This is a genomic window from Paenarthrobacter sp. NPDC089675 (genome assembly GCF_044749185.1).
Taxonomy (GTDB): domain Bacteria; phylum Actinomycetota; class Actinomycetes; order Actinomycetales; family Micrococcaceae; genus Arthrobacter.
The window spans coordinates 1-56159 of the sequence record NZ_JBIVHM010000001.1; the positions used below are offsets into that span (position 1 = coordinate 1).

A 56159-nucleotide genomic window follows, 5' to 3' on the forward strand; every position below is an offset into this window, starting at 1 on the left:
TCTCAAACGCTGGTCCTCTTTTCCGGTCATAGCCCGGGATCTCAACTCCCCGGCCTCACGTTGCCTGCCCCAGAGCCGGATCGTTCCATCGGTGACACCAACAGCCCTGCAGAACGCGATCTTTGATCCACGCTCCAAACACTTCTCATACTCATCCAGAATCACGTGTTTCTGAGCCAAAGTGAACTGACTCCGCTTCGAAGCACGCAAGGGAATAACAAAATCCATGACGGACCTTTCCCCGCCCTGTGCGTCAGACCGCAAGCGACACACAACCTGTCACACGACAGCCTGACACACAGGGAAATTCCGGCGGCCTCGATGCGTTTCCAGCGAATTCGCGAGCTAGAGCCGTTCGAGCTGAACAGGCTCGGCCAGCAGGGCGCTGAGGGACTCGTTCAGGTCCTGGACAGCAATGCCCTTGGAGTGCTTCTCCAGCAGTTCCTCGGACTCCCAGCGTTCGGTCAGGACAAGCTTCTCTTCTGTGGCTTCCGTCAGTTCGTAGCGGATGCAGCCGGGTTCATTGACCACTTCATCGATCGCGATCTCGAGGGCGAGCTTCACTCGGAAGAATTCGCCCTCGTTGGGGATGAACGTGGCCTGCAGGTCGATGGGTTCACTCATGCCACCAACACTACCGGGAGGACACGTTCACTCCTGAGCTGTTTACGGTTCTGTTGCGGCGCACCAGTTGGTAGCGTTCCGTCATGTTGTCCTACACCGCCGGAGACACTGACGTCCCGTTGCTCGAAGAGACCATTGGCGCCAATTTCGAACGGGTCGCCGCGCAATTTCCGTTACGTGATGCCTTGATAGAGGCGGCTGGCTCACCGGGCGGCGAGGCCCGCCGGTGGAGTTACCAAAAGTTGAACGACGACGTCGACCGCCTGGCCCGGGCGCTGCTCGCCATGGGAGTGGGCAAGGGAGAACGGATCGGCATCTGGAGTCCCAACTGCGCCGAATGGACCATCCTCCAGTACGCCACGGCCAAGATCGGCGCCGTCCTGGTCAACGTCAACCCCGCGTACCGAAGCCACGAGCTCGAGTTCGTGGTGAATCAGAACGGCATGCGCATGCTGGTGGCTGCACCCGCCGACAAGAACAGCGATTACGTTGGCATGGCCCGGGCAGCCTTGGACACCTGCCCGGAGCTCAAGGAACTCGTCTTCCTTCCCGGCGACCCGGCACTGGGGTTGCGGTCCGGCGTCCCGGAAACCGCAGACGAACTCACGTACGCCGAACTGCTGACCCGAGCTGACGGCGTCGGGCTCTCCGCGCTGGGCGAGCGGATGGCGGAACTGGAGCCGCACGATCCCATCAACATCCAGTACACCTCCGGAACCACTGGTTTCCCTAAGGGCGCCACGCTTACCCACCACAACATCCTCAACAACGGCCATTCGATCGGGCGCCTGCTGGGCTACTCAGAGCAGGACCGTGTGGTGATTCCGGTGCCGTTCTACCACTGCTTCGGAATGGTGATAGGCAATCTCAACGCGTTGAGCTTTGGTGCGGCGACCATCATTCCGGGAAGGGGGTTCAACCCCTCTTCAGCGCTTGAGGCGGTGCAGGATTTCGGTGGAACCTCTCTTTACGGGGTGCCCACCATGTTCATCGCGGAACTCGCACTGCCCGACTTTGACTCTTATGACCTGTCCACGCTCAGGACCGGAGTCATGGCAGGCTCCCTGTGCCCGATCGAGGTGATGCGCCGCGTGATCGACGAGATGCACATGGTGGACGTCGCGATTTGCTACGGCATGACGGAAACCTCGCCCGTCTCCACCATGACCCGTAACGGTGACAGCCTGGAGCACCGGACGTCCACGGTGGGCCGGACCATGCCGCACCTGGAAAGCAGGATCATCGATCCGTTGTCCGGGGAAGTGGTGGAGCGCGGCGTGATCGGGGAGCTCTGCACGCGCGGTTATGCGGTCATGAAGGGCTACTGGGGGCAACCGGACAAGACAGCCGAAGCCATCGACGCGGATGGATGGATGCACACGGGAGACCTCGCCCGCATGGATGAGGACGGGTACGTCGTTATCGAGGGCCGGATCAAGGACATGGTGATCCGCGGGGGTGAAAACATCTACCCGCGCGAGATCGAAGAATTCCTCTACCTTCACCCCTCCATCCAGGACGTCCAGGTGATCGGTGTTCCGGATGCGAAGTACGGCGAGGAACTCATGGCCTGTATCATCCTCAAACCCGGCGCTGCCGCCCTGACAGCTGAGGATATTGCCGAGTACTGCAGGGGCAAGCTGGCCCACTTCAAGATCCCCAAGTACGTGGACGTTCGCGAAAGCTTTCCCATGACCGTCTCCGGCAAGGTCCGTAAGATCGACATGCGCCAAGAAGCCGTGGCGCGCCTCCACCTTTAGTGGGAGCGGTGGTCCTGGACGGTCATGCGCGGGCCAAAGGTGGGCTTGCGGAAGCCACTCAGGTACAGCATCCGCACCAGCCTTTGCCGGTGCCCGCGCCACGGTTCAAGCAGTTCGAGCATTCCCGCGTCGTCCGTTTTCCGTCCGGTGAGGGCGTAACCGACGTACGAGGCGAGGTGGTAATCGCCCACGGAAATGGAATCCGGGCAACCATGTGTCCGCTGAACAACCTCGGACGCGGTCCAGATGCCGATCCCGGGAATGGTCTGCAGCTTGGCGCTGGCCTCCGCGGCGCCCAAGGCGCCGAGGCGTTCAAGCGCGACGGCGGACTGCAGCGCGCGCATGACCGTGGCCGAGCGCTGCGGGCCGACTCCGGCTTTGTGCCACTCCCAGGAAGGTATGGCCAGCCACTCCCGTGCGGTGGGTGGCACCACGAGGCCCTGCGGGGCTATCCGTCCCGGCGGCTTGGTGCCATAGCGGTACATCAGGTACCTGTACCCGCGCCGGGCCTCCAAGGTGGTGACTTTTTGCTCCAGGATGGTGGGCACCAGCGAGTCAACCACCCGCCCGGTGGAGGGGAGCCGCACGGCCAGGTTCCGGCGTCGTGCTTCTGTCACAAGGCGCGGGAGGGTGGAATGGAAAGCCGGCTCGTCGAAGGCGGACCAATCGTCAGCGGCGCCCAACAACCGGGGGACTCCCGCCACGGCATCCGCCGATCCAGGCCCCCAGGCCTGTGCGTCCACGAAGGATTCAACCCCCAACCCGCCAGCTGAAAGCCGAAGGGTGACCGGGCCGCCCGGGGTGGTGAAGGCAAGCCAGAACCCGCCGGGATGGGCCGCGAAGGAGGGATCGCCGTTGCCGCGTTGCAGGGGAAAAAGTGTTTGGTCCAGCCTGTAGGCGGCTCCCGGATGCCACCTGATGGATGCGTCCGCCGCGGCCGCTACGGGCGCCGGGGCTTCTGCGATGGTCATGTCCTTAATGGTCCCATGGGCAGCTGACAATTTGCTCCGCGAAGCCCTTACCGCCGCCCTCAACCGGGTCTAGACTCCCTGTTGTGGCGCGGGTGGGCCGCGCCCGGATTCCCGGAAGAAGGAGCGCATGGCATGGCCGCAATAGTGCATTTCGAAATTCCCACCGATGACACCGAGAGGGCAAATACCTTCTACCAAAACACTTTCGGCTGGAAGCTCAGCCCCATGCAGGGCATGGACTACACGATCGCCCTCACCACGGATTCCGATGACCAAACCGGCATGCCCAAGAACCCGGGAGCAATCAACGGGGCTCTGTTCCCACGGACGGACAACCTGAAGACCCCCATCCTGACCATCGACGTGGACGACCTGGATGCCGCGCTGGGGCAAGTGGAACAAGCCGGCGGAACCGTCGTCCAAGGCAAGGACGCTGTTCCCACCATGGGATGGTATGCCTACTTCAAGGACACGGAGGGCAACATTCTGGGACTCTGGCAGACGGACCAGTCGGCAGGAAGCTAGTCCCCTGCCCGGAGCGGGGCCCCGCAGTTCCGGTACTCCGGCGCGCACGCGGTAACTTTGTACCCATGAAGTATGCCCAGTCCGTGTTGGACCTCATCGGCAATACGCCGCTCATCAAGCTCAACCACATCACGGACGGGATCAAAGCCACAGTCCTGGTGAAGCTCGAATACGTCAACCCCGGCGGGTCCATCAAAGACCGGATCGCCGTGAAGATGATCGAAGATGCCGAGAAGGACGGCCGGCTCAAGCCCGGTGGAACCATCGTCGAGCCGACCTCCGGCAATACGGGCGTCGGCTTGGCCCTCGTTGCACAGCAAAAGGGTTACAAATGCATCTTCGTAGTGCCGGACAAGGTGGGCGAGGACAAGCGGGCCGTGCTTCAGGCCTATGGTGCCGAAGTGGTGGTGACGCCCACCGCCGTCGCCCCTGACAGCCCGCAGAGCTACTACGGCGTGTCCGACCGCCTTGTGAGCGAGATTCCGGGTGCCTTCAAGCCGGACCAGTTCTCCAATCCCGCAGCACCCGGCAGCCACTTTGAATCAACAGGCCCGGAGATTTGGCGGGACACGGACGGCAAAGTGACGCACGTGGTCATCGGCGCCGGAACGGGCGGCACCATCACCGGCACCGGCAGGTTCCTGAAGCAGGTTTCGGCTGAGCGTCCGGAGTCCGACGGCGGCCGGGTCAAGGTCATCGGAGCCGATCCGGCAGGCTCTGTCTACTCGGGGGGAACCGGACGCCCCTACTTCGTCGAGGGCGTCGGCGAAGACATGTGGCCGGACAATTATGACCGTTCCGTCCCGGACGAGGTCATCGCAGTCTCCGACGCGGACTCCTTCGCCATGACCCGCCGGCTTGCCCGCGAAGAAGGACTGCTGGTGGGCGGCTCCTCCGGCATGGCCGTAGTGGCCGCCCTGGAAGCGGCCAAGGACCTGGACGAGTCCGCCGTCGTGGTGGTCATCCTTCCCGACTCGGGCCGCGGATACCTCGCCAAGATCTTCAACGACCAATGGATGCGTTCCTACGGCTTCCTTTCCGGCGGCGAAGAGGCCTCCGTGGGGGAGGTGCTCAAGTCCAAGACGGGCGAGATGCCGGACCTGGTGCACATCCATCCGAACGAGAGCGTCCGCGACGTCATCAACATCATGAACGAGTTTGGTGTCTCCCACATCCCGGTCCTCTCGCAAGAACCGCCCGTAGTGATGGGCGAGGTCCTTGGAGCGGTGGACGAGCGCAGCCTCACCAGCAAGTTGTTCCGCGGAGAAGCAAAGCTTACGGACAAGATCGCCGAACACATGGGGGAGCGCCTGCCTGTGATTGGCTCATTGGAAACCATTTCCGCCGCGCGTGAGCTGCTGTCCGACGTCGATACCGTTATGGTGACGTTCGCCGGCGCGCCTGTGGGAATCCTGACCCGCCACGATCTTCTCGCTTACCTGAGCAACTAAGCGCCCACCTTCCCGCACCGAAAGAGGAGCCCCATGTCTGCCAACAACAATGCAGGTTTCAACACTCGTGCCGTCCACGCCGGACAGGAATTCGAGCCGCGCACCGGCGCCGTGGTCCCGCCGCTGCACTTCAGCACCACTTATGCCCAGGACGGTATTGGCGGCCTGCGCTCAGGTTACGAGTACGGCCGCGGCGGCAACCCCACGCGCGACGCGCTGCAGGAACAGCTCGCCGCCCTGGAAGGCGGCACGGCCGCGTTCTCCTTCGGTTCGGGCCTGGCTGCCGAAGATTCTCTGATCCGCGCCATTGCCCGCCCGGGTGACCACATTGTGCTGGGCAACGACGCCTACGGCGGAACGTACCGGCTGATCAACCGGGTACTGGGTGACTGGGGCATCGGCAACACTCCGGTGGACATGGCGGACCTCGACTCCGTGGCCCGCGCGGTGGCCGCGAACAAGACGGCCATTGTGTGGGTGGAAACCCCGTCCAACCCGATGATGAAGATCACCGACATCGCGGCGCTAGCCGAGGTGGCGCACGACGCTGGTGCCCTCCTGGTTGTCGACAACACCTTTGCGTCCCCCTACTTGCAGACCCCGCTGGCCTTGGGTGCCGACGTCGTGGTCCACTCCACCACCAAGTACATCGGCGGCCACTCCGACGTCGTCGGTGGCGCGATCGTGGTGAAGGACCCGGAACTCGCGGAGAAGATTGGATTCATCCAGTTCGCCGTTGGCGCTGTCTCGGGTCCGATGGATGCCTTCCTGACCACCCGAGGCCTCAAGACCCTCGGCGTCCGGATGGACCGCCACTCCGAGAACGGACAGGCAGTTGCGGAATGGCTGCTGCAGCGTCCCGAAGTGGAGGCTGTGCTCTACCCGGGGCTGCCGGACCACCCCGGTCACGAACTCGCAGCGAAGCAGATGAAGAAGTTCGGTGGCATGGTTTCCGTGCAGTTCAAGGGCGGTGAAGCCGCGGCGCGGACGGTTGCGGAAAACACCTCTGTGTTTACACTCGCCGAGTCCTTGGGTGGTATCGAATCCCTCATGAACTACCCCTCCGAAATGACCCATGCGTCGGTCAAGGGAACCGAACTGGCCGTTCCGGTGAACCTCCTGCGCCTTTCCTGCGGCATCGAGGATTCAGAGGATCTGATCGCCGACCTTGAACAAGCGTTCGCCAAGATCAGCAACGGCTGAACCTGTGGCGTCTCCTACACCAGCTGTGTCTTCCCTGCCAGCGAGATCAGGAGCCAGGCGCGGCTGGGCCCTCACGTTTGCCGCCGCGCTGACCCTCGCCGTCGCTATCTGGTTCCTGTACAAGGATTACCAGCCGGAACTGCTCGACTTTGAGGTCTACTACTACGGTGGCGGCAAGGTCCTTCAGGGGGGTGACCTGTATGCGGTGCGGGAAGGTTTGCCCTTCACTTACCCTCCGTTCGCCGCGTTGCTCTTCACCGGCCTGGCAGCCCTCGGGTTTTTCGGCGGCGGGCTCGTGTTCATCCTCGCGGCGCTTTTTGGCGCGGCAGTGGTGGCCGCATGGCTGGCGCGGCACTACTTCTTTGGCCTGACCACGTGGCGTGCGGCGTTCGCGGATTACCGGTTCCGGACCACGGCTTTGCTGGGAACCGGTGCCATCCTGCTCCTGGGACCGTGGCGTGACACGTTTGTCTTTGGCCAAATCAACATTGTGCTGATGGGCGTGATCCTGGCCGACTTCGCCTTGCACGGGAAAGCCAGGGCAGGCTTGATCCGGTGGCCTGCCGGGTTGCTGATCGGTATGGCTGCGGGCGTGAAACTTACGCCCCTGGCCTTCGGCTTGTATTTCCTGGTCCGCAAGGACTTCAAGGCTTTGGCTTGGATGGCGGCCGGCTTCTTTGGCTCCATTGCCGTTGCCTGGGCCATCCTGCCTCAGGCATCCCTGGCCTTCTGGACCAAAATCCTGCCGGACACCGGACGTATCGGTGGCCCGGCGTATGTGGACAACCTGTCCCTCAAGGGGCTCCTGCTGCACTTCGGCATGCCGGATACGTCCGCTACCAGCCTGGTGTGGCTGGTCCTGTCCCTTGGCCTTGCCGTACTCGCGGCCCTCACCATCAAGTGGGCCGTGGACGTTGAGGAGACCTTCGTGGCGGTCTCGGCCACGGCAATCCTCATGCTGCTGGTCAGTCCTGTGTCATGGTCCCACCACTGGGTATGGGTGGCGGTTGCGCTGCCAAGCATGGCCTTTGCGATGCACCGTGTCCCATCCCGCAACGGGCGAATGCGGACCGCGGGCTGGATCATCGTGGCGTGCTCCACCATTGCTTTCTACATGACGCCCAAGAACCTGGCCGTGTGGGCAGGGGCTGCCGAGTGGGGCAAGGACCCGCAGACGCAATGGCAACTGATGATTTCCAGCCTTGGAGTGGTGTGCGGGATCGCCATGTTGGTTTACTGGGCTTTCGCCTACCGGCCGTCGAGGGCGGGCCTCAGGAACGAGTTCCCGGCTCCTGTCATCGAGAGTCGGTAACACAGCGCGAAACCTAGCTTTCTTTAGAAAAGTCAGGTACGTTTCAGCGTATGCCTTTGCGATCCGACTGGTCTGCCCGAACGTGCAGCCTTGCCCGTGGCCTCGATGTCCTCGGTGACCCCTGGGGGAGCCTCGTCCTCCGTGAGGTCTTCTTCGGCAACGGCCGTTACGACGCCATAAAAAAGCGTCTGGAAGTTGCGGACAACGTCCTTAGCAAGCGTCTTGCGTGGCTCACTGAATCCGGCCTCCTGGCCCAGCGGCCCTATAAAGACGCAGCCCGGACCCGGCAGGAGTACGTCCTCACGGCGAAGGGCGAAGACGCCCTCCCTGTCCTGAACGCCATCATCATCTGGGCAGAGAAACACCTCGATGCCCCCAACGACGTGTCCCATATGCGGGTCATCCACACGGACTGCGGCAAGCCAACGTCCTCGGCCGATACCTGCACCCACTGCGGCGTCCGGTTGACGGCGGCCAACACAAGTTGGCACAGCCTGAAACGCAGCCAGGGCCCGGTGCAGCTTGCTGTGGCTCCCGCAGCTGAAAGTGAAGTGTCCGCATGAGCGCCCCGGAAACAACCAACGCCTCCCAAACATCCAAGGTGCCCACCCGCAAACGGCGCGGGCTGCATCCGGCATGGATCGTTGCGGCGGTCGCCTTCCTCGCGCTGGTGGGAGCGGCAGGCTTCCGCGCAGCCCCCGGCGTGCTGATGGTCCCGTTGCAACAGGAATTCGGTTGGTCCACCACGGTGCTTTCCTTCGCCGTCAGCATCAACCTGGTCCTCTTTGGACTGACCGCGCCCTTCGCCGCAGCCCTGATGGAGCGCTTTGGCATCCGCAAAGTCACGGCCATCGCCCTTTGCCTTATTGGCATGGGTTCGGCACTGACGGTCTTTGTGAACGAGTCCTGGCAGATCCTCCTGACCTGGGGTCTACTGATCGGGCTGGGTACGGGGTCCATGGCTTTGGTCTTCGCCGCCACGATTGCCAACACCTGGTTCGCCAAGAGCCGCGGCCTGGTGATCGGTGTCCTTACCGCCGGCAGCGCCGCAGGGCAACTGGTTTTCCTGCCCTTCATCGCCGCACTCGCCCAGGATCCGGGCTGGCGCGGTGCTTCGCTCCTGATCGCCGCAGGTGCGCTGGCAGTGGTCCCGCTGGTACTGCTGTGGTTGCGTAATTCACCTGCCGACGTCGGCGTCCTGCCCTATGGGGCGGAAGAAAGCACGACGCCGGTCCCCACCGAAACGGACAAAGCTGCGGTCCCCGGCAACGCGCCGAACGCTGCCGTGCGGGCGCTGCAGGTCCTGAAGCGTGCCAGCAAAGTCCGGACCTTCTGGGCCCTGGTGGCAGGCTTTGCGATCTGTGGCGCAACCACCAACGGATTGATTGGAACGCATTTCATCCCGTCAGCCCATGATCACGGCATGCCCGAAACCACGGCGGCAGGTTTGCTGGCCGTCGTCGGAGTTTTCGACATCGTGGGAACCATCGCGTCAGGCTGGCTGACCGACCGCTTCAATCCCCGGATCCTGTTGGCCGTGTATTACCAGTTCCGGGGGATCGGGCTGCTGGTGCTGCCACTGCTGCTTGGGTCCATCGTGGAGCCGAGCATGATCATCTTCGTGGTGGTCTACGGGCTGGACTGGGTGGCCACAGTGCCCCCGACGGCCGCAATCTGCCGCCAGATGTTCGGTTCGGACGGATCGGTGGTCTTCGGCTGGGTGTTTGCCGCGCACCAGTTGGGTGCTGCAGTGGCTGCCGTGCTAGCCGGGTTCATCCGCGACGCCACCGGGCACTACAACTACGCCTGGCTCGGAGCGGCCGCGATGTGCACGGTGGCCGCCATCATCAGTGCAACGATCCGCAAGGACGCAGCGCGCAAGGAGCCCGTTGCTGTTTGACCTCGGCGCTGTTTGACCTAGGCGCTGTTTGACCTCGTTGCGTGGCCCGCTCTGCGTGCTTCGCAGCTGGGATACCGCGCTCAGCGGGCCACGCAACGCAGGAGTTCAGCCCCGGAAAGCGCCGATGCCCGTGATGTGCTGGCCAAGGATCAGGGTGTGGACCTCGTCAGTACCCTCATAGGTCCGGACGGATTCCAGGTTGTTCGCATGCCGCAACGGTGAGTAGTCCAGCGTGACCCCGTTGCCGCCAAGGATGCTCCGGGCTTCCCGGGCGATCGTGAGGGCCTCGCGGACGTTGTTGAGCTTTCCCATGGAAATCTGCTGTGGCTCAAGCTTGCCCGCGTCCTTCAGCCTGCCCAGGTGCAAGGCCAAGAGGGTACCTTTTTGGATCTCCAGGAGCATGTTAACGAGTTTCTCCTGCGTGAGCTGGTAGCCCGCCAACGGCCGTCCGAACTGGAGCCGGGTACCCGCATACTCCAGCGCCGCCTCGTAGGAATCCCGCGCGGCACCCATGGCACCCCAGGCGATTCCATACCGTGCCTCGTTGAGGCAGGAGAAGGGGCCGCGCAGTCCGGAGGCACCCGGGAGGATGGCATCGTGACCCAGCCGGACGCCGTCGAACTTTACATCGCACTGGATGGACGCGCGCATGGAGAGCTTCGGCCCGATCGGTGTGGCTGTGACACCACGTGTCCCCGCAGGGACCAGGAAGCCCCGGATTCCGTCGTCGGTCCGGGCCCAAACCACCATGACGTCCGCGATGGAGGCCAGGCCGATCCAACGCTTGGCACCGTCCAGTACCCAGCCTTCGGGGGTTTCCCGGGCGGAGGTGGTCATGGAGGAAGGATCCGAACCCGCCGTCGGCTCGGTCAGGGCAAAGCAGCCGATCAGTTCGCCTGCGGCCATTCGGGTAAGCCACTGTGCTTTCTGCTCCTCCGAGCCCCATCTGTGGATGGCCGTCATGGCCAGCGAGCCCTGCACCGAGACGAAGGTGCGGATGCCGGAGTCACCGGCCTCGAGCTCCATTGCTGCCAGTCCATATTCGACGGCTGTACGCCCGGGACAACCGTAGCCCTCAAGGTGCATCCCCAGGACGCCAAGCTCACCGAGTTCGGGAGCGATCTCACGGGGAAAGACCGCAGACTCGTACCAGCGCGCGATGTTCGGCTTGATCTGTTGAACCGTGTAGTCCCGGACTTTCTCGCGCACGGCGAGCTCGTCGTCGCTCAGGAGGGAATCGAGGTCAAGGACATCGGAGGTGGAAGGGCTCATGCAAGCATCCTAGGGTCCGTTTGAATTGCCCGGGGATGTCATTCGAACCTGACGGCGTCCCGCTCAAATTCCATGGCTCGATGCTAACCGCGCCGGACCGGGCCGCAGGCAGCCGCACCGGAACTATTCGCTGCGGACAATTCCCATGTCTGCATGCTTCCCGGTGAAGTAATCGCGCGTGGCCGGAGCGAAGCGGCACACAACGGCCAGCACCACCCCGAGGAGCAGCAGGAGCACGCCGCTGACGAAGGCGCCGCCAATGCCGAAGATCTGCGTGTCTCCGTAAGCCGGGTCCCACATCTGGATGGCCGAGACGAAGAAGGCCACCGTCAAGGCCACGGCCCCAAGGAACGGCAGGATGCCCCGGAACCACAGATTGCGGACCGAATCCCTCAGGGTGGAACGGAAGTACCAGACGCAGGCGAAACCCGTCAGGGCGTAGTAGAACGCGATGAAGAGGCTGATGGCGCTGATCGAATCGGCCAGCAGGTCTTCGCTGAGGAAACTCATCGCAACGTAATAGGCAACAGCGGCGATGCCCATCACCATCGTGGAGTAGCCCGGGGTCTGGAAACGCTCATGGACCTTGCCAAAACGGGCAGGGAGGGCTCCATGAACGCCCATGGAAAGGGTTCCGCGGGCTGTCGGGAGGATGGTGGTCTGGGTGGACGAGAGCACTGAGGCGAGGACCGCAACCACGATCAACCAACCCCACGGCCCCAGAACCACGTCCTTCATGGCCAGGAATACGTCGTCCTGGTTGGCCGAGTTGCCCAGGCCGATCCCGTCCGTGCCGATGGTCGCGTACATCATGACCAACAAGGCCATCGACACGTAAATGGCCACCAAAACGAAGGACGAGATCACTGCGCCGCGACCCGGCGTCTTGGAAGGATTTTCCGTTTCCTCGTTGAGGGCGAGGCAGGTATCCCAACCCCAGTAAATGAACAGGGCCAGCAGGACACCGTGGACCACGGCACCGGGATCGTTGAAAGCCCCAATGGGGTTGAACCACTCAAAGGTGAACGCTTGTCCCTCCGGCACCCCGCCGGCAATCCGGATGATGATGGCCAGGGCAAAGATGCCCAGGGAAATGTACTGGACATAAGTGAGGGTGCGCTGGACGTGCTCGCCCAAACGGATGCCGCGGTGGTTCACGAAGGTCATGAAGGCGATGAACAGCACTCCGGTTGCAGTGACGATCCAGGTGTTGTCCGCGAGGGAACCATCACCGATGAGCAGCCACAGGTACTTTCCGGCCACCTGCGCCAGGTTGGCCAGGACCACGATGCCGGCGAGCGCCACGCCCCACCCGCCCAGCCAACCAGCCCAGGGCCCGAAGGCTTTCCGGGCCCAGATGAACGTGGTGCCGCAATCCGGCAGGGCACTGTTCAGCTCGCGGAATGCGTAGGCAATAAAAAGGACGGGGATGAATCCGAGGACCAGGATCAGCGGAGTGTAGTTTCCGTTAACGGCAACGATGAGTCCCAGCGTCGCGGCCAGCGAATAGACCGGGGCGGTGGATGCCAGCCCCAGCATGACCGAATCGCCGAGGTCGAGGATTCCGGCCCGCAGTCCTTTGGAAGGTACGACGGCGGCACGGTCGCCGCCCGCTGGGCCGCCGCCCGGCGTCGAGGTTTCAGTGCTCATAGTGCAGCTCCATAAGGGGAAGTCGAGGGTGCGCTTTGGGGCGCTGGTGCGTCGATGGTGTTGGGAACGAACCGGCAGAAATAGTCCGTGATGGGGCCGTCCGATTCGCGGATGCCGCAACCTACGGACTCGCCGTCCACCACCCAAAGGCCCAGGACCGGGTGGTTACCGTCGAAGTCGGGAAGTGGGTGGTACTGCTGGTAGCACCAGCCTTCCCGGCCGTAGCCGCCGGGCTGGGAGATATCGATGCCGGGTGCATGGATGCGGATGTTGTCGCCTTCGCGTCCGTGCAGCGGCTTGGCTACCCACTCCTTGAGTGGCCCGGGATCGCCGAGGTAGGCGGGCAGCAGGTTTTCGTGCCCTGGATACAGGTGCCACAGAGCTGCCAGGAGGGCCTTGTTGGACAGCAGCATCTTCCAGGCCGGCTCTACCCAGCGAGGGTTGTGCGCCCTGGTCAGCAATCGTTGGCCGAACGGTTCCTTCATCATGAGTTCCCACGGGTACAGCTTGAACATGGTGCTGATCATGAAGTTGTCCAGGTCCACGAACCGGTTCAGGTTCGGGTCCCAGCCGATGTCCGACATGTTGATGCCGATGGTGGTCCATCCGCCCTGGCTGGCGACATCGCGCATGTAGGCCGCTGTCATCCAGTCCTCGCCGGACTCCTCAGCCTCCGAATGCGCAACATGCAGGGTGCTCATTCCCGTGCGGAACTGGAGTTTTTTCCATTGCCGGATCAAGGCCTCATGGATGCCGTTCCACTGGTCCTTTTCAGGGAACACGTCCTGGAGCCAGAACCACTGGGCAACAGCGGCTTCGATCAGGCCGGTTGGAGTGTCTGCGTTGTATTCGAGCATCTTGGCCGGTCCGCCCTGGCCGTCATAGATGAAGTCGAACCGCCCGTAGATGTCCATGTCCCCGGCTTGCAGGGACTCGGCCGCCAGGTCCAGGGCTTGCCTGCCTATACCGATATCTCCCATGGCGCCGGTGGCCAGGTACTTCGCTGCCTCCAAGCACATGAGATGCATGTCTTCGGCGGTCTTCTCGAGTGTCTCCACCTCGTCCATGGTGAACTCGTAGTAGGCAGACTCGTTCCAGTACTCGATTTTCCGTCCATCGGGCATGGTGGTGGTGGAAAAAACCAGGCCCTGCTCTTCGATTTTCTTCTTCCAGTCCGGCCGCGGCACGGAGGAGATTCTCCGCACCCCTAGCCTCCCGAACTTCCGCCGCTTTTGGAGCTGCTGCCGAAGCCGCCGCGGCTGACTGTGCCGCCTTTGCTGCTGTAACCGGTGGAGGTCTTGGCCCCCTGCGGCACAGTCTTGGTGTAGCTCGGGTAGGCACTGCGGTTCTGGCCGACAGCAGGCACACTGGCTCCGCGGGAGTAGAAGTACCAGGCGTACACACCCGAACTGCGGCCGTCCGAGCTGCTGTTGTTGCACTGATCGTCGTCAACGCGCTCGCCGGTCTCGTCGTTGAAGCACACCTGCGCGTAGTCCGCTTCGGCCTCATTGCTGGCGACGATGGCGGTGATGGTTCCAGCCAGCAGTGCGGTAACACCCAGGCCGACGACGACGGTGCGGCGCTGGGAGCGCTTCTTCCGCGCCGCTGCCTGCCGTTCCCGGTGTTCGCGTTCCTTCTCGAAAGGGTCCACGATAGGGAGCTGCCCACCGGACGCCGGCTGCTTGGCCGTCCCGGACTTGCCGTTTGTGGCGTCCGGATCTGTCCCAGGGACGTTGGTGCTCAGTTCCGGGTGGAGCTCCGGTTTTGGCACCTGCCATGGCGGGGGCTTGGGAAAGTTGTTTCCTGCCCCCGGATCGCCGTTGCTTCCCTCGGCGCCGGAATTGCTGCCGGACGCGTCGGGACCGTCTTTCGGGTCCATATGTATCCCCCTGGATAGACCATTGGTGTGTCCAGCTCGCGCCGGACCGGAATTCTGAAAGCAAGCCTAGTCCCAGACCCTGCCGGGGGCATCGATGACATTGCAGGGTGGATAGAACTACCCGTCACGTTAAGCGTGCAAGGATGTAGCCATGCCCGTTTCCGAAGCCCATAGTGAGGAACCGGAAGGGCTGTTGCTGCGTCTGCCTCCGGTGCGCGGCATAGGCCGCCGCCGGGTGCTCACCGGATTGGCCCTGGCCCTTCTGCTGCCACCCGCCGTCGAGCTTCTGGTCACGGTCCTGGACTTCCGCAACTTCTCCATGATCATGCTCCTGCAACTGGCTGTTGCCGTTGCGGTGGCTGCGATCGGCGGTTTGTGGCCAGCGGTGGTCGCTGCCGTCCTGGGAAGTTTCCTGCTGAACTATCTTTCTGCGGACCCGGTGGGATCCCTTTCCATTGCGGACCCCACCACGCTTTTCACTTTGGTGGTTTTCCTGGCTGTGGCCTGTGGCGTGGCCCTCGCCGTGGGGTTGGCCACCCGCCGTGCCCAGGAAGCGGCCAGGTCGGGTGCGGAAGCTACAGCCTTGAGTGCTTTGGCCCTGCGCATCCTCAGCTCTGACGGCAGCCTTGAATCCTTCTTGGAGAAGGTCCGCGCAAATCTGGGGATGGAGGCGGTTACCCTTCTGGGCGCCACGGCGGCGGCTGCTCCGGGTGTGCCCGCCGCGTGGCGCGTCTTGGCCAGTGCCGGGCCCAATCCGCCGGTGACCCATGCCGCTGCCGACCATGCCGCCGTCGTCGATCCCCACTACACCTTGTTGCTGCGCGGCGGCCCGCTGTCCCCGCAACACCAGAGGCTCCTCGCCGCCTTCGGCGCCTTCGTGGTGGCTGTCCGGGAAAGGCAGCAGCTCGTCAAGAGCCGGCGGGACAACCTCCGGCTCGCGGAAGGCAACAAGATGCGCACCTCCATCCTGCGCGCTGTCTCACATGATTTGAGGACGCCCTTGGCCGGGATCAAGCTCGCCGTCAGCAGCCTGCGGCAGGAGAACGTGCAGTTCCCGCCTGAGGTGGAGCGGGAACTGCTGGAAACCATCGAAAGCTACGCCGACCGGCTGGATCATCTGGTGGACAACCTGCTGGACATGTCCCGGATTACGGCCGACGCGGTGAACCCGTTGCTGACCGGCCTGTCCTGGGCGGACATCCTGCCCGACGCCCTCCGCGGCGTCCCGGCGGACAGGCTTCGCAATGAACTTCCACCCAACCTGCCCCCGGTGCAAGCCGACGCGGGGATGCTGGAACGGGTCGTAGCCAACATTGCCGAGAATGCGGTGAAGTATGCCGCGGGTTCGGACGTCGTACTGACCGCAAGTGCCGGTGCAGGCATCACCATCGGTGACACTCCCGCCAGCGAACTGCGCATCACGGACCACGGCAGGGGAGTGGGGCAGGCTGAGGTTTTGGAGATGTTCCAGCCCTTCCAGCGACTCGGCGACTCTGCCGTTGCGCCTGGCAACCCAGGCGGCGGAGTGGGGCTTGGGCTCGCTGTGGCCAAGGGGTTTACGGAGGCCATGGGCGGCACCCTCAAGGCGGAGCCGACGCCGGGCGGCGGCCTGACTATGGTGGTCACGCTGCCGCTGTGGACCGGTCACAGGGAAGGCATGGAATGACCCGGGTTCTGATAGTCGAGGACGAAGCACAGATTGCGCGGGCCATGCAGCTCACCCTGCAGGCTCACGGCTACCAGGCGTTCTCGGTGGGTACCGGGGCAGATGCGCTGGGTGCCGTGGCCAAGGAAGCGGTTGACATCGTGGTCCTGGACCTTGGCCTGCCGGACCTTGATGGCGTGGAAATCATTCGTCGCATCCGCGGCTGGAGCAGCATGCCCATCATCGTGCTCTCGGCCCGCCATGCGTCGGAGGACAAAGTGGAAGCGCTCGACGCCGGTGCGGACGACTATGTGACCAAGCCCTTCGGACTCGATGAGCTGCTGGCGCGGCTGCGGGTTGCGTCCCGGCGGTTGGTCACGGCACATGAAGAGCCCACCCTCGCCACCGCCGACTTCATGGTGGACCTGGCCGGCAAGAAGATCATCAAGGACGGCGCCGAGGTGCGGCTGACGCCCACTGAATGGAACATCCTGGAACTGCTGGTCCGGAACAAAGGCAAATTGGTCAGCCAACAGCAGCTGCTCACCCAGGTCTGGGGCCAGGCCTACGCCAAGGAGACCCAGTACTTGCGCGTCTACATTGCCCAGCTCCGACGGAAGTTGGAACGGGACCCGGCGGCTCCCCGGCACCTCCACACCGAGGCCGGCATGGGCTACAGGTTCGATCCCTAGTTCGGTGCTGCTTGTACTTTCACCACCTAGGTGATTTTTCGCAGCACCTAATTTTGGGTTTATACCACCTAATTTCCCTCGTTTCGGTCTAGGGAGAGCCTTTTTTACCACCTAGAGGCATTTTCGTGTGTTCACAATGTCCCCGGTTGCGTGGCCATTTTCGGTCGTGGGCACCCACTGGTTTGTGGGTTTGTTTCGAGGGCTATTGGGGGCCTTTTGTATGGCTGTTTTTGATGTGGGCGCGCAGACGCTCACCACTCTTGTTCGGCAGTCCGATGCCTCGCATAAGGACCTGGGTGCGTTGGTGCGCCGGTTCGTGGACGCCGTGTCTCCAGTCGGAGTGCTAGCGACGTCCGCGTGTGCCTGTGAACTAACGACGGACGGTGCCTCACACGTCAACGACGGGAGGAACAAATGAGATCCAGGTCGCTTCTTTCATTGGTAGTTGCCTCGACGACGGCAATATCAATCCTGGGGCCCTATAGCATCGCCGTTGCCGAGGACACCAGAGAGCACTCGTCCCACACCGCCCAGGCCAAGAAAATCGCTGACGATCCACTTCCCGCGCTTCAGGCACTATCGGCAGGATCATCCTCCGCAGCAACGGACGTGCTGTCCGATGTCGCAAGTGTTGTCACTGATGACAGCGGGAGCAACACGATTGAGGCTACGGTCAACGACGTCCGCGTCGTTGTTCCAACGAATCCCGCCGATCCGGTTTCACTCGAATCGACAAAGGGAACGACCATCAAGATTTCATTGCCGTTCGCAGGCGAAGCGGCCGACGCCAAGCCCGTCCAGGACGGTGTTGTTTCGTACGATAACGACAATGGTTCCGCCACGGTGCCGGTTGTGAAGAACGATGGCTCGGTTCAGATCATGACAGTCATCAATGACTCCGCCGCACCGACCCGTTACACCTACAACGTTGGTCTTGCACCCAATTCATCACTGACGCTTGAAAAGGATGGAAGCGTTTCAGTTCTCGGCCCTGATGGATCACGTATCGGCGGATTCGCACCAGCCTGGGCAAAGGACGCCAATGGCAAAGATGTTAGAACCCACTATGAGGTTGTTGGCACGACCATAGTTCAAGTTGTAGAGCACGCTGTGGCCGGAATCGCATATCCCGTTACTGCCGACCCTTACTTTGGCATCGATCTCCTTGCCTCCGCATATTGGTCGGGCGGCACCTTCGTTGTGACGCCCACATGGTGGGCACGAGCCAACGGAAACAGCCCGTTGGCGCACCAAGCTCTTCTTGAGGAATTTTGCAGTAAGTACCGTGGCGCATGCAACACTCAGATGTGGTGGCAGTTGGCCTGCCACGCTCAGTTCGCTCCGTTCAAGGAGACATGGAATTTGGACTCATGGCGGTGGAGGGACTCCTATTACGCCTACGTCTTCAACTGGTGCAATTAATGTGGACCGACAAGCTTGGATAGAGGGTAAACGATGACGTTCAATGCCTCTTCAAATCGCAAAATGACGGTTCTTCCAGTAGGACTGATCGTAGTAGGTGGGCTTCTCTTTATTGGCTGGATAATTGCCATGTATATCACTGGAATCGTGGTCGATGAGCAGAAAATCGATCCCGCAGACTCTCCGTTGCCCGTATTGTGGCTCGGTTTCTTTGGTGGACCTGTTGTTGCGGCCGTCGGCGCTGGATGGTTGCGGAAAAGGCGCAAAGGCTAGCGGCAGGAACAGTCTGCGCCGAGTTCCAGCGAAGCTTCGTCAAACGGCCCGACTTCAGTTCCATCTCTGCGCAGCCAGGTTCGCGACAAGCCTGCGCCTGCCGCAGCACGGCGCAGTGGCCGTGCTCAAGGAATGGACATCTGAGGCCAACTTGGACTACGAGAAGACGTTCGCCGCAGTGGCGCCGAGCCCGGAGCCACGGGGCAGGCCAACTATTCATCCAATTTCCGAAAACGGCTTTCGACCGGAGCGGCCGGGCCTTCACAACGAAAGTGAGTCTCTGTGGGCTTGTTCAAGAAGCGGGCACCGGCCCCCGAACCAATGGACGAGGAACTGACCTTTTTCACAGTTTCCAAAGCCAATAAGTTCCGTGGGCTCATGCGTGAGCTCCTTGCCGAGATGGGTTATGAAGTACAGATCCATGCCCTGCATGCGGTGGATGCCCAAGGTCGCGGCTACGGTTTCCGGAACGTGGCAGCCCGATGTAACGCCCGGGATGAAGTCGAGTGGCGCGACACCATCGCGGAGCACCTTCAGCGTGTCTTGGCCAGCTTCGAGAATCCGGATCCCTTCGAAAACGTTCAGCCTGGCAATATCGCGAAGCAAACGTTCGCCCGTCTCTACGGGGAGAACCACCTGCCCAAGATGGAGCGGTATCCGCACAGGGAGTTCGCTCCGGGCATCGTCGAGGTACTGGCCCTCGACCTTCCGGATTTGGTTCAAATGTTTGATCACGACCGTGCCAGGAAATTTGGTGGCTGGGAGGAGCTTCGGGCCCGAGGTATCACCAATCTGGGGAGCTGGAAGTAGAGCGGCTTGAAAGGTTCGAGGCTCCGGGCGGGGATTTTCCACGCGCTCATGGGCATATCTACACCGGAAGCCGCGCCTTGATGCTGCCTGGGCTTTCTGCGGAGATGACCGGCAGGCCAGGCGCCACACACCATGGGTGGTTGATGAGCGTTCCGAACCGCCACCAGCTTGCCTGGCATCACATCGAGGATGGCAGCGTGATCCATGTCCTCGACGCAATGGCGCGATTCACCTTAAGTGCCTACAGCGAGGCGCCCGGACCGGTTAGCCCACACGTCTATTGGTGGAATGGCGGTGGTTACGACCAACTGACAAACCTGGCCGATGATGGAGCATTTTCCGTTCGTGTCAGTCCAGGTTTCCAATCGGTGCTGATGGAAGTTCTGTCCCGCGACTGAAGTGGCGCCTCCGGCAGCTTTGCTACCCGGTCAGCCGGCCGCCGTCGTAAGTCACTGCGAGTGCTGGACCGCCGCCACCAACTTTCGCGCCGAAAACGGCCTGGAACCCTGTGAAACGGCGTGTTTTGGAGCATCCTCATCCAAAGTGGGTCGTGGCGGAACGACGACAGGTGCAACGCAGAGTTCAAAGCCAAAGGTGAGGGAGCGTTCGGCGGGGAGGGGCGGTTTGGTGAGAGAGCGCCCGGCTGGAGTTGCTGTTTTGTGCGGGAGCATCGGGGTGGGGTTCCGTAGACTAATCCCCATGAACACCGCGTCCCTCCTCGCCGTTTGCCGGGTCCACCAGCTGCTTCCTGATCCCGAGGGCAGCGTGGGTGTTACTGCCATCGACAAACGTGCAGTGGAAGGGCCTGTCAAGGTCCACAAGCTGGGCCTCCACGGCGACGTCCAAGCCAGCCGAAAGGACCACGGGGGAGAGGACCAGGCCCTCTACGCTTACTCCCAGGACGATGCGGACTTCTGGTCGGCAGAGCTGAAGCGCGAGTTGCCGCCCGGGATTTTTGGCGAGAACCTCCGCGTGGCTGGCATCGACGCTACCGGGGCAGTTATTGGTGAGCGCTGGAAGATTGGCATGGATGTGGAGGTCGAAGTGACCTCGCCCCGCGTGCCGTGTGCGACGTTCCAACGCGTGCTGGGAGAGCCGCAGTGGGTGAAGCGCTTCACGGCAGAAGGTCGGGTTGGAACATACCTAAGGGTGATCAAGACCGGGAGCATTTCGGCCGGAGACCATGTCCACCGGGTTTTCGTACCGAAGCACGGGGTCACGGTGGGGCAGTGGTTCAGCGAACCCACCGCTGACATGGTTCAGGTACTGTTGGACGCCGAAGCCGACGGGGAGATCCGTTTGCAGGATGAGTACCACTCCAGGTTCGAAAAACTCCTGCGCCGCAATGGCGCCTGACGGGCGAAAACCGGGGAGTGTGCGCAAGCTCTCACCGTCCGCAGCGCATTACGGGTCGCGTCCGGACTGCCGTGTGCCCTACACTGGATGTATCCCCCACTCCGGAATTCCCTTTATCCTGCCCAATTTTTGAGGCAGGACTGGTAAGTGTTGGGGCCCGCAAACTGTGTGCGGGCATTTTCATAGGGAGCGCCGGCTAAAGAAAACGCTGTACAGACTGCTGGGATAGCAGCCAAGAGATGCAGCGCGAAGTCCTGCCATGGGATTGCGATAGCGCCGGACTTCTGCGATAGCAGGGCACCCTTGCTTGGCTGTCGCGTGTACTGCGGCCAAGCCCAACCGGGCCGCGCCGACGCCCTATGGATGAGGAATTTCCCCACATGCCCGAAACTCTTAACGAGAACCTTGACGCCGAGTCAGCTGAGACCGTGACCGAAGCTCCGGAAGCTGCTGCAAACGTCGAAACCCCCGCCGAAGAGGCGCCTGCCGCCGTCGAAACCCCTGCCGCCGATGAGGCGCCTGCAGCCGAGGCAGACGACGAGGACGGCGTCCGCTTCACCGACCTCGGCCTTGATGGCCGCGTCCTTGCCGCCCTCCAGGATGTCGGCTACGAGAAGCCGTCGCCCATCCAGGCAGCCACCATCCCGCTGTTGCTTGAAGGCCGCGACGTCGTTGGCCTCGCCCAGACGGGTACCGGCAAGACCGCAGCTTTCGCTGTACCTGCCCTGTCCCGCCTGGCCGAACTGCACGACCTCAACGGCCCTTCCCGCAAGACCCAGGCACTGGTCCTGGCGCCGACGCGTGAACTGGCCCTCCAGGTTGCCGAAGCCTTCACCTCCTACGCCAAGCACATGGACGACTTCACGGTCCTGCCGGTTTACGGTGGCTCTGCTTACGGCCCGCAGCTTGCCGGTCTCCGCCGCGGTGCGCAGGTGGTTGTGGGTACCCCCGGCCGCGTCATCGACCACATCGCCAAGGGCTCGCTGGATCTTTCCGAACTCCAGTACCTGGTGCTGGATGAAGCCGACGAGATGCTGCGCATGGGCTTTGCCGATGACGTTGAGCAGATCTTCCAGGAAACGCCCGAAACGCGCCAGGTTGCCCTCTTCTCCGCAACCATGCCGGGCCAGATCCGCCGTATGTCCAAGCAGTACCTGAACAACCCGGCCGAGATTTCGGTGAAGTCCAAGACTTCCACCGGCTCCAACATCCGCCAGCGTTACGTCCAGGTCATGGGCCCGCACAAGCTGGACGCGATGACACGCATCCTCGAGGTGGAAGAGTTCGACGGCGTTATCGCCTTCGTGCGCACCAAGATGGCTACCGAGGACCTCGCCGACAAGTTGAAGGCCCGCGGTTTCCAGGCTGCCGCCATCAATGGCGACATCCCGCAGCAGCAGCGTGAGCGCACGGTTGACGCCCTCCGCGAAGGCCGCATCGACATCCTTGTTGCCACCGACGTTGCGGCTCGCGGACTCGACGTCGAGCGCATCAGCCACGTGGTCAACTACGACATCCCGCATGACACTGAGTCCTACGTGCACCGCATCGGCCGTACGGGCCGTGCAGGCCGCAGCGGCGACGCGATCCTCTTCATGACCCCGCGCGAAAAGTACTTGTTGCGCGCCATCGAGAAGGCAACCCGCCAGTCCGTGGAGCAGATGCACCTGCCCACCGCAGAGACCGTGAACTCGCTGCGCTTGGGCAAATTCGCCGAGCGCATCACCGAAACCCTCGAATCCGAGGATGTTTCGATGTTCCGCGACCTCATCGCCTCGTACGAGGAAGAGCACAAGGTTCCCGCCGCCGAGATCGCTGCTGCTTTGGCTGTCATGGCCCAGGGCGGGCAGCCGCTCCTGGTCAAGGATCTCCCGGCGGCTCCGGAGTTCCAGAAGCGCGAGCGTTCCAAGGACGGCTTCGGTTCCCGTGGTCCGTCACGCCCGCTCACCGAAGGCAATGCGACTTACCGTATCGCAGTGGGTCGCCGCCAGCGCGTCATGCCGGGATCCATCGTTGGTGCAATCGCCAATGAGGGCGGCATCTCCTCGTCCCAGATCGGTGGCATCGACATCCGTTCGGACCACTCCCTGGTGGAGCTCCCCGCGGACCTCAGCCCCGAGCAGTTGCGCGCACTGTCCCGTACTCGCATCGGCGGCGAATTGATCCAGCTTGAGCTGGACTCGGGCCGCAAGCCGAACCGCGACGGCGATCGTGGCGGCTACTCCGGTGGCCGCGGTGGCGGAAACTTCAAGGGCAACGGCGGCTTCAAGAAGGAGTTCCGCCGCAACGACGGCGAGCGTTCTTCGGCAGACCGCGGCGGCCGCTCCTACAGTGAGCGCACGTCCGGCAGCTACGGCGACCGTGACCGTGGCCAGTCCGGTGGATCGCGCTTCGGCGGTCACGGCGACGGCGCACGCAAGCCCCGTGGGGGCGACAGCGGCCACCGCGACTTCAACCGCAAGGGCAAGTGGTAAACACTGCAGTACCCCCAGGGGCCGGCTTTCGAGCCGGCCCCTGGGCCGTTAAACGGTTCCCTGCCAACGGCTGCCGCCGTAGGATCGGGCCATGGGATTCCTGGACAACGTGAAGAAGAACCTGGGCCTCGGCGAGAAGGACCACCACCCTGACCACTCGGCGGCCCGGCAAGCGGCGGAGGACACTGCCGCCGTCGAGGTTTCCTCCTCGGACACGGAGGCCGCTGCAGCCGCCGCAGCGCAGGCGGCCGAGCAGCAGGAGGCAGCGAACGCTGCCGCCGCGCAGGAGGCCGGCCAGGTGGGTCTGGAACCCGAGGACCCCGAGGTGGAGCGGGCAAGCCGTGACGCGGCTGCTGAGGCCGCTGCGGAAGCCGGTCAGCGGGGTCCCGTGGCACCCCGGGTCACCGAGGTTGTTGTGGAGCCAGGGGACACCATGGCCGGTATCGCGGCACAGTTCAATGTGGACCTCGGGGCGTTGATCGCGACGAACGCTGACACGGTCCCTAACCCGGATGCGATCTACCCCGGACAGGTGCTCCGGTTGCCCTGATCCGAGTGGCTCAGAGATCAGGAAAATGGACCGATTGCAAATTGTGTCAGGCCCGATTTTCCCTGTGTTTGCGCCGATTTGGAGCTTCGGAAAACCTCCGGTAGAGTATTTACTCGTTGCCCCCCTAGCTCAGTGGTAGAGCGCGTTCTTGGTAAGAACGAGGTCACCGGATCGATTCCGGTGGGGGGCTCTGGATGAGGGCCTGCGTCAAGGCGGTTTTGACCGGCTGACGCAGGCTTTTCTCATCCGTGGCGGTGTAGCTCAGTTGGTTAGAGCGCACGACTCATAATCGTGAGGTCGGGAGATCGAGCCTCCCCACCGCTACCAAAGCAAGGCCCCGCAGATTCGTCTGTGGGGCTTTTTTGTTGCTCCACTATGTTGGGCACATGTAGGACAGAATGGGTCCATGAGCCGAATCGCAATTATTGGCGGCCACGGCAAGGTGGCCCGGCATTTGTCCCGCATTCTGAGTGAGGAAGGTCACGATGTCACCTCCATCGTGCGGAATCCCGACCATGTGGCCGAAGTCATGGAAACCGGCGCTGCCGCCGAGGTGCTGGATGTGGAACATTCGACGACGGCGGAAATCGCCCAGGCGCTCGGCGGACATGACGCCGTGGTCTGGTCCGCAGGGGCCGGCGGAGGCAATCCGGCGCGGACCTATGCGGTGGACCGGGACGCCGCCATCCGATCCATGGATGCTTCCGGTGACGCCGGAGTCAAGCGCTACGTCATGGTGTCCTACCTTGGTGCTTCGAAAGATCACGGCATCCCCGAGGACCATGGCTTCTTTCCCTATGCGGAAGCCAAGGCCGCTGCCGACGAGTACCTGCGCAGCACCGGCTTGGATTGGACCATCCTTGGCCCCGGGTCCTTGACCGACGAGGCGCCTACCGGGTTGATCGAGGTGGATCCCACCGATCCCGGTAAAGGCACGCAGACCTCGCGCGGCAACGTTGCCCTGGTGGCCGCTGCGGCCCTGGAGCTGCCGCGGACGATCGGCCGGACCATCAGTTTCAAGGACGGCGGCGTGGACGTGGTGGATGCCCTGACGGCGGAGTAGCGCTGGCCCCGGGATATGTTGGTAGGGAACTTTGGCGGCCTGCGCCGTGAAAAAGCGATGCAACATCTGGGGAAGCGGGACTATGGATCAGTTGGCACTCATTGTGGGTTTGCTGCTTGCAACGGTTGTTGCAGTCGGTTTGGGGGACCGGCTGAGGCTTCCCTATCCGGTGCTGATGCTGCTCCTGGCTGTTGCCCTGACCTTCATCCCGGGATTCCCCGAGTTTGAAATTTCGCCTGAGCTGATCCTTCCCATCTTCCTTCCGCCCTTGCTGTTCGCTACGGCCCAGAAGAGTTCCTGGGCTGTGTTCCGGGTGCGGTGGCGGACCCTGCTGCTGATGGCCGTGGCGCTGGTGGTGGTTTCCACAGCGGCCGTGGCGGGCGCGGCGTGGCTCATGATCCCGGGCATCGGTATCCCCGCCGCTATTGCTTTGGGGGCCATGGTGGCGCCGCCGGATCCCGTGGCGGTGGAGTCGGTGGCAGGACGCGTCCACATGCCCCGACGATTGATCACCGTGCTCCAGAGCGAGGGCCTGTTCAATGACGCAGCAGCCATCGTGATCTTCCAAGCCGCCGTTGCCGCTACCGTGGCCGGGAAGGATGTTGGTCCCGGGATAGTGGTCCAGTTCGTCATTGGTGCGGCACTTGCAGTACTGATAGGCATCGCCATGGGTTGGCTCACCAAGGTCATCACCAAGCTCGTCGCGTCAATGGTGGCCCGCAGTGCCGTCACCTTGGTGGTTCCGTTCGCCGCGTACATCCTTGCCGAAGAACTGCACGCCTCAGGTGTGGTCGCCGTCGTCGTGACCGCTTTGGAACTGCAGCGCCATGCACGTCCGCAGGACGCCGCTGAGCGCGTGACCCGCAATGCGTTCTGGGACGTTGTGGAATTGCTGGCTACCGGCTTGGCTTTCGGCCTGGTGGGTCTGGAAATCCGCCACGTCATCCGTGATGAGGGCACCGCCATCTTTGGGATGGTGGGCATGGCGGTAGTGATCTGTGTGCTGGTGTTCGTGGTCCGTTACCTGTGGTTGGGCTTGCTTGCCCTGATGGCTAACCGGCGCCGGAACCTCCTTCAGCCCACCACCCCCAAGGAAGTCCTGATCCTCACTTGGTGCGGAATGCGCGGCCTGGCAACCCTGGCCCTGGCACTGGCGTTGCCGCTCACCTTGCCGGATGGAAGTGATTTCCCCGCCAGGCACGAGATCCTGGTCACTGCCTGCGCCGTCCTCCTGGCCACCTTGGTGCTCCCGGGCTTGACGCTTCCGTGGCTCATGCGGGTGCTCAAAGCCACCGAGGACGGTTCGCATGAAAAGGACGCCGCGCGACTACTCGCCAAGCGGGCCCAGGCGGCGGCTGTCGCGGCACTTAAAGACCACGACCTTATGAAGGAACTCCCGCCGGAGAAGGTGGCACTCGTGAAGGAGAAGATGCGCCGCCTGCACGCCGAGTTGCTGGATGGCACGCTGAAGAACGAATCCGCTGCGGAGAAGCGTGAGCGGGGCAGGGAGTTGGCGATCACCGTCCAGACCATCGCCCTGGATGCTGCCAGACTGGAAGTGGTCCAGGCCAGGAACGAGCCCGGCACTGATCCGGAGGTAGCGGACCGGGTACTGCGTCAGCTGGACCTGCGGACAATGTCCATGCCGGAGTAGCAGCCGACGGCTTGGCACGGGCTTAGGAAGCGCGGTTGGGACGTGATGAGGGGTAAAGATCCAGTGCGTGTTCTTCGACGTAGTCCAAGGCGTGCCGGATCGCTCCGAGGGAAACAATGCCTTCGCCCAAAACGGAGGAGGCCAGCCGCGGGGGAGTGAAGGTGAAGTCCGGAAGATGCTTGGAAATTCCGGGGAGCAGCACTTCGGCGGAAGCGGCCACTCCACCGGCAACCACCACTAGTTCGGGATTTACCAGAGTGCTGATGGAGCCGATGACCTTGGCCATGCGAAGCTCTACGCTCTCCAGCGCTCCGAGGGCGGCAGTATCGCCCTCTGCAGCAGCTTGGAAGACCATTTCGGCGGTCAAGGCCTTGGGATCCCCTCCACAGAGCACCCGCAGCTTGCTTTCAGCGTGTCCTTGCAGGGCTTCACGGCCGGCAGCAACGGCATCGTAGGCAATGCCGTAGGTACTCCCCACGCCTTCGACGTTGTTGAGGAAACCGAGTTCGCCAAAACCGCCAACATGGCCATGCAACAGGCGGCCGGACTCGAGGATGCCTGAACCCAGCCGGTCGCCGGCGAGCATGACCACCAGGTGATCAACTCCCTGGGCTGTGCCTTGCCACCGCTCCGCAAGGGCTGCGAGGTTGGCGTCGTTTTCAAGAAGGACGTGCCAGCCGTGCCGTTCCGAGACGATCCGGCGGACATCGAATGACTTCCAGAACTCCTGGACGGTGAGGACCTCGCCCTCCCTGCTGACGGGTGCGGCGACGCCGACCGAAACGGCCAGTACCGAGTCCGCCGGAACGCCGGCTTGCTCGAGGGCTTCCGCGGCAATTTTGTCCAGGACATCGGCCCGCTCGGCAGCTGAGACGTTGTAGGTCCGGAAGGGCATGGTCACTTGGGACAGTGGCGTGCCGGCCATATTGGCAACGATCGTGGTGATCTTGTTGGCACCGATATCGATTCCCAGGACGCTGGCCGCGCCGTCGTCGAAGACAAATCTCCGGGCGGGGCGCCCTTTGATGTAGTCACCGGCGCCGCGCTGGTTCTCTAGCTCCTGGAGCCAGCCGAGCCGGACCAGTTCGTCGCAGATGGAGATCACAGTGGCGCGTGACAAACCCGTCAGGTTCATCAGTTCCGTGCCGGTGACCACGCCTGCTCCGCGCATGGCTTTGAGCATGGCGCCGGCATTGACCCTGCGTACCAGCTGTGTGGATGGCGCGGTTCCGCTCAGCATGCAGTGCTCCCAACTTCCCCGGCCGCTGATGGAAGGAATGATCGGCCGCTCTAAATTTAGTACATAAATTTAGACTTCGCCTTGTTACGACGTCGAGCTTGACCCTGTGGCGCCCCTCACACAATACTTACGCCGGGTAATAAATTTATCTCCTATCTAAATTCCTGGGTGATGTTGCGCGCCATCACCCCACGCATGCGGCAGAGGGGCCGCACGACGAAAGGACTACGTGTCTTGAGAGTGACACGCAAGAAACGCATGGTGGCACTGGGCCTCGGACTGGCATTGCTCGCCGGATTGCTCACTGGATGTGCAGGAAACTCCGGAAAAGAAACCATCCGCTTCACCTTCAGCAAGCGTGAAGCGATCGGCTTCATGACCAAGCTCGTTGCCGACTACAACGCTTCGCAAAACCACACGGAAGTGGTGCTGGACACCTCCGGCGTGGACGTGGTGTCCGCGAGCTTCGTCCGGGGAAATCCGCCGGACATCGCCTTGGCCAACTACAACATGGAGACCTCGCGGTTTGTCCAACGAGGGGTGCTGAGCGACTTGTCGGACACGGAGGCTGCTTCCCGTGTCCGCGAAGACCTCCAGCCGTTGATGGACCAGTACGGTTCCTATCCGGGCCGGACCAGCGCTTTGCCTTACTCGGTGATGGCCTCGTCCGTGATCTACAACAAGGAGATCTTCGCGGCCAACAACATTGAAGTCCCGCGGACCTGGAGTGAGTTGATCGCTGCGTGCGACAAGCTCAAGGCGGCCGGAGTGACGCCCTTCTACGCAACCTGGAAAGATGACTGGACCATCGCCCAAGGATGGTTCGATTACTCCGTGGGCGGCCAGCTGGACACGCTTGGCTTCTTCGACAAGCTGGCCTCCGAAGGTACTGCCGTGGGAGCCGAATCCGAGGCCTCGTTCCAAAAGGACTTCCATCAGCCCGTGGAAAAGATGCTGACTTTGGCAAAGAACTACGTCAACAAAGATGCCGCCAGCCGCGCTTATGGAGACGGTAACCTCGCGTTCTCGCAGGGAAAGGCCGCGATGTATCTTCAGGGCCCCTGGGCCTTCAGTGAAGTTGCCAAGACCGCTCCGGACCTGCAGCTCGGAACCTTTCCGCTGCCCATGACGGAAGACCCGGCAGACCTGCGTGTCCGCGTCAACGTTGACCTTGCGGCGTGGATCCCCGAGGCGTCCAAGCATAAGGACGCGGCCCACGAATTCCTCGAATACCTCTACAAGCCTGAAGTAATCGAGGCCTACAACGCCTCGCAGCTGGGTTTCACGCCCACCAAGGATGCAAGCGGTGCCCCCGACCCCAGGGTTGAGGGAATGGCCGGGTACTACAACAACGCCCAGGTGTACCAGGGGCCGTCCGTGCTGGTTCCCAAGACGATCCCCATCATGAACTACACGCAGGCGCTCGTGTTTGGAGCCGACGCCACATCCACCCTCCGCACACTCGACGCAGACTGGGCACGCCTGGCCTTCCGCCAGTAGCGCAGACAGGGAGCCAGAAAAATGTCCATCATCGCAACACCAAAATCTTCGGAGAGCCCGGGGGAGCCCCGGACCATGGGGCGGGGCCTTGTGCCGAAGCAGCGCAAGGGGAAGCCGGTTGAGCCGGTCTTCTACCTTTTCCTGCTGCCGAGCCTTGTTCTCTTCACCTTGGCCATCACCGTACCGGGGGTCATCGGCATCTTTTTCAGCTTTACCGACTCCATTGGCATCGGAGACTGGGAATTCGTCGGACTGACCAACTACATCGCCATCTTCAGCGACCCGGCGATCCTGCAGAGCTACCTGTTCACGTTCGGTTTCTCGATCGTCACAGTCGTGGCCGTGAACGTCATCGCTTTTCTTTTGGCCGTCGGGTTGACCTCACGCATCCGGATGAAGTCGGCGCTGCGGACCATCTTCGTCATTCCCATGGTGGTCTCCGGCATCATCATCGCCTACGTGTTCAACTTCCTCTTCTCGAACTCCCTGCCGGCGTTCGGTGCCTCCGCCGGAATTCCGTGGTTGGAGGGCAGCCTCCTGGCCAACCCTGACCTCGCATGGATAGCGATCGTGCTGGTCACGGCATGGCAGGCGGTTCCCGGCTCCTTGCTCATCTACATCGCGGGCCTCGTCGCGGTACCGGGGGATGTCTATGAGGCGGCAGACCTCGATGGTGCGAGCAAAACGCAGCAGCTGCTCAAAATCACGCTGCCGCTGGTTGCCGGGTACGTGGTCATCAACGTCATCCTGGGGTTCAAGGGTTTCCTCAACGCCTACGACATCATCGTGGGCCTGACCAACGGTGGACCGGGCACCTCCACGCGCAGCATCGCCATGACCGTGATCAACGGCTTCAACGGCGGTGATTACGCCTACCAAATGGCCAACGCCACCATCTTCTTCCTGGTAGCGATCGCCATTTCCCTTGTACAGCTATCCCTGACCCGCGGACGGAATGCACTCTGATGAGCACTCAAGCCACCCTAAAGCCGCACGCCACGACCGAAGCCACCTCTGCCGTTGCCGGAAAGAGGCCCGCTTCCAAAAAGCCGGAGCGGACCAACTGGTCTGCCACCACCGTGCTTGTCCTGTGCGCAGTAACTGTCCTGCTGCCCCTGTATGTCACCGTGTCCATGGCCTTCAAGACACAGGGGCAAGCCGTGGACGGCAATGCCTTTTCCTTGCCGGCTCCCTTCAGCCTCGACGGTTTCATCCAGGCATGGACATTGACCAACTTCCCCGTGGGTGCGGCGATGTCCCTCCTGGTTACCGCCGGGACCGTGGTTGCCACGATCGTCCTCGCAGCCTTCGCCTCCTATGCGATTGTCCGCAATTGGGACCGGCGCTTGTTCCGGTATTCGTTCTTCTACCTGCTTGCCGCGATGTTCATCCCCTTCCCGGTGGTGGCGTTGCCACAGATCCAATTGACCGGGCGGCTGGGTCTGGACAATCCGTTCGGCGTGATCCTGCTGGCCACGATGTTCCAACTCAGCTTCAGCGTGCTTCTCTTTACGGCGTTCCTGCGCTCCATTCCCATGGAGTTGGAAGAAAGCGCGAGGATCGACGGAGCCACCACGTGGCAGACGTTCTGGAAGCTGATCTTTCCCTTGCTTGCTCCGATGAGTGCAACAGTGGGCATCTCCGCTTTCCTGTATGCGTGGAACGACTTCATGATGCCTTCATTGATCATTTCCGATCCGGCACTCCAGACCCTTCCCGTGCGGCAGAGCCTGTTCCAGACGCAGTTCAGCAACAACTACCATGTCTCCTTCGCCTCCTACCTGATGGCCATGGCGCCTGCGATCGTCGCTTACCTCTTTACCCAGAGGTGGGTGATGGCGGGCGTGACGCAGGGCGCTGTCAAGGGCTGACGCCAGAGGCCTGTTGACCTCCTGCGCCAGCCGTCACATACTGGTTCGGGAACTAAATTTAGAATCTAAATCAAAGGAGTTTCGTGAGCACCTCCGCCACCAAGGCAAACCTGTCCCACTCCGACCGCATGGCCGACCCCAACTGGTGGCGCCAGGCAGCGGTTTACCAGATCTACCCCCGCAGCTTCTACGACGCCAACGGTGACGGCCTGGGTGACATCAAGGGCATCACGGCCAAGGTCCCCTACCTGCAGGAACTCGGCGTCGATGCTGTGTGGCTGAGCCCGTTCTATCCTTCCGCGCTCGCCGACGGCGGCTATGACGTGGACGACTACCGGAACGTGGACCCCAAGCTCGGAACGCTTGAGGACTTTGACGAGATGGCCGCAGCCCTGCACGCCGCCGGCATCAAGCTGGTGGTGGACATCGTCCCGAACCACTCCTCAGACCGGCACGAGTGGTTCAAGGAAGCCCTCGCTTCGCCGAAGGGCTCGGCCGCACGTGAGCGCTACATCTTCCGTGACGGTAAGGGCGAAAACGGCGAACTCCCGCCGTCGGACTGGGACTCCGTGTTCGGCGGACCCATCTGGGAGCGCATCACGGAACCGGACGGCACCCCCGGCCAGTGGTACATGCACATTTTCGCCAAGGAGCAGCCGGACTTTAACTGGGAGAACCCGGAGATCCGCGAAGATTTCCTGAAGACCTTGCGTTTTTGGTCCGACCGTGGCGTGGACGGCTTCCGCATCGACGTTGCCCACGGCATGGCAAAGGACTTGTCCGAGCCAATGCCCATGAAGGCGGACCTCCTGAAGAAAGCCCACGGAACTGACGGCTTCATCGACGGCTCCCACCCCTTCTGGGACCGGGACGAAGTCCACGAGGTCTACGCGGAATGGCGCAAACTCTTCAACGAGTACAACCCGCCCCGGACCGCCGTGGCCGAAGCCTGGGTGCACGAGTCACGCCGCGCGCGTTACGCCAGCCCCGAGGGCCTGGGCCAGGCCTTCAACTTCGACCTGCTGCAGTCGGACTTTGACGCCGCATCCTTCAAGAAGATCATCACGGACAACCTGGTGCACGCCAAGGAGTCCGGCGCCTCCTCCACCTGGGTCTTTTCCAACCACGACGTCGTCCGGCACGCCACCCGCTACGGGCTGCCGAAGGGCGGCTCCACAGCACAGGGAACCAACGCGGCCCAGGACGTCACCGGTGCCACCCCTAAGGGCCAGGACGGCAAGGGCTGGTTGCTTGCCGGTGCTCCGGCTGAGGAGCTGAACATCGAACTCGGCCTCAAGCGGGCACGGGCGGCCTCGTTGTTGTTGCTTGCACTGCCTGGCTCGGCCTACCTGTACCAGGGCGAGGAGCTCGGGCTGCGCGAAGTCAGCGAGATCCCCGATTCCGAACGCCAGGACCCCTCGTTCTTCCGCAACAAGGGCGTGGAGATTGGCCGCGATGGCTGCCGTGTCCCGCTGCCTTGGACGCCTGAGGGTTCTTCCTTCGGCTTCGGCGCAGGTACCGCACACCTGCCCCAGCCTGCCTGGTTCAAGGACTACGCCGTGTCCACCCAGGAAGGCGTTGAAGGCTCCACCCTCGAGCTCTACCGCAAGGCCCTGCGCCTGCGCAGTGAACTGCAGACGGAAGAGGAACTTGAGTGGGTGGAAACGGGCAACCCCGAGGTACTGCACTTCAGCCGCCCTGGCGGCTGGGAAACGGTGACCAACTTCGGGGCTGAAGCGTTCGAGCTTCCGGCGGGGAACGTCGTCGTGAGCAGCGGTCCTTTGGAGGACGGCAAGCTTCCGGCAGACACCACCGCCTGGATTGTCCGCGAAGCCTAGGGCCACAGGGAACAGCAATTGAACAATGCGAACGGGCGGGGACGCCTCATTTACGGCTGCATGGGACTTGGCGGTTCCTGGGACAACGCCGCCTACGGTGCCGCTGAGATCGACCAGGCCGCTGCGGTGATCGAATCGGCGCGGGGAATCGGCATCGGGCTTTTCGACCACGCCGACATCTACCGCAGCGGCAAATCGGAGGCCGTTTTTGGGGAGGTCCTCGTCCGTTCGCAAGGCCTGCGGGAGAAGATCCAACTGCAGACCAAGTGCGGGATCAGGCTGGGGGAGCGGGGATTGCAAACCCATTACGACCTCAGCCGGGAGGCCATCCTTGAAAGGGTCAATGAGAGCCTGAAACGGCTCCAAACGGACTACGTCGACGTTCTGCTTCTGCACCGTCCCGATCCCCTGATGGACGCGCGCGAGGTGGCTGACGCCGTCGGGCAGTTGATGGCCGAAGGCAAGGTGCGGCAACTGGGTGTGTCCAACATGTCGGGCGCGCAGATCGCATACCTCCAGGACCGCTTGGAAACGCCCGTTGTCGCGAACCAGCTGGAGATGAGCCTCCTCAAGCGCGATTGGCTCGAGAGCACGGTACTCGTCAACCATCCCGAGGGCGCCGCAACCAGCTTTCCGCACGGGACGCTTGAGTATTGCATGGACAAGGGGATCGAGCTGCAGGCCTACGGCTCGCTTGCCCAAGGGCGGTACACGGGGGCCGGTGCCCGGACTTCGGCTGACGAGGCAACCTCCGCGATGCTCGAACGCCTGGCGGCGGAGAAGCACACGACGGCGGAAGCTGTCCTGCTGGGCTGGCTCATGAAGCATCCGGCCCGGATATCGCCGGTGGTCGGCACAACCAACCTTTCACGCATCGGCGCCTGCGCGGACGCTGCGGACGTGGCTGCGCAGATGTCCCGGTCAGAGTGGTACGGCCTGTGGATGGCGGCCCGTGGAAGCAACATCCCTTAAACCCCATTACCCAACTAGGGGACAGCAGACGTCGCTATGCGTATCCATAGGAACATCTGCTGTCCCCTAGTTGGGTTACAACAGCAACACATAAGACCCCCTAGGACAGTTCAGCCACCACGGAGTAGGTGCTGGAATCACCCTGGATAGCCTGGCTCTTCTTGCCGTCGATGCTCACGGGGATGTCGCCTGCGATGGTCACGCGGTTCAGCTTGCGGGGCTGGCCGTCGTAGTTGTCCGGAGCGTAGTGCTGGGTGATCCGGTTATCGAACAGCACCACCTGGTTAGGCTCCCAGTTCACTCGGACCACGTTCTCCGGACGGGTCACGTAGGCCTGCAGCAGGCGGATGATGTCCTTCGACTCGGTGTTGGAAAGCCCCACGATCCGCAGCCGCTGCGCAAAGCCGCCGATGAACAGTCCACGCTCGCCGGTCAGCGGGTGGACGCGGACCACCGGGTGGGCGGTCTCGAACTTCAAGCGGGTGAACTCCTTGCGGCGTTCCTCGGCGTTGGCGTGCTCCAGGTTCTTGGGAACTGAGTAGTCGTAGTCGTTGGTGTGGATGGCCCACAGGGTGTCCGCGAAGGTCCGCAGCTCCTCCGGAAGGTCCTGGTACGCGCCGGCCGAGGAGGCGATCAGGGTCTCTCCACCGTAAGCAGGCAGGTCGATGCTGCGAAGTGTCGAAGCCTGCGGCGGGTTCACGACGAAGGTGACATCCGTGTGCCAGTTGTTGGCGGAGCCGTTCTCACTGTCCACGGGCAGGACATTCTCCTCGCCCTCCACCGATGCAACAGTGGGGTGCGCCTTGGTCAAAGGGCCAAAGTGCGAAGCGAACTTCACCTGGGCTTCGTCCGTGAGGATGTTGGCCTCACGGAATACCAGTGCCTTGTGCTCGTTCAGCGCTGCACGGATCTGCGCAACGGTTTCCGGGCTGAGGTCCCCGCTGATGTCCAGTCCGCGGATCTCGGCGCCGATGCGGGAGCCCAGCTTGGCGAATTCGAGCTTGGTTTCGGTAATGACAGTCATTGTTTTTCCTTTTCTTTTCAGTGATGTGATGGGTGTGGCTGGGTTGCCACGGGTAAAAATTCAGGAAGCGGCAGAGCCAACGGCGGTCCGCCAGCGGGAGAAGTGCCGCTCCAAGGCCACCAGGAGGAAGTTCACGGCCAACCCCAGCAAGGACACCGTGAGGATTCCGGCGTACATGTCCGGGATCAGGAAGCTGCTTTGGGCATTCACGATCAGGTAGCCCAGCCCGGCTTTGGCGCCGACCATTTCGGCTGCGATCAACACCAGGATGGACGCGGTGCCCGCCATGCGGATACCCGTGAAGATGGTCGGAACAGCCGAGGGCAGGATGACCTTCTGGAACAACCTGAAGCTTCCCAGCCCCAGCGAGCGCGCGGCCCGGATCAGCAGTGGATCCACGGTCTTCACGCCGGCGATCGTGTTGAGCAGCACCGGGAAGAACGCAGCGTAAGCCACGATGCTGATCTTGGATTCCTCACCGATGCCAAGCAGCAGTGTGAACACTGGAAGCAGGGCAAGGGCGGCCGTGTTGCGGAAGAGTTCCAGCAGCGGGTTCAGGACCGAGTTGAGTCGCCCGTACCAGGCGATCAGCAAGCCCAGGGACACACCCGCCACCAAGGCCGCGCCGAAACCGGCCACAGAGCGGGTCAGGCTGGCCGCGATATGGCCCTGGATGGTCCCGGCTTCGAACAGCTTGCCCCATGCCAGGAGCACTTCATGCAGCGGGGGAAGGAAGACCCGGGTGGATGGGCTGGCCAAGTACGTTGGTCCCAGTTCCCAGAGCGCCAGGAAGGCAAGGATCGCCGTGGACTTCCACACGGCGGAACCGGCAACTGCCGTTACGCGACGCACCGCGGCGGGGACCGGCGTCGTGCGTTTGTCGGCCGAAGGGACGGAAGGTTCGACGGCGGATGTCCGCCCGGGCGTGGATGCTGCGGTTTCTGCCTTGGTGAGGACGGTGGTCATCAGGCGGCGCTCCTTTCGGGAGTGGTTGCCGGTTCGTCGGGGGCGCTGCCGTCCGGCAGGATCTTGCGGTGTCCGGCGTCCTGGGCCCGGCGGACTTCGTCGTGCAGGAGGGTCCACACCTGGTGCCGGTGTTCCACGAACGCGAGGTTGGACCGGATATCCTCGTCCCCATCGCGGTCCGGGATGTCGATATCCACGATTTCCTTGAGCCGGCCCGGGCGTGCGCTGAGCACGGCCACTCGCTGGCCCAGGTAAACGGCCTCATCGATTCCATGGGTGATGAAGACGATCGTCTTACCGGTGGCTTTCCAGATCCTCAGCAGTTCGTCCTGCAACTGCTCGCGGGTTTGGGCATCCAGTGCGGCGAACGGCTCATCCATGAGGAGCACGTCCGGCTCATAAGCGAGACTCCGGGCAATCGCGACCCGTTGCTTCATGCCGCCGGACAACTCGTGCGGGTACCGGTCTTCAAAACCGGCCAAGCCCACCAATGCCAGGTACTCCCTTGCTTTGGCTGCACGTTCGCGGCGGTTCAGCTTCTTGCCGTCCGGCCCCGCACCTTCAAGCCCGATCGAGACGTTGGCCGAGGCCGTGCGCCAAGGAAACAAGGCGTACTGCTGGAAAACCACGGCCCGGTCCTTGCCGGGTCCTGTTACCGGCTTTCCGTCCACCAGTACCTCTCCCGAGGTGGGCGTGGAAAGCCCGGCAAGCAGGTCCAGGAGGGTGGTCTTGCCGGAGCCGCTGGGGCCTACCAGGGTAAGGAACTCGCCGGAGCGGACATCAAGGCTAAGCCCATCGATCGCTGTCAAACGCGTGGCGGCAGCACCTTTGGTGGCACGGACCGTGAACTCCTTCGTAACGTTGCGCAGACTGATTTTGGCCGTCATGGCTATCCCTTCTTCGCCAGATCGTTGAAGTCGTTGGTGTAGTACTTGGAGGCCGTCAGCTTGCCCTTGACGATGCCCGAGGAGTTCAGCCAAGCTTCCCAGCGGGTGAAGTCCTCGTCCTTGATCACGCCGGCGTTCGGCACGCCGGGGCTCTTCCAGAACTTCAGGTTGGCAGTGCTCTCGTTGCGGCCGCGGCTTTCGATGATCTTGGTGAATCGTGCGATCACTTCTTCACGCGGTGTTTCCGCCGCCCACTTGATGGCCTTGGCAACGCCCGTGGTGAAGGTGCGGGTGGTGTTGGGGTTCTTCTCGATGAAGTCGTTGCGGAGGACGATCTGTCCGCCGGCAAAGTTGCCGAACAGCTGGACATCGCTGAACAAGGAGCGCAGTCCGCCTGCTTCAACGGCACGGTCCTGCAGGACCCCGCCGAGCGTTCCGGCATCCACCTGGCCGCGGCGGATCGCTTCCTCGGTGTCGTTCGGTGCCAGGGGAACCAGTTGGACCTGCTTGATCTCGTCCTGGCTCAGGCCGTTCTTGGTCAGCCAGGTGTTGATGACAGCCTCGTGGTGGGCGCCCAGGGTATTGACGGCGATCTTTTTGCCGATCAGGTCCTTGGGGCCTTTGATGTCGCTCTCTGCCTTGACGTAGTAACCGCTGAAGGTCTTTTCGTCGGAGCCGTAGTAGTTGACCACACCCTTGACGGGTGCGCCGGCCTCGATCAGCTTCACCACTGCGCCGGAGAAGGCGCCGCCGAAGTCCGTCTGGTTGGTCGCCGCCGACTGGATGTCCTGCGGGCCGCTGGTGGTGTTACCCACCCAGTTCAACTTCAGGTCGCCAAGGTAGCCCAGGTCGGCGGCCAGCTCGGGGAACGTCACGTTGTTGGCCGAGCCTTGGTAGCGCAGTTCCTTGACTTCGGTGCCGGCCTGATTGGCCTGGCCGCCTTGTCCGGCTTCGGCTGAACCGCCGCAGCCGGACACCGTCAGCGCTAGTACGACGGCGGCCGCGACGCTCAGGAGGGGCAGTTGCAGTTTCATGGGAGCTACTTTCGGGTGGTTGTGTATTGGTTGGGGGAACCGTCAGTGCAACGGCTTGGGAACGATGAAAGCCCATATCGACGGCGGCAGGGAAGCGTGGCGGTAACGGCCGGAAACGCGGGGAAACAGCGCGCAACGGGACGAAATCCGGGGCCATTGCGGGCAACGGCGCGACACAAAGTCGTTGTGTTGAGCCGGGTGAAGCCTGTGTTCCGCAAGATGACCCGGAACGACGCGATAGCCGGAAGCGACTGGCGCGGACCGGGGTCGGGCAGTCATACTGCCGGACCCCACAGCAAAGAGGGGTTTAGTTCGTATTGATCCTCACAACCGGGCGCAATTCTTCGCCCAGCAGGCCGGTGGACGGATACGGTAGATACATGACGTCTAGCATCGCCGCCGAGTCCGTTCGGCCTACCCGCAATATTCCTGCCGATATCGCCCGTTCCTGGCTCCTTGTGAACGCCATGAAAACGGAACTTTTTGACGAATCGGCCGGTTCGCGCGCAGACGCCATCATCCTTGACATCGAAGACGCCGTTGACCCGTCCCAGAAGGACGCCGCGCGCGAGAACGTGGTTAACTGGCTGACCGCCGGTGGCCAGGCCTGGGTCCGCATCAACGACGCCACCAGCCCGTTCTGGGCAGACGACCTCGCGGGCCTGCGCGGTACGCCCGGCCTCCTCGGCGTAATGCTGGCCAAGACCGAGTCCGCGGACCAGGTGACGGAGTCATACCACCGCATGGACGGCAAGACCCCGGTGATCGCGCTGGTCGAGTCCGCGCTTGGCATCGAGGAAGCCAACCACATAGCCCGTGCCCAGGGCGCGTTCCGCCTGGCGTTCGGTTCCGGTGACTTCCGCCGCGACACCGGCATGGCGGCAACGCCGGAGGCCATGGCCTACCCGCGCGCCAAGCTGGTAGTCGCCAGCCGCGTGGGCAACCTGCCGGGCCCCATCGACGGCCCCACTGTTGGCACCAACCACCCGATCCTGCGCGAGCAGACGGGCATCACGGTGACCATGGGCATGACCGGAAAGCTCTGCCTGGCCATCGACCAAACCACGGTCATCAATGAAGTCATCAGCCCCACGCCGTCGGACGTTGCCTGGGCCACGGACTTCATGAACGACTTCGAAGCCAACGGCCGCGTCATCCGCGACGGCTCCGACCTGCCGCGTTTGGGCCGTGCAGAAAAGATCATGAAGCTCGCGGTGGCTTTCGGCGTCCAACCGTCCCTCTAGGGCACTGGTCCGCTGAACATGCTGGTCCACGGCGTCGTTTGGGACTCTCCGTCCCCAGCGCTGCGGCTCCACACTCCCGCCGGGGAGTTCACTGATATCGCGTTGGCCCAGGGATCGTCCCTGGGCCTCCGCGTTACCCCGGGCCTGTGGTGCCTCGGCCACGTCAAAGTGCATGGTCCCGGGGACAGGACACATGTACCTTGCCCTAAAAGTTCTCCAGCGGAGCGGGGCAAGCAGTGCGGGCCCTGTTTTGCCCGTGACGATTCCCGGCTCATGCACGACTTCCACCGTGGCGGCTCCGTGCCGCCCGGACTTCGGTCCTACCTCATGCAGCCGCACTGGCTTTACGTAGCCACCTTTGCCAACGGGACCACCAAGGTTGGCACAGCCTCGGCCCGGCGCAAGTGGAACAGGTTGGCTGAGCAGGGAGCCGTGCACGCGTCCTACGTTGCACACGCCGAAGATGGCCGCGTAGTGCGAATCCTTGAGGATCTCGTGACCCGTGAACTCGGACTCGTCCAGCAAGTCCGTTCGGCAGCAAAGGTGGCCTCGCTCGTTGAGCCGCGTACCGGCGTCGAACTCCAGGCCATCAACCGTCAGCAGGCTGCACGTGTCCGGGAGTTCCTCGCAGGCCTGTCAATGACCGGTTACGACGTTGCCCGGGACGAGTGGGAGCGTCCGGCGTTAGCCGCCCGGCTCTGCAACGCACGGCCGTCCGGTGCCGTCCGTCACCCGTACCCTGCGGCTTTCGACGGCGGCGGCCATGGCCTGCGCATCCACTCGATGTCAGGGGCGATCGCCCTGGCGGGGCTCCCCGATGCCGACGGCGTGGAGGTGGAAGGTACCTTCGTGGCGGACCTCGGCGCCTTGAAGGGGAGGCAGATTGAGCTCGGCCGGCACGTCACCGAGATCCCTGCACTGCAGGATTCCCTGTTCTGACCAGTTGTGGGGCCCGTTGAACGCTCCATTCCCTGTGTTAGGAGCGCAGAGCAGGCCCCGCAACGCGCCCCGGTAGACTTGAACGGTGCTGAACGAATTCTGGGCCGCTGCCTCCACCGGTTACAAAGTGCTGGTATTCAGCGCCATGGGACTCATCGCCGTTGGGCTGATCCTCTCCATTGCCGGGAACACCTCGGGCAACCAGGGGCTGGCGCTCGCTTCCTTGCCCGTCATCGGCGCGGGCCTGTTGCTGCACGTGACCGGACTGGTGGTCCGTGGCCAGAAGATCCGCAAAAGCTACAAGAAATAGCAGCTTCATCAGGCGGTATCCACGCTGCGTGGAGAACCGGCGGGCCGATAGGGTTGAGGCATGAGTATCAATCCGGACCTGCAGGGCCGAAGCTACCCTGCCGCAGAGGTTTACGACGTCGGCCGTGAAAAGATCCGCGAATTCGCCAAGGCCGTGAAGGCTGCCAACCCGGCGCATTTCGACGTTGAGACAGCACGCGCCCTTGGGCACCGGGACCTGGTGGCGCCCCCGACATTCGCCATCATCATCGCCCAGCGGGCCGACGCCTTGCTTGTGGAGGACCCCGAGGCCGGTATCGACTTCTCCCGCGTGGTCCACGCCGACCAGCGCTTTACCCACCACCGTCCCATCGTGGCCGGCGATCGCCTGGTAGCTGAACTCCATGTCGACGGTGTCCGTGCCATGGGCGGCGGCGCCATGATCACCACACGCTCGGAGATCTTTGCCCTGGCTGACGGTGACCAGCGCGAAAAGGTCGCCACCACCACCTCATCCATCCTCGTCCGCGGAGAGGGACAGTAACCATGAGCCCTGCATTCGAAGAACTCACAGTCGGACAGGAAATCGGTACCCGCAGCATCGACGTCACGCGGCAGGACCTGGTCAAGTATGCCGGTGCCTCCGGTGATTTCAACCCCATCCACTGGAACGAAGCCTTCGCAACGTCCGTGGAACTCCCCGGGGTGATTGCCCACGGCATGTTCACCATGGGCTCCGCCGTCCAGTTGGTGAGCGACTGGGCGGGCGACCCGGCCGCCGTCGTCGATTACCAGACGCGCTTCACCAAGCCGGTCCTGGTCGCGGACACCACCGGAACCGACGAGGCCGGGGCCATTATTGACGTCACCGGCGTGGTAGGCGCGCTCGACGCCGAGGCGCGCACCGCCCGGATCGACCTCACCGTGGTGGCGGCCGGCCAGAAGGTCCTGATGAAGGCCCAGGCGGTCGTGAAGGTCTCCTGAACCGCGCGCAAACCCCGATAGGCTTGATAGGTGACCCAGACGCTGCTTTCCGAACTGACCACAGCCGCCGTTGGCGGCCCCGCAGGCAACTACGTGGAGGCCCGCACTGAGGCTGAAATCATCGACGCCGTCCGTTCGGCTGACGCCGCGGGAGAGAAACTCCTGATCATCGGCGGAGGATCCAACCTGCTGATTTCGGACGAAGGCTTCCCCGGAACAGTGCTGAAGATTGCCTCTGAGGGGTTCAAGGTCGATTCGGAGGACAGCTGCGGGGGAGTGTCCTTGGTGGTCCAGGCCGGGCATAACTGGGATGCACTGGTTGAGTACACGGTCCTGCACGCATGGTCCGGGCTCGAGGCGCTCTCCGGGATCCCCGGTGCCACAGGTGCCACCCCGGTGCAGAACGTGGGTGCCTACGGCTCGGACGTGTCGCAGACCATCGCTTCCGTGCGGACGTGGGACCGGGAGCGCAACGCAGTCCGGACGTTCACCAACTCCGAGCTCAAGTTCGGTTACCGGGACTCGATTCTGAAGCAGACCACGGTGGAGGGCTCGCCGCGGTACGTCGTGCTGACTGTCGAGTTCCAGCTGGCGCTTGGCCGCATGAGTGCTCCGATCCGCTACGCCGAGCTTGCGCGCGTGCTGGGTGTCGAGGTCGGGACCCGTGCCTACGCCAACGATGTCCGCCGGGAAGTGTTGAAGCTGCGCGCGTCAAAAGGCATGGTCCTGGATGCGGCGGACCGTGACACGTACTCCACGGGTTCGTTCTTCACCAACCCGATCGTGCCGGCCGGGGAAGCCTCGCAACTGCCGGAGAATGCGCCCAAGTACCCGGCGGGCTCGGACGGCTTGGTCAAGCTTTCCGCGGCTTGGCTCATCGACCAGGCCGGCTTCAGCAAAGGTTTCGGCCTGGACAAGTCGAGTGTCTCCGGCGGCAGGGCCTCCCTGTCCACCAAGCACACCCTGGCCATCACCAACCGCGGCTCGGCCACGGCGGCGGACATGGCGGCCATCGCGCGCGAGGTTCGTGCCGGCGTCGTGGATCGCTTCGGAATCGAGCTGCACCCTGAACCGTTGCTGATCGGGGTGGAGCTCTAGGCCCCTGGCGGCGGCCCGGTTGTGTGGCTTAGCGCGCCCGGCGCTCCGCGATCGGGAGCACTTTGTTGAGCAGCAGGAACGTCAGCCCGCAACTCACTGAGCCCAGCAGGAAGATCTGGCTGAACGCAACGCTCTGCGGGGAGGGCCCGCTCGGCAGGAAGAGTCCGGCGGTCGCGAATCCAACCAAGCCAAGCAGCATCACGATGGATCCCAGCAGGAAGCTGCGGACCTGGGCAGCGGCTGCGGGATAGAACCACGGTTCCGGAGCAGCGTTGTCCCGCTCGGACACCGGTTGGCTGGCTGCCGCAGTACCGATCAGCAGCGCCGCCAGCGCCGTCGCAATAATGCCTGCAAGCTGGATAGCCTGCATGGGCGGTGACAGGCTGACGCCCGTACCCACCGCCACCATGAGCCCGGCACCAAGCCCGATTGCGGTGCAGCACCAACCGGCAGCGGCGAGCCAGCGGCTGAGCGGCCGCACCAGCGGAGCGAGATCACCAAAGAGCATGGATCAATCCTAGGAAACGCGGCTGGAAGCCTGCTGGGAAGCGGGGCAAGGTTCCCTGTGCCGGCGTCGCCCTTCTAGGATGAAGCATGCCCGCGCCCTCAATCACTCCGAACATCATCGGCCGCCTGCGCCTTGCCTGCCAGGGCCTGTTGAACCAGGGGTTCGGAAGCGTCCCGGAAGCCGTCCGGTGGATGACAGCCATGCAGGCCCAGGATCTGGGCCACGCATTGTGGGCAGTGGGCCAGCGTGTCCCTGGCACCCGCGCCTCCGATGTCCGTGCCGCGCTCGATGCCGGGACAGTGGTCCGCTCCTGGCCCATGCGGGGAACCTTGCACTTGCTGGCTCCCGAGGACCTGCGGTGGATCCTGGGCATCACGAGTCCCCGGCTGATGAAGTCGGTGGTTTCCAGGCACCGGGAGTTGGGCATCACGGCGGAGGACATCAGCCATTGCAGGGATATAGCGCTCAAGACCATGGAAGCCGTCAAGGCAAATGAGGGCGCAGGGGGAGTCAGCCGCGAGCAGCTCTTCGAGGCCTTCGAAGCTGCGGGCCAGCCTACCAAGACCCAGGGGCATCCATCTGATCGGGAGCTTGTGCCAGGAAGCCACCCTGGTCCAGGGACCTATGGCCGGCTCCAATGGCAAAGTGGGCGTCCAGCAACTGTTTGTGGCTTTTGACGAATGGATCACCGAATCACGGTCACTGAAACGCGAAGAGGGGATCGCAGAGTTGTTCCTCCGCTACGTCCGCAGTCATGGTCCCGCCACTGTCAGGGATTTCGCGTGGTGGAGCCAAGTGCCCCTGACGGAGGCCCGGGCTGCACTCGCTGCGGTGCGGGACCAGCTGGTGGAGTTGCCGTTCGGGGACACCAGCTATTGGCTCTCGCCTGAGGCCGCCGCAATGCTCGACGACGGCGTACCCGGCTCCCGCTCGTTGCTGGCTCTTCCGGGGTTCGATGAATACTTGCTCGGCTACCAGGACAGGAGCCTGGTCCTGGACCCCGGGCACGCGGAACTCGTGGTGCCCGGAAACAACGGGGTCTTCAAGCGGATCATCGTATCCGGAGGCGCCGTGGTGGGTACATGGGCCCGGACCGGGAACGGCAAGAATGCCGGAGTTCTGCCCGAGCCCTTTGCCGGCGAACTTGGGCCGGCAGCCCAACGTTCCTTCAACGCCCAAGGACGCGCCTACCTGGCGTTCATGGCGGGCTGAGCTCCGGGTCCGGAAAGTCGAAAACCCGCCTATCCGTCGCCGGGTAGCAACGGATAGGCGGGTTCGCGAAGCTTAGAGCTTGCCTGTGACGATGTTGAGCATTCGGCGCAGCGGCTCGGCCGCACCCCACAGGAGCTGGTCGCCCACGGTGAAGGCACTGATGTATTCCGGACCCATTTCGAGCTTGCGGATACGGCCCACCGGGATGTCCAGGGTGCCGGACGCGGCCACAGGGGTCAGCTCGGACATGGACGCTTCCTTGGTGTTGGGCACAACCTTGGCCCACTCGTTGTCCTTGGCCAGGAGGTTCTCGATCTCCGTGACGGACAGGTCCTCGCGAAGCTTCAGCGTCAGCGCCTGCGAGTGTGAACGCATGGCACCGATGCGGACACAGAGTCCGTCCATGGCGATGTGTTCCTTGCCCGCGGCGCCCTTAGAGGTGCCGAGGATCTTGTTGGTCTCGACTCCGGCCTTCCACTCTTCCTTGGACTGGCCGTTGCCGAGATCGGCGTCGATCCACGGAATCAGGGAACCGGCCAGCGGCACGCCGAACTGGGTGGCATCAACGCCGGTGCGCTGGGTGGCGAGGACCTTGCGGTCGATCTCCAGGATGGCCGATGCCGGATCCTCGAGTTCGCTGCTGACCTCGTTGTTCAGGGTGCCGAACTGGTTCAGGAGTTCCCGCATGTGGCGCGCGCCGCCGCCGGACGCGGCCTGGTACGTCATGGACGTACCCCACTCCACGAGGTTGTTCTTGAAGAGGCCGCCGAGGCCCATCAGCATGCAGGAAACCGTACAGTTTCCGCCGATGAAGTCCTTCACGCCGCCGGACAGGCCGGCATCGATGACGTCGCGGTTGATGGGGTCCAGCACAATGATCGAATCGTCGTTCATGCGCAAGGTGGAGGCAGCATCGATCCAGAGGCCGTCCCAGCCGCGGCTGCGGAGTTCGCCGTGGACCTGCTTGGTGTAATCGCCGCCCTGGGCGGTGACAATAATCGGCAGCTTGGCAAGCGTCTCGATATCGAACGCGTCCTCGAGCTTGCCGGCCCCATCAGCGAACGACGGGGCGGCACCTCCTGCGTTCGAGGTGGAGAAAAATACCGGGTTGATGTTGGCGAAGTCGTTCTCTTCCTGCATGCGGTGCATCAGGACGGAGCCGACCATGCCACGCCAACCGACCAGTCCAACGGACGGATTAGCTGCTGTAGTCATTCATCCAGTCTAAACTTTCGGCGCCGCCCGCCGCTGTTGGTTACGTCACCCACACCACGCACGACGACGGCACTCCCCACAGCGATTCCGTGGACTCAGTCTCGGGGAGTGTTACGGCGCGTTGGCAGCTCGATGGTCTTGCCGTTCTGCTTCCGAAGGCGCGAGGCTTTGCGTTCTTTGAAATACAAGAACCAGGACGTGGGGACTAGCCAGACGCCCACCAGCATGGCAAACACCATCTGGCCCCAATCCAGGTCCTGCCCACCAATAATTGCCTGGATGAAGAACACTGCGGACGCACTCATGCAGATAGTGATCAGGACGCTAAGAAAAAGAAGTCCGCCCGCTGAGTTGATGGGCTTGACGGCACTGCCGACATCCCCTTTATAGACCCCGTACTCTTCAACTGTCAGGCCTTGGCGTTCGGCCTCAGCCTCGATTTGCCTCGCGTAGTATCCTTTTCGCCGCCCGCGACGGCGCTCTGGCTGATTCATTGGCGTTGGCCAAGAGAGCATCATCTGCGCCCCAAAAGCATCCTGCCACTACAGCCCCCAAGTCTGTCTAAGACTCCGCTTCTGCGGTCCAGCCCACCCTATGTAGCCAAACCAGGAGCCGTGATGGGGAGAAGTACCCGGTCCTCCACGCAAGACGAGGCAGCACAGCGGCGGGCGGAGCTACTGACCGGCGTCGTGTTCCTGCAGCAAAGCGGCCTTGCGGGCGCGCAGGGCAAAGAACGAACCAAAGGTGAAGACCTGCGTCACAACAACCAGCACGATGATGCCCACGATCTTGTTGCCGCCAATGATCATGGTCAAGCCCACGATTGCCGAAAGCAACGCGAAGAGCGGCAGGAGCATGTAGCCCAACACAAAGAGGGTCTCGGGTTTCCTGAGCATTGCCTGCATTTCCTGGTTCCTAGCTTTCGATCCGGCGCCACGAGGTGAACCGGTAGTTGGTGCCGTTGTTGGCGGTGAGCCAGCCATCTGCCGGTGCCATGGTCTCGAAGGACCAGTCGGCACCCAGTTCCGGGGCGAAAGTGTCACCCTCCAGATCGGCATCGATGATGGTGATGACCGCGAGGTTGGCGATGCCCATGGACTGTTCGAAAATTTCCCCGCCGCCGATAATCCACACCTTCTGGCCCCCGGGGGCGAACTGAGACTCCAGCAGCGCCGCATCGAGGGACGAGACGACCAATGCGCCCTCGGCCTCGGGAGTGGTTGCCCAGTCCTGGTTCCGGGTGACAACAATGTTGGTGCGTCCGGGAAGAGGCTTGTATTTTTCCGGAAAAGACTCCCAGGTCTTGCGGCCCATGATCACGGGATGGCCCGTGGTGAGCTTGCTGAAGTGCTTGAGGTCTTCCGGCAGGTGCCAAGGCATGCTGCCGTCCTTGCCGATCACACCGTCTTTGGTCTGCGCCCAGACCAGGCCGATGCCCGTCATGGCAGCAGCGGTTTCCTCGGTGAAGACGATGCCGGGAAGCTGCACGTTGTTTTCCTCTGTCTTGTCCGGAGGGGTGCTCATACGGCGATCGGGGCCTTGATGGTGGGGTGGTGGCGGTAATTCACTACTTCGAAGTCGTCCAGCGTGTAGTCGAAGATGGAGTCCGGCTTCCGCAGGATCTTCAGCTGCGGGTACTCGTAGGCCTCACGGCTGAGCTGTTCAGTCACTTGTTTTACATGGTTTTCGTAGATGTGGACGTCGCCGCCGGTCCAAACGAATTCGCCCGGTTCCAACCCCAATTGCTGTGCGATCATGCAGGTCAGCAACGCGTAGGAGGCGATGTTGAACGGGACCCCCAGGAACGTATCGGCCGAACGCTGGTACAGCTGGCAGGACAACTTCCCGTCCGCAACGTAGAACTGGAAGAACGCATGGCAGGGAGGCAGGGCCATGTCCTTCAGTTCCGACACGTTCCATGCGGAGACAATGTGGCGCCGGGAATCAGGGTTCGCGGCGAGGCTCTCCATGACCTCGGAGATCTGGTCGATATGGCCGCCATCCGGGGTTGGCCAGCTTCGCCACTGGACGCCGTAAACAGGCCCGAGTTCGCCTTCGGCGTCTGCCCACTCATCCCAGATGCTCACGCCCTGGTCCTGCATCCACTTCACGTTCGAGTCGCCGCGCAGGAACCACAGGAGCTCGACAGCCACGGATTTGAAGTGAACCCGCTTGGTGGTGATGAGCGGGAAGCTCGAGGCCAGGTCGAAGCGCAACTGACGTCCGAACACGCTCCGCGTTCCCGTGCCTGTGCGGTCCGATTTGTGCGTGCCATTCGCCATGACGTCACGCAGCAGGTCTTCGTAAGGGGTGGGAATGCTCACGGGTCAAGCTTACTTGTTTGGCGAAGCCGGCCGCGCAGCAGATCGAGCAGCGTTTCGTCGTTGAGACCGGCAACCCGGGCAGAGGCGATCAAGCCGTCGACGGCGTCCATCACCGCCGCGTCTGCGCCTGCCGGGCCGTGGGGCACGTGCGGGGGCCCGACGACGACGGTCCCGTTCCGGCGTCGTGCTTCAATCAGCCCGGACTGCTCGAGTTCCCTGTACGCGCGTGCGACGGTTCCGGCGGCGATGCCAAGGTCGGCCGCGAGGCTCCGGACGGTGGGCAATCGGCTGCCCGGTTGCAGGGCTCCAACCGTGATCAGTGAGCTGAGCTGCCTGCGGATTTGTTCGTAGGGCGGGACAGGATCGGCAAGGTCGACGGTAATCCCGGCAGTCATGGCGCGGGTTGGGTTTGCTTGGCGCCCTCGCCACGGGGGATATCCCGGAACAGGCTGCGTACGGGGGTAACAGCTGCGATGATGGCCACTGCCAGGAGCACGGAACCGATGGGGGCGGGGCTCGGGGCGAGCCTGTCAAATGCCGGAAAGAGGGCTCCCCAGGCTTCCACGTTGACCAGCAGCAGCATCCCGGCTTGCGCCAGGAGGTAAGCGGCCAACGTCCGCACGATCCGGTACATCGTGATGGCCCGGAGTGCGACGTCGAGGCCACGTTCGGCTTCGCCTTCCGGAATTGCACGACGACGGCGGGCGGCCAGAATCGCGGCGGCGCCTGCCAGCCCTACCCCGACGGTAAGCAGCAGGCAAGCCGGCCACACCGGCGTACCCACCAGCATCGCCTGACCGGCCCCGGTCAGGACCATGGTCACGGCGAACATCACTGCTGAGGCGCAGGCGAAAGTGAGCAGTCCCTTTGAGACGGCTTGCCGCGGCCAGTGCAGGGGCGCCCACGGGTCCCCGTAGTTGCGGGCTATCAGGAGTTCCCCGCCGATGATCACGAGCAGGATCAGCGTAGCTGTCACGGACACGACGATTGCAGGCCCCAGGGTTCCCTGTGTCTGTGCCGAGAAGTAGCCGAACCACAGCCCCAGCGTCAGGAGGGGCAACGCGCCCACGACGCCGAGTGCTGCACCAAGGGAAATGCTGAGTTTTGCCGCGCCGTGCGTCCTCGAATCGGCCCGGAGAGAGTTGCCACTGACAGACCTCCGCATCTTTTCCAAGGAGGGAAGAGCCGGTACTTTCCACCACCACATGACCAGCAGGACGGCAATATTGATAAAGCCCAGCGCGTTGAGCCACGACGATTGCCAGGTTGCCCCAGGTGCCGGCAGCGCAGCGAAGTTGCCGGCGATGGCCGCCAAGCCCGCGGCAATGGTGGAAACGGTTCGGAGCAGACGGTTGGCCGCGATGGCCCGGAGGACGCGGTTGTCTTCACTGTCGAGGGTTTCGAGTTGGCGCCTGCGCGCGATAAGCAGCAGGACCAGCCACGTGCCGGCAGCAAGGACCACCAAGGCACCGCCGAGCCAGGCGGCTAGCTCCCATCCGGCAATTCTCCCGTCCTGGTACCCGGAATAGCCGATGTTGGGACCGGCATCCTGGCCGGGCGCCGGGGGTGGCGGGAAGGGAGCGTAGGCGGGGAGGGGTGAGATCCAGCCAATGGCCAGCGCTGCGTAGGCGAAGATCCCCACGGATACCCACGCCAAACGGCGGGGGAGGAAATCGCGGATCCGGCGGACGGTCAGTTCTGCGTATCTACGGGGTGCTTTCGGCGCCGGGTAGCTCCACTGGCCCAAGGCATGGACTGTCAGTGCTGCCATGACCGGCCAAGCGAGGGCCAAGGCGATCTGATCGGGAGTGGCTGGTGCGGCGGTTGCCGTTGGATTGGCCCGGATCACCCCTGTGCTCATGGCTGCCTGGAGGGAACTGGCCATCCAGCCGATGATGCCCACCCAGAGGCCGTGCGATGCCACGGAGGAGGCTTCAGGCCGGGACCATACCTGGACTCTCAGGAACAGGTAAACCAGGACCGCGCCAAAAACAGGACCGAGCAACACCAGTGGCGGCAGGTAAAACGACACAGGAAAGACCCCCAAGTCTTCGAATCAATGTGTCAAGTATTTGATACAAAAACCGGGGGGTCAACCGAAGCTAGTCGTCGAAGGGTTTGACCTGCTCGACGGAAGCCACTTTCCGTTCGCTTCCCCGCACTACCTGGCAGACGATGACCTCGCCGGGAGAGAGGTACGGATCGGCGTCCGGCAGCGAGGCCCTTAGCGAGCCGGACATGTGCGAGGCCAGTTGCTTGAGCACCGTGGGCAGGGCCGGCCTGTGGGTACACACGGCGATGGCCACCTGCTTGTCGAACAGCGATTCAACTGCCGCAGCTGTTTTCTTCGGTGAACGCTCGTGGTTGTGCTCGGTGAGGGCTTCCACCAATTTCACCTTGGCGCCGCTGGACTTCGCATAAGGCGCGATCGTGGCAACGCAGCGGACCCATGGACTTGTCACGATGCGTTGGGGCTTCCACGCCTGCAGGAGCCTCTGCACCGCAACAGCCTGGCGCTGTCCTGTTGCTGCCAAGGGACGGTCGCCTTCCGCCTTGGTCCAGGAGGAGCGTGGCTTTGCCTTGGCATGGCGGATCAGCACCAGTGGCCAAGTGTCCAGCTCTCCGCGGGCGTGCGCCTTTTCCAGGAATTCCAGGGGAGCGACGTCGCTGGGGTTGCTGAGGAACTTTGCGGCCCTGTCCGGGCTGCACCACATGACGCTGTCCACTTCCTTGCCGTCCGGCCGGAGCTGGTCGCCGTTGACGCGGACGGCCCAATAATGCACTACCTTCAGGCCGGCATTGACGTGGTAGTGGATGGGCGGGAGGGGGATGCCCAAGGTCGATTGGAGGCCAATCTCCTCACGCACCTCACGGACGGCGCACTCCGGGACTGTCTCGCCGACGTCGAGCTTGCCCTTGGGCCACGACCAGTCGTCATACCGCGGGCGGTGGATGAGCAGCACCTCAAGGGCGCCCTTCTGGACGCGCCACGGTATTGCGCCTGCCGCGACGACAGCCACCGGTTCGCCCGGGTGGTCCGTCTGGTCGGCCACGGGGGTATCGCTGTTCAAGTGGTTCCTTACCGCCGTGCCGCTGCGCGCTGCCTGGAACGGGAAGCCAGGAGCCAGGACTGCATGTCCAGCAAGGGCTCCCCGTTCTCGTTCAGATGATGCCGGGTCCAGTGTCCCTGGTTGTCCAGGTGCCAGCTGGCCGTGCCATCGTCCACGTAGCGGCGCATCAGGTCAAGCACTGTATTGATGTCGTCCTTGCCGGCCAACTGCACCAGTGCCTCCACCCGCCGGTCCAGGTTGCGATGCATCATGTCCGCCGAACCGATGTAGACCACGGGGTCGCCACCGTTCGCGAAGGCGAAAACGCGGGAGTGCTCAAGGAAACGGCCCAGGATGGAACGGACCGTGATGTTTTCGCTGAGGCCGGGAACGCCGGGCCGCAGGGAGCAGATACCGCGGACCACCACGTCCACCTTCACCCCTGCCTGGGAAGCGCGGTACAGGGCATCGATGATGGCTTCGTCCACCATCGAGTTGACCTTGATCTGCACCCGGGCCGGAATCCCGTTACGGGCATTGCGGATTTCCGTTTCGATCCGGTCGATCAACCCGGAACGTACCGAGCGCGGGGCCACAAGCAGCCGCTTGAACGTCGACTTGGGGGCGTAGCCGGAAAGCTGGTTGAAGAGCTTGGAAAGGTCCTCGCCCACCTGCTCGTTGGCGGTCAGTAGTCCGAGGTCCTCGTAGTAGCGGGCCGTCCGGGGGTGGTAGTTTCCCGTGCCGATGTGGCAGTAGCGGCGCAGGCCGTCCACCTCCTGGCGCACCACCAGGGACAACTTGCAGTGGGTCTTGAGGCCCACGATGCCATACACCACGTGCACACCGGCCTGCTCCAGCTTGCGGGCCCAGGAAATGTTGGCTTGTTCGTCAAAGCGGGCCTTGATTTCCACGAGGGCCAGCACCTGCTTGCCGGCCTCGGCGGCGTCGATCAAAGCATCCACGATCGGGGAGTCGCCCGAGGTCCGGTACAGGGTCTGCTTGATCGCCTGGACCTTCGGATCGGCTGCTGCCTGCTCGAGGAATGCCTGAACCGAGGTGGAGAAGGAATCGTAAGGATGGTGCAGCAGGATGTCGCGCCGACGCATGGCGGCGAAGACGTTGGCTGCCTTAGAGGTCTCCGACTCGTTCAGGTACCTGGAGGTGTGCGGTACGTGCTTGGGGTAGTGGAGGTCAGGGCGGTCGATCCCTGCAATGACGGAAAGTCCGCGCAGGTCCAGCGGAGCCGGGACGGAATAGACCTCGGACTCGTCGACGCCCAGTTCACGTACCAGCAGCTCACGGATGTTGGGATTGATGTCCGTCGTGACTTCAAGGCGCACGGGCGGACCGAAGCGGCGGCGCAGGAGTTCCTTCTCCAGGGCCTGGAGGAGGTTCTCGGCGTCGTCTTCTTCAACTTCCACGTCCTCGTTGCGGGTGACGCGGAAGGTGTGGTGTTCCAGTACTTCCATGCCGGGGAACAGCTTGTCCAAGTGGACGGCAATGAGTTCTTCCAGCGCGACGAACCGGGCCACCCGTCCGGGGATGGCGCCGGCCCGGGGACCGTCCACGGAGATAAGGCGTGGCAACTGGTCCGGAACCTTGACGCGGGCAAAGAGTTCCTTCTCGCTGACCGGGTTGCTCACAATCACCGCAAGGTTCAAGGACAGACCCGAAATGTAGGGGAAGGGGTGCGCCGGGTCCACGGCCAGGGGAGTGAGGATCGGGAAGACCTTCTCCTGGAACATGATGCTGAGGCGGTGGCGGGCCTCTTCATCGAGTTCGTCCCAGTGCATGATGTGGATGTGCTCATATGCCAGGGCTGGCCGGATCTGCTCGGCAAAGACGCGGGCGTGGCGCTCCTGGAGCTTGTGGGCTTCCTCGCCGATCTGCTCCAGGACCTCGATGGGGCTCAGCCCGGCAGGGGACGGCACAGCGAGCCCGGTGGCGATACGGCGCTTGAGGCCGGCAACCCGGACCATGAAGAACTCGTCCAGGTTGGACGCGAAGATCGACAGGAAGTTGACGCGTTCCAGCAGGAACAGGTCGGGATCCTCGGCCAGTTCCAGCACCCGGGAGTTGAAGGCCAGCCAGCTGAGCTCGCGGTCGAGGAAACGGTCCGGGGAAATATCGCCCTCGGGTTCCAGGCTCGGTGCGAACTCGGGGATATCGATGCGGTCCTGGGTGGCACGCGCGGCCGGCACTTCCGAGGAGCCGAAGCGCGCTGGCAGGGTTGCGCCTTTTGAGGTGGATCCGGCGGTGCCGACTGGGTCCGGCTGCATGGGGTTCTCCTAAGCTCAGGACTGGGGTTTCCTCCCACACTACAAGCAAACGGCGGGACCGAATCCAAGATGTGCGGGCCTTTCCGGCAGCCGGACGAGATTGGTTAATTTTTGCTTAATGGTCCGTACAGGACATCCGTATCCCAACGGACGAAGCCGAGTTTTTGGTATAGGGCTACCGCGGCGGCATTGTCTGCATCAACATAGAGCATGACGGCGTGGAGGTCCTTGTCCTGCAGGTACCGGATGCCGGCTACGGTCAGTGCCTTTCCGAGCCCGGAGCCCTGGGCTTCCGGCGTGACGCCCACGACGTAGACCTCGCCGATTGCAGGGTGAGCCCCCTGCCTGGGATGCACTTTGGTCCAGTGGTAGCCCATGAGCCGCCCATCATCGTCCACAGCCAGGAGGAAGCCTTCGGGATCGAACCAGTCTTCGGCTTCACGGGCTTCCAGGTCTGCAAGGGTCATCGACCCCTGCTCAGGGTGGTGTGCGAAGGCGGCACGGTTCGCGGCCAGCCAGGCTTCCTCATCCTGTCCCGGCACGAAGGCGCGCAGCGAAACACCGGGCGGCAGGGCGGCGTCGGGCAGTGCCGCCGTGGAGGACATCAGGCGCATCTTCCGAAGTTCACGGACGGGGCCGTAACCAAACCTTGTGGCCAGTTCCCCGGCGGCCTCATGGTTGCCATGGGACCACGCCGTCAGCCCGTCAAAACCCCGCTTGTCCTGCAGGGCACCCAACAGGCGGCCGGCAACGCCCCGGTTCCGGTAGCTGGGATGTACGGCCAGTTCCAGGACGTCGGTCCCGTCCGGCGATTCAACCACGACGGCGATCCCCGCCAGGTCGTCGGCGGTGGCAGGGTCCGAGTCCTCGTCGGGCGCGTAGAGTGCCAGGGAAAGAATGGAATGTTCGCCGCCGTCGGCCCCACGCAGGGTCACCAGCGTTTGCTCGGACAGGGGCGGGTTCCCGTCGGACTCTGCGGCAGCCGCGGCCAGTGTGCTGAATTCCTTGAAAAGTTCGGGTTCCAAGGCGCCGGTGACGAGCAGTACGGGCCAGTTCTCGGGGTGCGCGTGACTCATGATGCAAGGCTATACGTCCGGTGCAAGCCCTGCGATTTGGCATGCCCGCCGAACACGGGTAGTCTCGTTATCTCGTTCGGCTTCCACGCCGGATACCAGGGGGATCCACCAGTGGGGTGGCTTCGATACGTTCGACCCGTATGTCCTCCACAGATAAGGAGAAGGCCGGGAACCTGATGGTTCCCGGCCTTCTTTATGCCTTTGCTTATGGAACTAAGCCTCGGAGAGTTCGTCGTCCGGCAGCCGGACCAGCGTCAGGCGGTAACCAACGTTCCGGACCGTGCTGATCAGGTTCTCGTGGTCCACCCCGAGCTTGGCGCGCAGGCGCCGGATATGAACGTCCACCGTCCGTGTGCCGCCGTAGTAGTCATATCCCCACACTTCGGTCAGGAGTTGCTGCCGAGTGAAAACGCGGCCGGGGTGCTGGGCGAGATACTTGAGGAGTTCGAATTCCTTGAACGTCAGGTTCAGGGGCTGCCCACCCACGCGGGCGGTGTAGCTCGCCTCGTCGATCACGACGCCGGCCGCACGGATTTCGGTCTGAGTTTCCTCTTCACCGGGTACAGCCCGCGCCATTGCCAGGCGGATCCGCGCTTCGACCTCCGCCGGTCCCGCCGAGTCCAGCACGATGTCATCCACGGCCCACGCGGAGGAGACGGCAGCCATGCCGCCTTCCGTCAGGATCAGCATGAGGGGAGCGCTGAGGCCGGTGGCCTTGAGCAACTGGGTCAGCGACCTGGCACCCACCAGGTCCTTGCGGGCATCAAGGAAGACGATGTCAGTGGGGTCGGTTTCGAGCAGGGCGGTGGGTTCGGCGGGGAGGATGTGCACGCGATGGTTCAGCAACTCCAAGGCAGGCAAAATATCCACCGAAGAGCCGGTGCTGTTTGTCAGGAGCAGGATGTGCGACATAGTTCCTCCAATGGGCTGTCCGCGCATCATCGGGCGTCGAAACCGGACTTTCACCGGTCGGTCACGGCGGATCGCAAACCCTTGCCCGTTGTAACGGGATCGAGGCAAATACAGTGCGCCGTTGAAGATCGAGTATACCCACCAGGGCCCGGAGAGTCAGGGATTCGTGACGGGCAGGCACGGTAATTACGACATATGTGCCCGGCTTAAGGCAGGATTGTCGAGAGGTCGTAAGGCGCATCGGATTGAGGTCGGGCACACAGTGAAGTCTTGGAGCATCGGGGTATTCGGACTCGTGGCGCTCGCAGCAATCGTGGCCAGCACCTTCGTTTCCAGGGAAGCCATGGTTGCCGTGGGCGTCATCGCATCCGCAGCCGTGGGATTAGGTTGGCCGCACTTCCTGGCTGTTCCCGCGAAAAAGACCCTGGCCGCCGTGATCGGCCTGGCCGGAGCGGGCTCTGCCGTTACTGCCGCGTACTGGCCGGCCCCCGGCTTCCTGGACGGAACTCCGGCGTTCATTGCCGTGGGCGTCATGACCGTCTTCATCATCCAGCTGGTCAGGGGTACCGGCCAGGCCCAACGCCTCGAATCCACTCTCGGCTGCTGTGCCGGTGTCCTGCTGAACTGTTTGGGGGCCGGCTGGATTGCGGGAGCGCGTTTCAACGGCGTCAAGGAAATGGTCCTCGTGGCCGGCCTGAGCGCGGCGGTGGCGCTCCTTGTGGGACTCATTCGCTGGCCGGACCGGATCGTGGCGCCTTTGGGCGTGGTCATGGCCGGGCTCATGGGTCCGCTGGCCGGGCTGGTCTTCTCGGACATCGCCGTCCTGCCCGCAGCGCTGGTGGGCGTCGTGGTGGGATCCGTCCTGGTCTCGTTCCGGAGGATGGCAACGCTCCGGCGGGGCCGCCTGAACCTGCGCGGAGCACTGGGCATGGGCGTTGCGCCTGTGTGGGCCGTAGGGGCGCTTGCTTACTTCATAGACAAACTACTCATCTACTAACGGTTAGGATGGCATCATGTCTGTTCTTGCATATGAAATCTTTTTCCTCGTCCTCCTCGGCATCGCCAGCATCTCCATGGCTTGGTTCGCAGGCTTCGTCGTTTACCGCCTTTTCAAGGGCCAGAAGTAAGCCCAGCCAGGCAGTCCAGCGGAGGTAGTCGTTGTGCCCATTGAGATCCCGACAGACCTGACTCCTGAACTCGTACCCCTTTCCT

General features: G+C 63.1%; 54 protein-coding genes, 2 tRNA genes and 2 pseudogenes (1 of these 58 running past the window's edge). 34 read left to right on the forward strand and 24 right to left on the reverse strand.

Features of this window, described 5'->3' with window-relative positions; genetic code table 11:
• Both ACIPY2_RS00005 and ACIPY2_RS00010 read right to left on the reverse strand, forming a co-directional pair.
• Window positions 1–228, reverse strand: a pseudogene (locus ACIPY2_RS00005) (hypothetical protein); the annotation flags it as partial.
• 117 nt (window positions 229–345) lie between these two features.
• Entirely contained in the window at window positions 346–624 is a 279-nt protein-coding gene (locus ACIPY2_RS00010; protein WP_400264380.1) for a putative quinol monooxygenase, read from the reverse strand.
• An 83-nt stretch (window positions 625–707) separates the two neighbouring features.
• On the opposite strand from ACIPY2_RS00010, the gene ACIPY2_RS00015 reads away from it, so the two are divergent.
• Entirely contained in the window at window positions 708–2384 is a 1677-nt protein-coding gene (locus ACIPY2_RS00015) for an AMP-binding protein (protein ID WP_400264381.1), read from the forward strand.
• Here ACIPY2_RS00015 and ACIPY2_RS00020 read toward each other — a convergent pair.
• Window positions 2381–3355: a DNA-3-methyladenine glycosylase family protein gene (locus tag ACIPY2_RS00020; protein WP_400264382.1), complete on the reverse strand. Its 975-nt coding sequence runs from the start codon at window positions 3353–3355 to the stop codon at window positions 2381–2383. The two genes, ACIPY2_RS00015 and ACIPY2_RS00020, sit on opposite strands and share 4 nt — an antisense overlap.
• 132 nt (window positions 3356–3487) lie before the next feature.
• Between ACIPY2_RS00020 and ACIPY2_RS00025 the strand changes: the two genes are divergently transcribed.
• The 6 genes from ACIPY2_RS00025 (at window position 3488) to ACIPY2_RS00050 (ending at window position 9746) form a co-directional block, all read left to right on the forward strand.
• Window positions 3488–3880 carry a VOC family protein gene (locus ACIPY2_RS00025; RefSeq protein ID WP_400264383.1) on the forward strand — a complete coding sequence of 131 codons (393 nt, stop codon included), beginning with the start codon at window positions 3488–3490 and terminating at the stop codon, window positions 3878–3880.
• Between the two features lie 65 nt (window positions 3881–3945).
• On the forward strand, window positions 3946–5331 hold the full coding sequence (locus ACIPY2_RS00030; protein ID WP_400264384.1) for a cystathionine beta-synthase: 1386 nt from the start codon (window positions 3946–3948) through the stop codon (window positions 5329–5331).
• Window positions 5332–5364: 33 nt separating this feature from the next.
• Window positions 5365–6534 (forward strand): cystathionine gamma-synthase, encoded by a 1170-nt coding sequence (locus tag ACIPY2_RS00035; protein ID WP_400264385.1) that lies wholly within the window; start codon window positions 5365–5367, stop codon window positions 6532–6534.
• Window positions 6535–6559: 25 nt separating this feature from the next.
• Entirely contained in the window at window positions 6560–7846 is a 1287-nt protein-coding gene (locus tag ACIPY2_RS00040; RefSeq protein WP_400264386.1) for a glycosyltransferase 87 family protein, read from the forward strand.
• Window positions 7847–7896: 50 nt separating this feature from the next.
• Window positions 7897–8409, forward strand: a complete 513-nt coding sequence (locus ACIPY2_RS00045) for a winged helix-turn-helix transcriptional regulator (RefSeq protein WP_400264387.1) — start codon at window positions 7897–7899, stop codon at window positions 8407–8409.
• Complete coding sequence (locus ACIPY2_RS00050) at window positions 8406–9746, forward strand: MFS transporter (protein ID WP_400264388.1); 1341 nt, start codon at window positions 8406–8408, stop codon at window positions 9744–9746. Before ACIPY2_RS00045 ends, ACIPY2_RS00050 begins: the two co-directional genes overlap by 4 nt.
• A 105-nt stretch (window positions 9747–9851) precedes the next feature.
• Here the strand turns inward: ACIPY2_RS00050 and ACIPY2_RS00055 are convergent, their stop codons facing one another.
• The 4 genes from ACIPY2_RS00055 to ACIPY2_RS00070 form a co-directional block, all read right to left on the reverse strand.
• On the reverse strand, window positions 9852–11018 hold the full coding sequence (locus tag ACIPY2_RS00055; RefSeq protein ID WP_400264389.1) for an acyl-CoA dehydrogenase family protein: 1167 nt from the start codon (window positions 11016–11018) through the stop codon (window positions 9852–9854).
• Between the two features lie 123 nt (window positions 11019–11141).
• A complete protein-coding gene (locus ACIPY2_RS00060) occupies window positions 11142–12668 on the reverse strand; it encodes an APC family permease (RefSeq protein WP_400264390.1) in 1527 nt (508 codons plus the stop codon).
• Window positions 12665–13873 (reverse strand): glutathionylspermidine synthase family protein, encoded by a 1209-nt coding sequence (locus ACIPY2_RS00065; protein ID WP_400264391.1) that lies wholly within the window; start codon window positions 13871–13873, stop codon window positions 12665–12667. The genes ACIPY2_RS00060 and ACIPY2_RS00065 overlap by 4 nt, the downstream gene beginning before the upstream one ends.
• 2 nt (window positions 13874–13875) lie before the next feature.
• Entirely contained in the window at window positions 13876–14547 is a 672-nt protein-coding gene (locus tag ACIPY2_RS00070) for a Tat pathway signal protein (RefSeq protein WP_400264392.1), read from the reverse strand.
• A gap of 151 nt (window positions 14548–14698) precedes the next feature.
• Here ACIPY2_RS00070 and ACIPY2_RS00075 point away from each other — a divergent pair, with 151 nt between their 5' ends.
• The 13 genes from ACIPY2_RS00075 (at window position 14699) to ACIPY2_RS00135 (ending at window position 26486) form a co-directional block, all read left to right on the forward strand.
• Window positions 14699–16213 (forward strand): ATP-binding protein, encoded by a 1515-nt coding sequence (locus ACIPY2_RS00075; protein ID WP_400264393.1) that lies wholly within the window; start codon window positions 14699–14701, stop codon window positions 16211–16213.
• The gene (locus tag ACIPY2_RS00080) at window positions 16210–16884 is read left to right on the forward strand and encodes a response regulator (RefSeq protein ID WP_400264394.1); all 675 of its coding nucleotides are present in this window, start codon (window positions 16210–16212) and stop codon (window positions 16882–16884) included. Before ACIPY2_RS00075 ends, ACIPY2_RS00080 begins: the two co-directional genes overlap by 4 nt.
• A 609-nt stretch (window positions 16885–17493) precedes the next feature.
• Window positions 17494–18306 (forward strand): DUF2599 domain-containing protein, encoded by an 813-nt coding sequence (locus tag ACIPY2_RS00085; RefSeq protein ID WP_400264395.1) that lies wholly within the window; start codon window positions 17494–17496, stop codon window positions 18304–18306.
• A gap of 33 nt (window positions 18307–18339) precedes the next feature.
• Entirely contained in the window at window positions 18340–18579 is a 240-nt protein-coding gene (locus tag ACIPY2_RS00090; RefSeq protein ID WP_400264396.1) for a hypothetical protein, read from the forward strand.
• A gap of 282 nt (window positions 18580–18861) precedes the next feature.
• A complete protein-coding gene (locus ACIPY2_RS00095) occupies window positions 18862–19389 on the forward strand; it encodes a hypothetical protein (protein WP_400264397.1) in 528 nt (175 codons plus the stop codon).
• Window positions 19390–19532: 143 nt separating this feature from the next.
• Complete coding sequence (locus ACIPY2_RS00100) at window positions 19533–19787, forward strand: hypothetical protein (RefSeq protein ID WP_400264398.1); 255 nt, start codon at window positions 19533–19535, stop codon at window positions 19785–19787.
• Between the two features lie 301 nt (window positions 19788–20088).
• The gene (locus tag ACIPY2_RS00105; RefSeq protein WP_400264399.1) at window positions 20089–20745 is read left to right on the forward strand and encodes an MOSC domain-containing protein; all 657 of its coding nucleotides are present in this window, start codon (window positions 20089–20091) and stop codon (window positions 20743–20745) included.
• 380 nt (window positions 20746–21125) lie between these two features.
• Window positions 21126–23219, forward strand: coding sequence for a DEAD/DEAH box helicase (locus ACIPY2_RS00110; RefSeq protein WP_400264400.1), 2094 nt, complete (start codon window positions 21126–21128; stop codon window positions 23217–23219).
• A gap of 91 nt (window positions 23220–23310) precedes the next feature.
• Window positions 23311–23769, forward strand: a complete 459-nt coding sequence (locus tag ACIPY2_RS00115; RefSeq protein WP_400264401.1) for a LysM peptidoglycan-binding domain-containing protein — start codon at window positions 23311–23313, stop codon at window positions 23767–23769.
• Between the two features lie 118 nt (window positions 23770–23887).
• Window positions 23888–23959 (forward strand) — tRNA-Thr (locus tag ACIPY2_RS00120).
• A gap of 60 nt (window positions 23960–24019) precedes the next feature.
• Window positions 24020–24096, forward strand: a tRNA-Met gene (locus ACIPY2_RS00125).
• Window positions 24097–24175: 79 nt separating this feature from the next.
• Window positions 24176–24832 carry an NAD(P)-binding oxidoreductase gene (locus tag ACIPY2_RS00130; protein WP_400264402.1) on the forward strand — a complete coding sequence of 219 codons (657 nt, stop codon included), beginning with the start codon at window positions 24176–24178 and terminating at the stop codon, window positions 24830–24832.
• Window positions 24833–24914: 82 nt separating this feature from the next.
• Complete coding sequence (locus ACIPY2_RS00135; protein WP_400264403.1) at window positions 24915–26486, forward strand: Na+/H+ antiporter; 1572 nt, start codon at window positions 24915–24917, stop codon at window positions 26484–26486.
• A gap of 22 nt (window positions 26487–26508) precedes the next feature.
• On the opposite strand, the gene ACIPY2_RS00140 is transcribed toward ACIPY2_RS00135, so the two are convergent.
• Window positions 26509–27726 carry an ROK family protein gene (locus ACIPY2_RS00140; RefSeq protein WP_400264404.1) on the reverse strand — a complete coding sequence of 406 codons (1218 nt, stop codon included), beginning with the start codon at window positions 27724–27726 and terminating at the stop codon, window positions 26509–26511.
• 258 nt (window positions 27727–27984) lie between these two features.
• On the opposite strand from ACIPY2_RS00140, the gene ACIPY2_RS00145 reads away from it, so the two are divergent.
• The 5 genes from ACIPY2_RS00145 (at window position 27985) to ACIPY2_RS00165 (ending at window position 33907) form a co-directional block, all read left to right on the forward strand.
• On the forward strand, window positions 27985–29226 hold the full coding sequence (locus tag ACIPY2_RS00145) for an ABC transporter substrate-binding protein (RefSeq protein WP_400265076.1): 1242 nt from the start codon (window positions 27985–27987) through the stop codon (window positions 29224–29226).
• A 21-nt stretch (window positions 29227–29247) separates the two neighbouring features.
• Window positions 29248–30192 carry a carbohydrate ABC transporter permease gene (locus ACIPY2_RS00150; RefSeq protein WP_400264405.1) on the forward strand — a complete coding sequence of 315 codons (945 nt, stop codon included), beginning with the start codon at window positions 29248–29250 and terminating at the stop codon, window positions 30190–30192.
• A complete protein-coding gene (locus tag ACIPY2_RS00155) occupies window positions 30192–31097 on the forward strand; it encodes a carbohydrate ABC transporter permease (protein WP_400264406.1) in 906 nt (301 codons plus the stop codon). The genes ACIPY2_RS00150 and ACIPY2_RS00155 overlap by 1 nt, the downstream gene beginning before the upstream one ends.
• 83 nt (window positions 31098–31180) lie before the next feature.
• Window positions 31181–32935: a glycoside hydrolase family 13 protein gene (locus tag ACIPY2_RS00160; RefSeq protein ID WP_400264407.1), complete on the forward strand. Its 1755-nt coding sequence runs from the start codon at window positions 31181–31183 to the stop codon at window positions 32933–32935.
• Between the two features lie 60 nt (window positions 32936–32995).
• Window positions 32996–33907 (forward strand): aldo/keto reductase family oxidoreductase, encoded by a 912-nt coding sequence (locus ACIPY2_RS00165; protein WP_400265077.1) that lies wholly within the window; start codon window positions 32996–32998, stop codon window positions 33905–33907.
• A 100-nt stretch (window positions 33908–34007) separates the two neighbouring features.
• On the opposite strand, the gene ACIPY2_RS00170 is transcribed toward ACIPY2_RS00165, so the two are convergent.
• From ACIPY2_RS00170 to ACIPY2_RS00185, 4 genes are read right to left on the reverse strand one after another with little or no spacing between them, the layout of a single operon-like run.
• Window positions 34008–34931 (reverse strand): TauD/TfdA dioxygenase family protein, encoded by a 924-nt coding sequence (locus tag ACIPY2_RS00170; RefSeq protein WP_400264408.1) that lies wholly within the window; start codon window positions 34929–34931, stop codon window positions 34008–34010.
• Window positions 34932–34991: 60 nt separating this feature from the next.
• Complete coding sequence (locus ACIPY2_RS00175) at window positions 34992–35897, reverse strand: ABC transporter permease (protein WP_400264409.1); 906 nt, start codon at window positions 35895–35897, stop codon at window positions 34992–34994.
• Window positions 35897–36784, reverse strand: a complete 888-nt coding sequence (locus ACIPY2_RS00180; RefSeq protein ID WP_400264410.1) for an ABC transporter ATP-binding protein — start codon at window positions 36782–36784, stop codon at window positions 35897–35899. The genes ACIPY2_RS00175 and ACIPY2_RS00180 overlap by 1 nt, the downstream gene beginning before the upstream one ends.
• Window positions 36785–36786: 2 nt before the next feature.
• On the reverse strand, window positions 36787–37818 hold the full coding sequence (locus tag ACIPY2_RS00185) for an ABC transporter substrate-binding protein (RefSeq protein WP_400264411.1): 1032 nt from the start codon (window positions 37816–37818) through the stop codon (window positions 36787–36789).
• Window positions 37819–38198: 380 nt separating this feature from the next.
• On the opposite strand from ACIPY2_RS00185, the gene ACIPY2_RS00190 reads away from it, so the two are divergent.
• The 6 genes from ACIPY2_RS00190 to ACIPY2_RS00215 all read left to right on the forward strand — a co-directional run bounded on the left by ACIPY2_RS00190 (window position 38199) and on the right by ACIPY2_RS00215 (window position 42371).
• The gene (locus ACIPY2_RS00190) at window positions 38199–39062 is read left to right on the forward strand and encodes a CoA ester lyase (protein WP_347108121.1); all 864 of its coding nucleotides are present in this window, start codon (window positions 38199–38201) and stop codon (window positions 39060–39062) included.
• A gap of 18 nt (window positions 39063–39080) precedes the next feature.
• Complete coding sequence (locus tag ACIPY2_RS00195; protein ID WP_400264412.1) at window positions 39081–40001, forward strand: DUF2797 domain-containing protein; 921 nt, start codon at window positions 39081–39083, stop codon at window positions 39999–40001.
• Between the two features lie 85 nt (window positions 40002–40086).
• Window positions 40087–40311, forward strand: coding sequence for a DUF3188 domain-containing protein (locus tag ACIPY2_RS00200; RefSeq protein WP_400264413.1), 225 nt, complete (start codon window positions 40087–40089; stop codon window positions 40309–40311).
• A gap of 60 nt (window positions 40312–40371) precedes the next feature.
• On the forward strand, window positions 40372–40833 hold the full coding sequence (locus ACIPY2_RS00205; RefSeq protein WP_400264414.1) for a MaoC family dehydratase N-terminal domain-containing protein: 462 nt from the start codon (window positions 40372–40374) through the stop codon (window positions 40831–40833).
• Window positions 40834–40835: 2 nt separating this feature from the next.
• Window positions 40836–41273 carry a MaoC family dehydratase gene (locus ACIPY2_RS00210; protein ID WP_400264415.1) on the forward strand — a complete coding sequence of 146 codons (438 nt, stop codon included), beginning with the start codon at window positions 40836–40838 and terminating at the stop codon, window positions 41271–41273.
• Between the two features lie 30 nt (window positions 41274–41303).
• Window positions 41304–42371 carry a UDP-N-acetylmuramate dehydrogenase gene (locus tag ACIPY2_RS00215; RefSeq protein ID WP_400264416.1) on the forward strand — a complete coding sequence of 356 codons (1068 nt, stop codon included), beginning with the start codon at window positions 41304–41306 and terminating at the stop codon, window positions 42369–42371.
• A gap of 28 nt (window positions 42372–42399) precedes the next feature.
• Here ACIPY2_RS00215 and ACIPY2_RS00220 read toward each other — a convergent pair whose 3' ends face one another.
• A complete protein-coding gene (locus tag ACIPY2_RS00220) occupies window positions 42400–42879 on the reverse strand; it encodes a hypothetical protein (protein ID WP_400264417.1) in 480 nt (159 codons plus the stop codon).
• Between the two features lie 86 nt (window positions 42880–42965).
• On the opposite strand from ACIPY2_RS00220, the pseudogene ACIPY2_RS00225 reads away from it, so the two are divergent.
• Window positions 42966–44091 (forward strand): annotated as a pseudogene (locus ACIPY2_RS00225) (winged helix DNA-binding domain-containing protein).
• Window positions 44092–44163: 72 nt separating this feature from the next.
• Here the strand turns inward: ACIPY2_RS00225 and asd are convergent.
• From asd to ACIPY2_RS00280, 11 genes are all read right to left on the reverse strand, one after another.
• Window positions 44164–45306 carry an aspartate-semialdehyde dehydrogenase gene (gene asd / locus ACIPY2_RS00230; RefSeq protein WP_400264418.1) on the reverse strand — a complete coding sequence of 381 codons (1143 nt, stop codon included), beginning with the start codon at window positions 45304–45306 and terminating at the stop codon, window positions 44164–44166.
• Window positions 45307–45401: 95 nt separating this feature from the next.
• Window positions 45402–45800 (reverse strand): hypothetical protein, encoded by a 399-nt coding sequence (locus ACIPY2_RS00235; protein ID WP_400264419.1) that lies wholly within the window; start codon window positions 45798–45800, stop codon window positions 45402–45404.
• A 180-nt stretch (window positions 45801–45980) separates the two neighbouring features.
• A complete protein-coding gene (locus tag ACIPY2_RS00240; protein WP_400265078.1) occupies window positions 45981–46202 on the reverse strand; it encodes an NF038396 family protein in 222 nt (73 codons plus the stop codon).
• Window positions 46203–46221: 19 nt separating this feature from the next.
• Complete coding sequence (locus ACIPY2_RS00245) at window positions 46222–46830, reverse strand: dihydrofolate reductase (protein ID WP_400264420.1); 609 nt, start codon at window positions 46828–46830, stop codon at window positions 46222–46224.
• Window positions 46827–47630, reverse strand: coding sequence for a thymidylate synthase (locus tag ACIPY2_RS00250; RefSeq protein WP_400264421.1), 804 nt, complete (start codon window positions 47628–47630; stop codon window positions 46827–46829). The genes ACIPY2_RS00245 and ACIPY2_RS00250 overlap by 4 nt, the downstream gene beginning before the upstream one ends.
• Window positions 47627–48025: a GntR family transcriptional regulator gene (locus ACIPY2_RS00255; protein WP_400264422.1), complete on the reverse strand. Its 399-nt coding sequence runs from the start codon at window positions 48023–48025 to the stop codon at window positions 47627–47629. The genes ACIPY2_RS00250 and ACIPY2_RS00255 overlap by 4 nt, the downstream gene beginning before the upstream one ends.
• Entirely contained in the window at window positions 48022–49662 is a 1641-nt protein-coding gene (locus ACIPY2_RS00260) for a hypothetical protein (protein WP_400264423.1), read from the reverse strand. Before ACIPY2_RS00260 ends, ACIPY2_RS00255 begins: the two co-directional genes overlap by 4 nt.
• Window positions 49663–49732: 70 nt before the next feature.
• The gene (locus ACIPY2_RS00265; RefSeq protein ID WP_400264424.1) at window positions 49733–50701 is read right to left on the reverse strand and encodes an NUDIX domain-containing protein; all 969 of its coding nucleotides are present in this window, start codon (window positions 50699–50701) and stop codon (window positions 49733–49735) included.
• A gap of 8 nt (window positions 50702–50709) precedes the next feature.
• The gene (locus ACIPY2_RS00270; protein ID WP_400264425.1) at window positions 50710–52959 is read right to left on the reverse strand and encodes an RNA degradosome polyphosphate kinase; all 2250 of its coding nucleotides are present in this window, start codon (window positions 52957–52959) and stop codon (window positions 50710–50712) included.
• A gap of 104 nt (window positions 52960–53063) precedes the next feature.
• Window positions 53064–54035, reverse strand: coding sequence for a mycothiol synthase (mshD, locus tag ACIPY2_RS00275; protein WP_400264426.1), 972 nt, complete (start codon window positions 54033–54035; stop codon window positions 53064–53066).
• A 213-nt stretch (window positions 54036–54248) separates the two neighbouring features.
• Window positions 54249–54947 carry a winged-helix domain-containing protein gene (locus tag ACIPY2_RS00280; protein ID WP_400264427.1) on the reverse strand — a complete coding sequence of 233 codons (699 nt, stop codon included), beginning with the start codon at window positions 54945–54947 and terminating at the stop codon, window positions 54249–54251.
• 262 nt (window positions 54948–55209) lie between these two features.
• Here ACIPY2_RS00280 and ACIPY2_RS00285 point away from each other — a divergent pair, with 262 nt between their 5' ends.
• Window positions 55210–55944 carry a permease gene (locus tag ACIPY2_RS00285; RefSeq protein WP_400264428.1) on the forward strand — a complete coding sequence of 245 codons (735 nt, stop codon included), beginning with the start codon at window positions 55210–55212 and terminating at the stop codon, window positions 55942–55944.
• A 163-nt stretch (window positions 55945–56107) separates the two neighbouring features.
• Window positions 56108–56159: the 5' end (the start) of an FABP family protein gene (locus ACIPY2_RS00290; protein WP_400264429.1), read on the forward strand. Its footprint extends 548 nt past the window's final position; only the first 52 of its 600 coding nucleotides appear in the window; the start codon lies at window positions 56108–56110; its stop codon lies beyond the right edge, outside the window.

What these genes read in the sequence shown, in the direction of transcription:
- ACIPY2_RS00010 (WP_400264380.1), bottom strand. Translation starts at nt 624, where the DNA reads ATGAGTGAACCCATCGACCTGCAGGCCACGTTCATCCCCAACGAGGGC.
- ACIPY2_RS00015 (WP_400264381.1), top strand. Translation starts at nt 708, where the DNA reads ATGTTGTCCTACACCGCCGGAGACACTGACGTCCCGTTGCTCGAAGAG.
- mshD (WP_400264426.1), bottom strand. Translation starts at nt 54,035, where the DNA reads ATGAGTCACGCGCACCCCGAGAACTGGCCCGTACTGCTCGTCACCGGC.
- ACIPY2_RS00280 (WP_400264427.1), bottom strand. Translation starts at nt 54,947, where the DNA reads ATGTCGCACATCCTGCTCCTGACAAACAGCACCGGCTCTTCGGTGGAT.
- ACIPY2_RS00055 (WP_400264389.1), bottom strand. Translation starts at nt 11,018, where the DNA reads ATGAGCCCTTCCACCTCCGATGTCCTTGACCTCGATTCCCTCCTGAGC.
- ACIPY2_RS00020 (WP_400264382.1), bottom strand. Translation starts at nt 3,355, where the DNA reads ATGACCATCGCAGAAGCCCCGGCGCCCGTAGCGGCCGCGGCGGACGCA.
- ACIPY2_RS00190 (WP_347108121.1), top strand. Translation starts at nt 38,199, where the DNA reads ATGACGTCTAGCATCGCCGCCGAGTCCGTTCGGCCTACCCGCAATATT.
- ACIPY2_RS00110 (WP_400264400.1), top strand. Translation starts at nt 21,126, where the DNA reads ATGCCCGAAACTCTTAACGAGAACCTTGACGCCGAGTCAGCTGAGACC.
- ACIPY2_RS00270 (WP_400264425.1), bottom strand. Translation starts at nt 52,959, where the DNA reads ATGCAGCCGGACCCAGTCGGCACCGCCGGATCCACCTCAAAAGGCGCA.
- ACIPY2_RS00030 (WP_400264384.1), top strand. Translation starts at nt 3,946, where the DNA reads ATGAAGTATGCCCAGTCCGTGTTGGACCTCATCGGCAATACGCCGCTC.
- ACIPY2_RS00195 (WP_400264412.1), top strand. Translation starts at nt 39,081, where the DNA reads ATGCTGGTCCACGGCGTCGTTTGGGACTCTCCGTCCCCAGCGCTGCGG.
- ACIPY2_RS00075 (WP_400264393.1), top strand. Translation starts at nt 14,699, where the DNA reads ATGCCCGTTTCCGAAGCCCATAGTGAGGAACCGGAAGGGCTGTTGCTG.
- ACIPY2_RS00135 (WP_400264403.1), top strand. Translation starts at nt 24,915, where the DNA reads ATGGATCAGTTGGCACTCATTGTGGGTTTGCTGCTTGCAACGGTTGTT.
- ACIPY2_RS00240 (WP_400265078.1), bottom strand. Translation starts at nt 46,202, where the DNA reads ATGCTCAGGAAACCCGAGACCCTCTTTGTGTTGGGCTACATGCTCCTG.
- ACIPY2_RS00145 (WP_400265076.1), top strand. Translation starts at nt 27,985, where the DNA reads ATGGTGGCACTGGGCCTCGGACTGGCATTGCTCGCCGGATTGCTCACT.
- ACIPY2_RS00140 (WP_400264404.1), bottom strand. Translation starts at nt 27,726, where the DNA reads ATGCTGAGCGGAACCGCGCCATCCACACAGCTGGTACGCAGGGTCAAT.
- ACIPY2_RS00060 (WP_400264390.1), bottom strand. Translation starts at nt 12,668, where the DNA reads ATGAGCACTGAAACCTCGACGCCGGGCGGCGGCCCAGCGGGCGGCGAC.
- ACIPY2_RS00105 (WP_400264399.1), top strand. Translation starts at nt 20,089, where the DNA reads ATGAACACCGCGTCCCTCCTCGCCGTTTGCCGGGTCCACCAGCTGCTT.
- ACIPY2_RS00045 (WP_400264387.1), top strand. Translation starts at nt 7,897, where the DNA reads ATGCCTTTGCGATCCGACTGGTCTGCCCGAACGTGCAGCCTTGCCCGT.
- ACIPY2_RS00115 (WP_400264401.1), top strand. Translation starts at nt 23,311, where the DNA reads ATGGGATTCCTGGACAACGTGAAGAAGAACCTGGGCCTCGGCGAGAAG.
- ACIPY2_RS00025 (WP_400264383.1), top strand. Translation starts at nt 3,488, where the DNA reads ATGGCCGCAATAGTGCATTTCGAAATTCCCACCGATGACACCGAGAGG.
- ACIPY2_RS00130 (WP_400264402.1), top strand. Translation starts at nt 24,176, where the DNA reads ATGAGCCGAATCGCAATTATTGGCGGCCACGGCAAGGTGGCCCGGCAT.
- ACIPY2_RS00035 (WP_400264385.1), top strand. Translation starts at nt 5,365, where the DNA reads ATGTCTGCCAACAACAATGCAGGTTTCAACACTCGTGCCGTCCACGCC.
- ACIPY2_RS00205 (WP_400264414.1), top strand. Translation starts at nt 40,372, where the DNA reads ATGAGTATCAATCCGGACCTGCAGGGCCGAAGCTACCCTGCCGCAGAG.
- ACIPY2_RS00185 (WP_400264411.1), bottom strand. Translation starts at nt 37,818, where the DNA reads ATGAAACTGCAACTGCCCCTCCTGAGCGTCGCGGCCGCCGTCGTACTA.
- asd (WP_400264418.1), bottom strand. Translation starts at nt 45,306, where the DNA reads ATGACTACAGCAGCTAATCCGTCCGTTGGACTGGTCGGTTGGCGTGGC.
- ACIPY2_RS00235 (WP_400264419.1), bottom strand. Translation starts at nt 45,800, where the DNA reads ATGAATCAGCCAGAGCGCCGTCGCGGGCGGCGAAAAGGATACTACGCG.
- ACIPY2_RS00050 (WP_400264388.1), top strand. Translation starts at nt 8,406, where the DNA reads ATGAGCGCCCCGGAAACAACCAACGCCTCCCAAACATCCAAGGTGCCC.
- ACIPY2_RS00210 (WP_400264415.1), top strand. Translation starts at nt 40,836, where the DNA reads ATGAGCCCTGCATTCGAAGAACTCACAGTCGGACAGGAAATCGGTACC.
- ACIPY2_RS00180 (WP_400264410.1), bottom strand. Translation starts at nt 36,784, where the DNA reads ATGACGGCCAAAATCAGTCTGCGCAACGTTACGAAGGAGTTCACGGTC.
- ACIPY2_RS00255 (WP_400264422.1), bottom strand. Translation starts at nt 48,025, where the DNA reads ATGACTGCCGGGATTACCGTCGACCTTGCCGATCCTGTCCCGCCCTAC.
- ACIPY2_RS00175 (WP_400264409.1), bottom strand. Translation starts at nt 35,897, where the DNA reads ATGACCACCGTCCTCACCAAGGCAGAAACCGCAGCATCCACGCCCGGG.
- ACIPY2_RS00155 (WP_400264406.1), top strand. Translation starts at nt 30,192, where the DNA reads ATGAGCACTCAAGCCACCCTAAAGCCGCACGCCACGACCGAAGCCACC.
- ACIPY2_RS00150 (WP_400264405.1), top strand. Translation starts at nt 29,248, where the DNA reads ATGTCCATCATCGCAACACCAAAATCTTCGGAGAGCCCGGGGGAGCCC.
- ACIPY2_RS00100 (WP_400264398.1), top strand. Translation starts at nt 19,533, where the DNA reads ATGAGCGTTCCGAACCGCCACCAGCTTGCCTGGCATCACATCGAGGAT.
- ACIPY2_RS00220 (WP_400264417.1), bottom strand. Translation starts at nt 42,879, where the DNA reads ATGCTCTTTGGTGATCTCGCTCCGCTGGTGCGGCCGCTCAGCCGCTGG.
- ACIPY2_RS00090 (WP_400264396.1), top strand. Translation starts at nt 18,340, where the DNA reads ATGACGTTCAATGCCTCTTCAAATCGCAAAATGACGGTTCTTCCAGTA.
- ACIPY2_RS00165 (WP_400265077.1), top strand. Translation starts at nt 32,996, where the DNA reads ATGGGACTTGGCGGTTCCTGGGACAACGCCGCCTACGGTGCCGCTGAG.
- ACIPY2_RS00080 (WP_400264394.1), top strand. Translation starts at nt 16,210, where the DNA reads ATGACCCGGGTTCTGATAGTCGAGGACGAAGCACAGATTGCGCGGGCC.
- ACIPY2_RS00245 (WP_400264420.1), bottom strand. Translation starts at nt 46,830, where the DNA reads ATGAGCACCCCTCCGGACAAGACAGAGGAAAACAACGTGCAGCTTCCC.
- ACIPY2_RS00070 (WP_400264392.1), bottom strand. Translation starts at nt 14,547, where the DNA reads ATGGACCCGAAAGACGGTCCCGACGCGTCCGGCAGCAATTCCGGCGCC.
- ACIPY2_RS00170 (WP_400264408.1), bottom strand. Translation starts at nt 34,931, where the DNA reads ATGACTGTCATTACCGAAACCAAGCTCGAATTCGCCAAGCTGGGCTCC.